Here is a 47,761-nt window from a genome sequence, read left to right as displayed (position 1 = left end):
CATAGAGAGTATTTCCTAAGTTGAGGTGAGCATTTAGATAGTTAGGGTCAATTTGAATAGCTTTACGGTACGCTGCGATCGCCTCATCCAACTTTTCTTGAGCATAGAGAGCAAATCCTAAGTTGTTGTGAGCAACTGCATGCTTAGGATCAATTTGAATAGCTTTACGAAACGCTGCAATCGCCTCATCCAACTTTCCTTGAGCATAGAGAGTATTTCCTAAGTTGACGTGAGCATAGACAAAGTTAGGGTCAATTTGAATAACTTTACGGTACGCTGCGATCGTCTCATCCAACTTTCCTTGAGCATAGAGAGTAATTCCTAAGTTGTAGTGAACAATTGCTCTTTTAGGGTCAATTTGAATAGCTTTACGGTACGCTGCGATCGCCTCATCTAACTTTCCTTGAGCCTTTAGAGTATTTCCTAAGTTGTAGTGAGCATCTAAATAGTGAGGGTCAATTTGAATAGCTTTACGGTACGCGACCATCGCCTTATCCAACTTTCCTTGAGCATAGAGAGCACATCCTAAGTTGTAGTGAACAATTGCTCTTTTAGGGTCAATTTGAATAACTTTACGGTAGGTTGCGATCGCCTCATCCAACTTTCCTTGAGCCAGTAGAGTATTTCCTAAGTCGTAGTGAGCATTTAGATTGTTAGGGTCAATTTGAATAGCTTTATGGTACGCGACCATCGCCTCATCCAACTTTCCTTGAGCCTGTAGAGTATTTCCTAAGTTGACGTGAGCATAGACAAAGTTAGGGTCAATTTGAATAACTTTACGGTACGCTGCGATCGCCTCATCAAACTTTCCTAGCTCATCGAGAGCATTTCCTAGGTTGAAGTGAAAGTGAGCATTTACATAGTGAGGGTCAATTTGAATAGCTTTACGGTACGCTGCGATCGTCTCATCCAACTTTCCTTGAGCCTGTAGAATCATTCCTAAGTTGACGTGAGCATTTAGATCGTTAGGGTCAATTTCAATAGCTTTATGGTACGCGACCATCGCCTCATCCAACTTTCCTTGAGCCTGTAGAGTATTTCCTAAGTTGACGTGAGCATAGACAAAGTTAGGGTCAATTTGAATAACTTTACGGTACGCTGCGATCGCCTCGTCCAACTTTCCTTGAGCATAGAGAGTAACCCCCAAGTTGAGGTGAGCATTTAGATAGTTAGGGTCAAATTGAATAGCTTTACGGTACGCTATGATCGCCCCATCCAACTTTCCTTGAGCATAGAGAGTAATCCCCAAGTTGTAGTGAGTAATTGCATCAATTTGTTGCATCAGTTTCTCCAGATGCTTTGCTTGATATCTAATCTCTGCTTCGTCAAGAAGAGGTTGTTCAAAACGAGTAATATCTTCATCTGTGAGCCCTAAAGACCTGTGCAAATTCTCTAAGTCTTGACGAGCTTGCTGGTTTAAAGGAAATTCTCGTTGAATTGCTTCTGTGAATACCTGCTTGTATTGAGCTAAATTATGTGCTGCGATAAAATCTTGGGCTGCTTTGATGGCTGCTTTTAGTTCTTCTCGACTGTGAACTTTCACCGTCAGCTTCTTGCCGTTGGCTTCCACCGATAGTTCAATTAGTTTACCACCGAGGCGATCGCCCAGAAATCCCATCAACTTTTGAGCATTGACTACATTTACCTGAGCCATTAACAGACCGACCAAAAACCCGCCTAATGCTTTATTGCCTTCTGGTGGGCTGGGATCAAGAACACGACCAACTGCATTTACTTCGTCAATTTGCTTGAGTTCAGTAATTAGCCGTTGAACCTGCTCGTCCCTTTCTTCCGCTTCCAAGTCGGGGTCGGTGAAGGCGATCGTAAACTTAATGCTATTTGCGGTCATACTGCACTAATTAGGGTTTGGTCAGTTTTATTATCTACTGACAATTATCACAGCTGTATCAGTAAAAACCTCATGCCTTAATTAACAGAACGAACAGTTGTACAAATCTTCACAGAAGACATACTTATCTTTTCGGTTACAACTCCGACAAACAATACTAGAGAGTTGCGAGGATGTGAGCAACGTGGAAAAGCTATGCACAGAGGAAGGCGTATAAAGAATTAAATTATATTTAGCTTGGTCTTAACTAAAGGAATAATGTCAATTTTTCCGATGTTTACGGTGATAATCAGATTCTCTCAAATTAACTTGGCACAATGCGATCGCAGATCAATTACGTCCTATTGAGTCAGTATATTTGTGGGTAAAGATAGAATGCGATCACCTAGCTTACTGGAGTCTAGACTAAATTGTAGGGTTGGTTGAGATGAAACGAGAGAGTTTAATTGCCTGAAAGTCTTAGAATGAGGACTATATAGCCCTTAGTGTTCATTGGTTTTCTCTGAGTTAAGAGTTAGGAGTTCTAAGTGGGAACAATATATTTAGGGAAATTGGGCATTGGGAAGAATCCAGTCCCCAATCCTCACTCCCTACTCCCAACTCCCCACTCCCCGCACCGCATGAGAGAAAAAATTGACGCCTTAACACAAAATCTAGCTCTTACCATCGTTGGCAAAACTGAGGCAATACGCTTAGTACTAGTAGCATTGCTAGGTGGTGGTCATGCCCTCCTAGAAGATGTCCCTGGTGTTGGTAAAACCCTGCTCGCTAAATCCCTAGCTCGTTCAGTGGATGGCAAGTTTCAACGGCTACAATGCACTCCCGATTTATTGCCAACTGACATCACTGGCACGAACATTTGGAACCCAAAAAGCGGCGAATTTACTTTTCTTCCTGGGCCAGTCTTTGCTAATGTGCTGTTAACTGACGAAATCAACCGCGCTACACCCCGCACTCAGTCAGCTTTACTGGAAGTTATGGAAGAACATCAGGTAACAGTCGATGGTGTCTCTCGTCCAGTTCCCCAGCCCTTCTTTGTGATTGCCACTCAAAACCCGATCGAGTATCAAGGTACTTTTCCCCTGCCGGAAGCGCAAATGGATCGGTTTATGTTGTCGTTGAGTTTGGGCTATCCTTCCGAGGCAGAAGAACTCCTTATGCTGCAAAATCTCCAAAATGGTGTGAAGATTGCTGATTTGCAGCCTTGTATTACCTTGGCAGAAGTACAAGAATTGCGTTACCTCTGTTCTCAAGTAAAAGTGGCAACCTCCCTGCAACAGTACATCCTCGAATTGGTGCGGACAACACGGCAAGATGAGGAAATTGCCCTTGGTGTCAGTCCGCGTGGCACATTAGCATTACAACGGGCTGCCAAAGCGCTAGCTTTTCTATTAGGGCGTGATTATGCCATCCCCGATGATGTGAAATTTCTCGTCCCTCACGTTTTTTGCCATCGCCTTATTCCTAGAGGAGGACGCAATGCAAGAACTGTTGTTGAGCGATTATTGCGATCGATTTCTATTCCTTAAGGTAAAAAAGATATAGGACTCATATTTGATTTCTAAGATACAAGGGTGCGTTACCCTATGTGATATAGCGTTTCCTGATCACATCAGGTACATCATAGCCCCCTCTCGAAGAGCGGGGAGGGGGTTGGGGGTGGGGTTCTTGTACCTCACTCAACTGAGAACCGCTATAACACACCCTACATATACTTAGATTTTTTCACGCAATCAAATCAGATTACTATCAGTGCCAGAAATTATTCAGATTTGGGAAAAGCAATTGAAGAAGCTTTTAATAAAGTGTCTTTAAAAGATATCCAAAGCTGGTTTACTCATTGTTGCTACTGCATCTCAGTAGACTAGGAAATGCTACAGCGTATTCCAGGTAAATGAAGTACACGGGTAGGGGCACAACATGTTGTGCCCCTACGATGATCTGTACCTCACCCAGCTGCAATCTGCTGTATAAGTCCTATTGTTCATTAATTCGCAAGTTGTCGGAAGCGTTCCTGAACTTCTTGAATCGAAAACAAAGTTTCAAACTTTAACCCAGCTGACTGGTACAACTCCCCTCCTCCTTGCTGTCGGTCAACCAGTGAAATTACTTGATTCACCGTATAACCTGCCTCCTTAAGACGCTCAACCGCTTTCAGAGCAGACTGCCCAGTTGTTACCACATCTTCCAAAACTACTACTTTTGCACCTTCTGGTAAACTCGGGCCTTCTATATAAGCTCTTGTCCCATAACCTTTGGCTTCCTTGCGAATAATCAGCGCTGGTATCGGTCGGTTTTCATAAACAGAAACTAGACTCACTGCTGTCACAATTGGGTCAGCACCCAATGTTAAACCACCCACAGCCTCAGTATCTACAGGTAATAAAGGAAACAGCAGCCGTCCAACTGCCAAAGCACCTTGAGGATGGAGTGTTACCTGTGTCTTGTTCACGTAATAAGAACTACGTAGCCCAGAAGAGAGGAGAAAATCACCCTCTTGATAAGCAAGTTGGCAAAATAAATCTAGTAGCTTGTGGCGCAAGGTGGTCAAATCAGCAGTGGTTGCCCAAATATCTGAGTAGGTAAGAGTTTCAGTAGGATACGTCATTACAAAACATTAAAAGTTGTGCTACACCAAAGGTTGAACTCATCAGAGTTCTGAACTTAAGCATAAATTAAGATTGCCTAAAAATTCAGGAGTTAGAAAGGTGCGTATAAAATTAAAAACCCTTGGTGGTTTATTGGTGCTGCTTGCTGCTGGTATTACTTTTCCCTCTGTTGCATCTGCCCAAACGGAAACACCCAATTATGAAACTACGAATGATGTATTTGAACGAGCTTTTTTTAGTCACGATCGCAATTTCTACGAAAATGGCAGCCTCAAGCGTCAGCTAGACTCAATTTTAGGAGGTGGTTCCAGTTTCGGTGGTTCCTTCCCAGAAAATGAAATTGCCCACGATGCTGAGTTGGTTAACACTTTATATCATGATGTCCTGACTCAGCAAGTTAGCAACGATCCTTATATTCGCACTCCTGATTTACCAAATCCTTATGACACGTCGCTGATCATGTCTCCCCGTTTGAATAGCAACAAACTCAAAGTCGGAACAGAATTTAGGTTTGAAACTTTGCCACCTCGGTAAGATTGGGAGTGGAGAGACGCGATTAATCGCGTCTGTACGGGAGTGGGGAGCAGGGAGCAGGGAGCAGGGGAGAAGAATTACTAACCAATGCCCCATGCCCAATGCCCAATGCCCTCTATTAATTTTTGATGATTCAGTGCGCCCTGCTGGAATCGAACCAGCCTGAAGGCGAATTATGAGTTCGCTGCCTCCCCAATCGGCCAAAGGCGCTTGTTTTTTGGGTTTCCGGTTCCTACGAGTCAATTATTTCAACTCTTAGGTCAACCTGATTTGCTAATTTTAGAGTCAGGAATATATTTCATGCACTGCGTTTAGCCAATTGCGTAATTATAGCACAAATTTACCCCTTGTGAATACTGGACAATAATTTACCAGATTTTTATACTACATAGTTTAATCATGAAATAGTGCAAACTAATATTGATTAAGTTCCTTTAAGGATTGAGGTCAAAAGCTTCACTATTCTTAAATAGACCAGCATTCTTTTGTGATAGCTTGTCAGCAATGAAAATAAATTCTACTGTACTTCTTACTTTGATATTGTTAATCCTGATGTTGGGAGCAGGTTCTGTGAGTGCGTTTTTGGGTTTTGAACTAGGGAGTTCAGCACTTAAAGGCGTTACGACACCAGATGGGCGTCCCACAACCAAATTTGCCAGCAATAAGACAAATAGCTCCCAACAGACAGGGCTAGTGCTATTAAAAGAGGAAGAGATCCTGAAAATTGTCAAGGCGCGAATTGAGGGTAAGACCAAGGCGGCTTTATCGGAAAAGCTAGAGGAAGATGATGAAGAAACCAATAGCAGCAAGCAGAAGCCAGAGGAAAAACGCCCACAAGTGGTTGAAGAAAAACTCCAGCCAGGTTTTCCGGTTACTGCCCAGAGTGAGGGTGTAACCATGTCTGTACAATCTGTCCGCTACTCTGGTGGTGATTTGCTACTGAAAGTGAAAATGCAGAACAAAGGTAAAGATTCTGTGCGCTTCCTGTATAGTTTTTTAGATGTTACCGATGATAAAGGACGAACCCTAAGTGCTAGTACAGAGGGTTTACCAACAGAATTGCCTGCAAATGGTCCAACATTTTCCGGTACAGTGAGCATTCCCACAGCTTTACTTGATGATGTCAAGAAGATATCACTGGCTCTCACTGATTATCCCGCTCAACAATTGAAGCTAGAAGCATCGAATATTCCTGTAGAAAGGTAGATTGGGCATTGGGCATTGGGCATTGGGCAATTCAATTTTGGATTTTGGATTTTAAATTTTGGATTAAATTTCAATCTAAAATCCAAAATCTAAAATCTAAAATTCTTGCTCTCCCCACTCCCTATTCCCCTAAATGGAGGGCGTGAGTTTTACACGAGCTTTGGCAGTGAGTGGTTTTCCTAATTTAATTTGGACAGACGTGGCGCTGCGGCTGTTGTCAGTGCTACTGCTGATTGCCATAAATGCCTTTTTTGTGACGGCGGAATTTTCGATGGTGAGCGTGCGGCGATCGCGTATTCACCAGCTAGTTAAGGCTGGGGATATTCCAGCGATCGCTGTGGAGATGCTACAACGTAGTATCGACCGACTGCTATCTACCACCCAGTTAGGCATTACCCTTTCTAGTTTGGCACTGGGATGGATTGGAGAAAGTACGATTGTCGTGCTGGTGAATGCATGGTTAAAATCCTGGCCTTTACCCAGTGCGATGACTACCTTCATCGCTCATTCCCTATCAATTCCCATCGCCTTTTTCTTGATTGCCTATTTGCAAATTGTGATCGGAGAACTATGTCCCAAATCCTTAGCCATGCTGTACTCAGAACAGCTAGCAAGGTTTTTGGGACCTTCGGTAAAAGCGATCGTGCGTTTTTTTGGCCCCTTCATCTGGATTCTCAACCAATCAACTCGTTGCTTATTGCGTATTTTTGGTCTTCAATACACAGGTCAAGGCTGGAGGCCACCCGTAACTCCCGAAGAATTGCAACTGATTATCTCTACAGAATGGGGGTCTACTGGTTTACAGCGTGCAGAGCGAGAATTGCTCAATAATGTCTTTGAGTTTGGGGGTGTCATCGCCCAAGATGTAATGATCCCCCGCACCAGTATTGTCGCGCTGCCAAAAGATGCTACCTTCGGGACATTACTCAAAGAAATGGCTTCTACTGGTTACTCTCGCTATCCCGTGATTGGTGAATCTTTGGACGATGTTCGCGGCATTGTTTATTTTAAAGATTTGGCACAACCTTTAGCTGTAGGAAAACTAAGTTTAGAGACACAGATCCAACCTTGGATGCGTCCCGCCCGGTTTGTTCCAGAACATACGTCCTTGAGTGAACTTTTGCCAATGATGCAGCAAGAGAAACCAGCTATGGTCATGGTAGTGAATGAATTTGGCTCTACTGTGGGACTAGTGACAATCAAAGATGTCATTGCCGAAATCATTGGCGACACCAGCGAACCTGAAAACAGCGACGACTTACTGATTCAGGTGTTAGATGAGCAGAAATTTCTGGTGCAGGCACAGATTAACCTCGATGACCTCAACGAAGTTTTACATCTCAATTTGCCCTTGACAAGAGAATACCAAACACTAGGCGGCTTTTTGCTGTATGAGTTACAGAAAATTCCTGCCAAAGGCGAAACCTTCTGTTATCAAAATCTCGAATTCACTGTGGTGTCAATTATTGGTCCACGCCTACATCAAATTCAACTGCAACGGTTAGAAGAGTTAGGAGTTGAGAGTTAAGAGTTAGGAGTTACAGCAGAATTCGGAATTCAGAATTCAGGAGTCAGAATTCAGAATTAGAATAGTCTCTGTGCCTAGCTTTAAGACTTAGATCGTGTACTTCACTAACTTGAAATCTGCTAGATGAATTTTAACTCCTGTACAGACGCGATTAATCGCGTCTCTCTTCATTCAAGAAGCATACGCCACTGGATCAACGAGTCCCAATTCGCCAAAAGCTGCTAGCCGCAAACGACAAGAATCACACACACCGCAGGCGACATCACCCCCGGCATAGCAAGACCAAGTTAGCTCCCAAGGAACTCCCAATTGATTCCCCAATTGGATGATTTCAGTTTTTTTCAAGTTAATTAGGGGTGCGACAATATTAATTGGTTGTCCCTCACGCCCTTGTTTGGTTCCCAGGCGAAATACTTCCTGCATTGCCTGGATATAGTCAGGGCGACAATCAGGATATCCTGAGTAATCTAGGGCGTTGACGCCGATATAGACACGTTCAGCTGCGATCGCTTCGGCGTAACTAAGAGCAAAGCTTAAAAAGATGGTATTACGAGCCGGAACATAGGTGACAGGAATATTTTGAGACATTTCAGCCAGCGATCGCTCCTGGGGTAAATCAATCGCATCATCGGTAAGTGCTGAACCGCCCCATTGTCGTAAGTCAAAACTAACCACCTGATGTTTTGCGATCGCAGCTTTTTGAGCGACGTTGAGGGCTGACTGTAACTCTTGTCGGTGTCGCTGCTGGTAATCAAAGGAAATAGCATGACATTCACAGCCATCAGCCTTAGCTCTATACAGAATTGTGGAAGAGTCTAATCCCCCAGATAACAAAATTACAGCTTTCATATCCGTTGCAAATTTTGGATTTCAAATCGTCAAACCACACCTTAACAAGATGCCAGGAAGCAATGCTAAAGAGAATTTACACTTAGCTCTTACTGAATTTTTTAAAGTTAATAAAAAGACATATATTTTTTGGCGAAAGTGCAAAATCCAAAGCAAATCCGAACTATCTATACAAAAGATATTTGGATTACGGGAACCGATCACAAACTTTGAAATTCTTCATAAACATAGGCTCTATGTTACCATCTGGATGGTTTTAGACGGATCGTAACTGGCTTTCGAGTATAAACGCCAACGGCCGTAGCGTCTCTAAATTTGGTGGTTGAGGAGAGAATAATAGTGCAAAATAGCATGTCAGTGGCAGAACCGAATCCATATACACAGCGCAACCAGCCACGACCGATCCGCATAGGCGTGATTGGAGTGGGTAACATGGGACAACACCACGCTCGCGTGCTGAGTTCAATGAAAGATGTTGAACTAGTCGGAGTGGCAGATATTAACGTTGAGCGAGGATTAGAAACTGCCAGCAAGTACAAGGTGCGTTTTTTTGAAGATTACTGTGATCTGCTACCCCTTGTGGAAGCAGTTTGTGTCGCTGTTCCCACGCGCTTGCACTATGCGGTGGGCATCAACTGTCTGTTAGCGGGAATTCATGTTTTGATTGAAAAACCGATCGCAGCCAGTATTTCTGAGGCAGAGTCTTTAGTAAATGCCGCAGCAGAGTCTGGGTGTATCCTGCAAGTAGGTCATATTGAGCGTTTTAATCCAGCTTTTAAAGAACTGAGCCAAGTACTGAAAACTGAGGAATTGCTGGCGCTAGAAGCCCATAGGATGAGTCCTTACTCAGATCGGGCAAACGATGTTTCGGTTGTGCTGGATTTAATGATCCATGACATTGACCTACTTTTAGAATTAGCTGCTTCCCCAGTCACAAAATTGACTGCTAGCGGGACTCGCGCCCTAGACTCTGGTTATTTAGATTACGTAACCGCCACCTTGGGGTTTGCCAATGGTATTGTTGCTACTCTGACTGCCAGTAAAGTCACCCACCGGAAAATTCGCCGGATTGTCGCCCATTGCAAAAATTCATTTACTGAGGCAGATTTTCTCAAGAATGAAATTTTGATCCACCGACAAACCACTGCTAATTCTCTCACCGACCACCGACAAGTACTTTACAGGCAAGATGGTGTGATTGAAAAAGTCTACACCAGCAATATTCAACCATTGAGTGCAGAATTAGAACATTTTGTCAACTGTGTACACGGTGGCAATCAACCCTCAGTAGGTGGTGAACAAGCTCTCAAAGCCCTAAGACTGGCAAGTTTGATTGAGCAAATGGCGCTGGAAGATCGAGTTTGGAATCCTTTAGACTGGCAATCGGAGCCAAGAGTACAATCATTGACCCCGACAGCCTAGAAGAAGAGGGTCAGAGGGGACAAGGGGGACAAGGTAATAATTTTCTCCCTTCTCTTTCCCTGCTCCCTCATCTCCTCCACAGCATCAATCTCAGAAAAAAAACCTCAAGTGTGTTTTGAAATTTGCCATCAAATCTTTAGATCCTTCCTAGCCCTTTTAAAAAAGTGACTAAGGGGGATCTAAAAAATTAGAAAACAAAACCTAGTGGTTCATTTTATTAATTTTGTGAGGTTCGTAGTGAGCGATTTATTGCTCAATTTCAAGGGCTTGAGCTATTTCATTAGGGTAGTGTGTCGCAGGCAAAACTCGCTAACGCTACGCGAAGGGAGAAAACCGCGCTAACTCACTACGAACTTTTATAACCCTCGAAATTAATCAAACAGACCCCTAGCTTCCAGTTCTCTGACTCTGTTTCTGAGTTGCGATACCAACTTTGAGTGTAGCCAAATTACCTTGACTTTAGCAAGTGGGGATAATTACCTTTTAAAAAAGCTAAGGCTGAATTTAGCAACAAGACTAGTGCAGTAATTTCAGGAATTGACTCAATGCTTGAATGGATAACTAATACTATCAACTATTTTGGCTATTGGGGAATCGCCCTACTAATGTTCCTAGAAAACCTTTTTCCCCCCATTCCTTCAGAATTGATCATGCCATTGGCTGGATTTACTGCAAGTCCGTATCAACCAGGCGGGGCAAAGCTGAATATCATTGGAGTGTTTTTTGCAGGACTTGTGGGTTCAGTATTGGGCGCACTTATTTGGTATTATCCTGGTAAGTTATTAAGTGAAAGGCGCTTGAAAGCTATAGCTGACAAGTATGGTAAGTGGCTGGCAATATCCAGCAAAGATATTGATAAGGCAACCTGCTGGTTTGACTCTCAAGGTAACAAAGCAGTTTTCATTGGTCGCCTTGTGCCAGGAATCCGTACCTTGATTTCTGTTCCCGCAGGAATCACCAATATGCACTTGCTAGAATTTCTGTTTTATACAACATTAGGTAGCGCTGCTTGGGTTGGTTTGCTAACATACTCAGGATATGCGTTGGGTAGTCAGTATGAACTTGTGGACAAGTACCTTACTCCTGTGTCCAAAATCGTACTTGGTGGTTTGGTTTTAGCATTTGTTTTCTGGGTACTCAAGCGCCAGTTAAGACGCACCAGAAGGTGAAACACGGCCGCTTTTGGTTTGAAAGCAGTGAAAGCAGGGTTACATCTGGCCAAAATTCGCCTACACTATGCCAAATAATACTAGATATACGTTGGCAAAGTCCACCGGAGGTATCGCCAGATAATTTTTGGCGTATTTCTAGCTACACTTGACGCAACCTAGAATTTCTGGTTGCTCGCATTTTTGTAAGATGAGCATGACAACTTTTTACAGTTAAGTTTGAACTAGGAGCTTTCATGACAGACCAACCTTCCGCCGCTACCCCAATGAATGCCGCTGCTATACCCATGAATAGAGTGTCAGCATCGACCCCCATCAATGCTGTTAATCCTGCCATCCCAGTCGCTGGTGGAAAAACTATTCTCAGTGTTGATTTAGGCAGAACTTCCACAAAAACTTGTGTGAGTCGCGAACCAAACAATGTGGTGTTCGTACCTGCCAACGTGAAGCAGATGTCAATAGAACAAGTACGCGGTGGTGTTTTTGAAGCCAGGGCTACTGATCCCTTAATGGATTTATGGCTGGAGTATCAAGGAAATGGATATGCTGTTGGTCAACTAGCAGCAGATTTTGGGGCAAATTTAGGAGTCGGCCAATCTAAGGTAGAAGCTGCACTGGTAAAAGTGTTAGCAAGTGCTGGCTACTTCAAACTCAAAAATGATATCTCAGTCGTACTGGGTCTGCCTTTTCTTTCCTTAGAGCAATTTGAAAAGGAAAAAGCACAGTTGATTAGCCAAGTAGGTGGGCCTCATGTGTTGAACTTCCGAGGCGAATCTGTGTCCCTGAACGTCAGTAAAGTTTGGGTAATGCCAGAAGGCTACGGCAGCCTACTGTGGTCTGAAGCTCAACCTAAGAAAAGTCCTGGTAGTCCCGATTTTACAAAAATATCGGTGGCGATCGTCGATATTGGACATCAAACCGTCGATCTTTTGATGGTAGATAACTTTCGTTTTGCCAGAGGTGCTTCTAAGAGCGAAGACTTTGGGATGAATAAGTTTTATGAATTGGTATCTGCCGAAATTGAGGGAGCAGATAGTCAATCTCTAGCGCTGATTTCTGCTGTTAACAAACCCAGAGGTGAACGCTATTACCGTCCTAAAGGCGCTAGCAAGCCCGCCAACCTAGATGATTTTCTTCCCAACCTCACGGAGATGTTTTCGCGCGAAATCTGTAGCCGTGTGCTAGCCTGGTTGCCAGAACGCGTCACTGATGTGATTCTCACTGGCGGGGGTGGTGAGTTCTTCTGGGACGACGTTCAACGTCTGCTCAAAGAAGCAAAGATTAATGCTCATTTAGCAGCACCTTCACGACAGGCGAATGCTTTGGGGCAGTATATTTATGGAGAGGCACAATTATCCTCCAATCGCGCTGCTAGGGCATAAAGCTGATGTTCCAATGGTCAAAAAAGGTAGTTAAATCCGTCACGTTCAACCCAGAGCTTGCTGATGAAAGCTTGTTAGCGCAAGTAGAAAGTTATTTGGAAAAACAACCAGACAAGACTTTCAGTGACCTCTGTAAAGAAGCCTTGTGGCAGTCTTTATGTGTACCGGAATCTGTACAACCTGCTCCACAAACAGCTGCAATAACACCGATTGATCAACAAATTGGTGAGCTGCAACGTCAAGTGGCTGGACTTGAGGAACGTTTTTTTGCCAAGGGTTCTAATCGTTTGGAGGCGATGGAACACCATCTACTGCAACTTTCTCAACAAGTTGCACAACTGGCGCTCATAGTCAATGATCGATCGTTCATTCCGTCTCCAACTCAATTAGAAGTAGTAAATAATACTTCTTATACTGTTACTACCCCTCCTCAAGAGGTTGACCCCGTAATCAGTCGCCTTAGTCAGTTTCTCGATGATTTTTAAGGAACAATCAGCTTTGTGAGCAGTTTTTGCTCATCTCAAAAATCCTTAATAGTATTAACTATTAAGGATTATTAATGTTTATATATAGAAATATTCGGATTATTTAGATTTGTGTATCTATAAATATGAGCGTGACAAACGAAGTTTCGACGTGGTGAAGTTTTGGGAGGTAAATAAGGCTTTGGGTATTACTCCTTGTGAATTATTGGGAAAACTAGAACCAGTAACCGAAACAGCATATTTTACCCAATAGTAACTGTGAGCAATAACCTAAAAATACCTGATTTTGATGCCAATCTGATCATGTCAGAAGCTGAAAATATCGCTAAAGCTCGTGCTGGGATGTTCTGGAATGATTCTGTAAAAACAGTTTTATCCGTCTGTTGTAATTCGCCTGAATTATTTCCATATTTAAAAGTATGCAATTCTCGCTCAGATTATATTACTAAGTGGTTAAATAAGTATTTTGGAGGTTATAATAATCGACCTTCAAAGCGAACTAGTAAGAAGATAGGTACTGTTTCAGACGAAATTATTGACACAATTATTTCAGTTCGTTTACCTACTCTCAGCACTGACGGCGTTAATCACATAAAGTCTGCTCATCGGCTTTCTATGTCGGCAGAAAATATCTTAGGTCTTCTTTTAGAAGAATATCTTGCCGAAAAATTGTCATTTTATGGTTGGTACTGTGCTTGGGATGAAACTATAAATAAGGTTGATTTTTGCACCAGTAAAGGTGAGCTATTACAAGTTAAAAACCGTAGTAATTCTGAAAATAGTTCGAGCAGTAGTGTCCGTAAAGGAACCATCATTCGGAAATGGCATAGAGTAATGCTCAAAATGGAGCTTACTCTTGGAAAGAACTGAATCAATTAATAGGATGTTCTAATCTTTCCGAAAAAGACTTTGCTGCCTTTGTTAGACAAACTCTCGCTGAAAATCCCGCAGCATTGTATGTAGAAGATAATAAATACTGGCAACAAATTGAGTTATAAAAGTCCTAAAATAATCAATAGGCTAGGAATCTAGTGATTAAATAGTGAAAGCTGTTCAAAGACTGGTATTCCTTTAGGTTTTTCCTGTCTAATTAAACTATGTAAATATTCACCAATAGCTTGAGCTAAGAGTACAGGTACAGCATTACCTATCTGTCCGTACTTAGAGGCTGTTGAACCATAGAAAATCCATGAGTCTGGAAAGGTTTGAATCCTGGCACACTCTCGAACACTTAGAGGTCGCAGTGCCTCTGGATGACACATATCTGTAGCCTTTTGGTAAGGACTTGTGGTGATAGTAGGAGACGGCTTATCCCAACATAACCTTCTGTAAAACCCTACTTTTCCGCCTCCAGATTTATAAGCTCCTCCCATTGCTTCTTCTATCAAGTTGTTAGGTAAATCTCTCCAGTTTTGACCACTTTTTAAAAGCTTTAAATATTGAAGACGGTTTTTTGAGTACGAAGTATACTCCGGTTGTGGATCTTCTAAGTTGATTAGGGCATCTTTAAGAGTGCGCCATTGAGATAATCAAGAGCCATTTTTACTATAAGTAGGTAAAGGGAATGTAGCTGATTCACCATCTCTTGAGCCAATAAAGATTACTCGCGCTCTGTTTTGCGGAACACCGTAATCTGCTGCTTCCATTACTTTATAAATAACTTGATAACCAAGGCGCTTCATTTCTTCTAGAAGAATTTCAAGAGCGCTTCCTTGCATTTCATCTAGTTCCAGAGGAGCATAACCCGTTCCCCGTTCCAGATGAGGTCTATGACGAATAGGAGCCGAGAGTAAACCTTTAACATTTTCCATGACAAAAAAGCGTGGCTGCACTTGTTCAACAATACGTATAAAGTCCATAAACAAGCTGCCACGCGGGTCCATAACTGAACCACGTTTTCCTGCTGTGCTGAAGGGTTGACAAGGCGGACCGCCAGTTACTAAATCTACTTCTCCAATGCGTAGGGGTCTACCAAGGTTAATAACATATCTCCCTTCTTCCAAAAGATTTTGAGCAGTGATATTCTGTATATCTCTTGCTACGGCACTATTTAGGTGAGGTCGGTTGAAAGCTATAGTCTTCGCAGCATCAGGATCTTTCTCAACAACACTTACTACCCGAAAACCTGCCTGTTCTATCCCAATATCTAGTCCACCTGCTCCTGTAAATAAACTGATTGATATTGCCCGATTGTCTATCACTGCTTTTATCCTTACAGCCTTGATAAAATATACGATTTGCTGGAACCCTCAAGTCTGCTTCATGCTAACGATAGATACCTGCAATTCTAATAGTGTAAGCCTTTTGAAACAGTATGTTACAGAGGCGCTATTCTCTTTTAAATCTGGCACGCATAGACGGGCTTATCGTTAAACATTGCACCTCTGCAATGCACAAATTTGCTCACTTTTGTGTTGAATATTATTAGTACATATTATTACTAGATTCTTTTTTTACTTTATACACTGTATGAATGCTAAAATCCTCAAGTAGACAGTTAGGATACTTAGATGCCAGTTGTAGCTAACTCAATCAAGTTTGGTACAGACGGCTGGCGGGGCGTTATTGGTGACGAGTTCACCTTTGAACGCCTAGCCCTGGTCGCGCCAGTTGCCGCAAAAGTATTATATGATACATATTTTTCTCAGGTGGGTAGCCGGACAATAATTGTCGGTTACGATCGCCGATTCATGGCCGAAGACTTTGCTCGTGCTGTCGCCGATACTGTCACCGCTATTGGATTTGATGTGCTGTTGAGCGAGGGCTATGCTCCAACCCCAGCTTATAGTTGGGCAGCAAAACAACTCAATGCTTTAGGGGCGCTGGTAATTACAGCCAGCCATAATCCTGGCATATATTTGGGTTTAAAAGTCAAGGGCTATTTTGGTGGGTCAGTACCGTCAGAAGTCACAAAAGAGATAGAAGCGCAGTTATCGGTTGGAGTAGTACCACTAGCAGTTACCCCAGGCAAGCAAGAGAAATTCGATCCTTGGCCTAGTTATACCCAAGCACTAGAGGGTAAAGTTGATATCGCCAAAATTCGAGAAGCGATCGCCTCTGGCAAATTGACGTTATTTGTCGATGTCATGCATGGCGCTGCTGCTGGCGGATTGGCGAGACTACTAGGCAATCAGGTCAAAGAAATCAACTCAGAACGCGATCCCCTCTTTGGTGGTGGTGCGCCGGAACCTTTGCCTAAATACCTTTCAAAGTTATTTAAAGTCATCAAAACTCACCAAGAAACTGATAAATCAGGTTTAACGGTGGGGTTGGTATTTGATGGAGACTGCGATCGCATTGCAGCTGTGGATGGAGAAGCCAACTTCCTAAGTTCCCAAGTATTAATTCCGATATTAATCGACCATTTAACCCTACGGCGCGGCTTTACTGGTGAAATAGTCAAAACTGTTAGTGGTTCTGACTTGATGCCCCTTGTAGCAGCACTACATAACCTCTCAGTTTTTGAGACAGCAGTTGGTTATAAATACATCGCTGACAGAATGTTAGCAGCAAAAGTGTTGCTGGGTGGCGAAGAGTCGGGAGGAATTGGCTATGGCAGCCATATTCCCGAACGCGATGCACTGCTGTCAGCATTGTACGTCCTAGAGGCGATTGTAGAATCTGGGTTAGATTTAGGTGAGTATTATCGCCAGTTGCAGAAACAAACAGGGTTTACCTCAGCATACGATCGCATTGATTTACCCTTAGCAAGTATGGAAGTGCGATCGCGTCTTTTGCAACAACTGCAAACCCAACCCTTAACAGAAATTGCCGGGTTAGGAGTGATTGATTGCCAAACAATTGACGGCTACAAGTACCGCCTAGCTGATCAAAGTTGGTTAATGATTCGATTTAGCGGTACTGAGCCAGTTTTACGCCTGTACTGCGAAGCCCCGACAATTGAGCAAGTACATGAAACTCTTGCTTGGGCGAAACAGTGGGCGGGGTAAAATTCATTATTAGTCATTAGTCATTTGTCCTTAGTAAATGACCAATGACTAATGACCAATGACTAATGACCAATGACCAATGACCAAATTACTTGTAGTAGCCACAGGAAATCCAGGTAAGTTGCGGGAGATGCAAGCTTACCTGACAAATTCTGGTTGGGAATTAACCCTCAAACCTGAAGAATTGGAAATTGAAGAAACGGGCGAAACTTTTGCCGCGAACGCTTGTCTGAAAGCATCACAAATTGCTAAAGCCACAGGAAACTGGGCAATTGCTGATGATTCGGGCTTGCAAGTAGATGCCCTAAATGGCGCACCAGGGGTATATTCTGCACGTTACGCCAAAACGGACTCAGAACGCATTGCTAGGGTATTGAGGGAATTAGGCAACGAAGTAAATCGCCAAGCTCAATTTGTTTGTGCAGTAGCGATCGCTCGTCCTGATGGTGCGATCGTATTAGAATCTGAAGGTGTTTGTTGTGGCGAAATTCTCTATACACCTCGTGGTAATGATGGTTTCGGCTACGATCCAATTTTTTATGTCCAAGAGTTGCAATTGACCTTTGCTGAGATGACACCGGAGTTGAAGGGTTCAATTAGCCATCGAGGCAAGGCTTTTACAGCTTTACTTCCGCAACTGGAGAGAGTTAGGAATTAGGAGATCGCTGCCACAAATGCGCTGCCTGTTGCCTGCTGGCAATCCCGACAATGGCAATTTCCCATGACGGCTTTACTCTATGATTGGGGTCTTAAACCCTTTTATTTACGATAAACTTGAACCGTTATATTCCTCCATTTGACCCTGCAAAGTTCCTTTAGTGGACTACTAGTCTCCAGTCACATGTCCTGAATTGGGGGTTTTCGCTTCTGATGGCTCAGGCTGAAGTTTTTTATACTTACCTGGATACTTATGTTGAAAATAAGCTTCCAGCACTTGTAAAACCATCGGACCACAGATAGTACCACCATGCTCGCCAGTATTTTCCCCAAATGCCACAACGACAATTTCCGGCTTATTACTAGGGGCATAAGCACCAAACCAAGTATGATTTGGGCGACCACCACCAGCTTCAGCAGTGCCACTCTTTCCAGATGCTGGGGCAATTGTGGGGACGTTCAAGCTCTTACCTGTACCCTCACTCACCACCTTCCGCAGTCCCTCACGGAGAACTTTGATAGTTTCCGGCTTCATATTTAACGATGAGCGCCAACTTTTTGCTTCTTCGTTGTCTTTGAGCAAATGCGGCTGAACTCGATAGCCACCATTAGCAGGCACAGAAAACATAATCGCCGATTGCAGGGGTGTCACTTGCAAAGCGCCTTGACCAATTGACATATTAATGGTATCGCCTACAGTCCAAGGCGTCTTCAAAACTCTCTGTTTCCATGTTTCATCTGGAACCAAACCTTTTGATTCTTCGTTGGGAAATTCAATGCCAGTTTTTTGACCAAACCCGTATTTGCGACTCCATTCGATTAAAGTTGGGCCACCGACTTTTCTACCAACTTGATAGAAGAAAGTATCACTACTCATAGCGATCGCTCTGGGAAATCCTAATGGCCCGAATCCGGCGTGGTTCCACTCACCAAAAGTCACTCCCCCAACATTCAGGGAACCAAAGGTCTGTAATACTGAGTCTGGAGAGAATTTACCCGATTCTAGTCCAGCTGTTGTAGTGACAATTTTGAAAGTACTGGCGGGTGGAAAGGCACTCAGGGTACGATTGATCAAGGGATGCTCTTTACCTTGCACACTTTCCCAATCTTTCTGAGAGAGTTTTTGTTTAGAGAAGATATTTGGATCAAAAGTGGGGTAAGATACCATTGCTAAAACAGCACCATTCTTTGGATCAATTGCCGCGATCGCGCCTCGATTATTTCCCAAAGCTTTTTCTGCTGCCTTTTGCACATCTAAATCTATAGTCAGATGCAAATCGTTACCAGCTTTTGCCTGTTTTTCTCCCAAAACCCGAATTGGTCTACCCGCACCATCTACTTCCACCTGCTGACCGCCCCATTCGCCCCGCAGTATCTTCTCATAAGCCTTTTCCACCCCCATCTGACCGATTACATCTCCCAGTCGGTAGCCTGACTCCTTCTTGTCCTTTAACTGGTCGGCTGTCAACTCCCGCGTATAACCTAGTACATGCGCCAATTCTTTGCCGTGGGGATAATAACGCACAGAATCTGTATTAATTTCCACTTCCGGGAGTTCATTTTTATACTCCTTTAATGCCGTGATTTCTGCTTCATTTAGATCACGAGCAACTCGGATGAGTGAAGAAGAATTAGCACCTGCTTGTTCTAATTTCTTTTCCATCTCATCTTGGGGAATGTTGAGAATTTGCGCTAGACGCGGGCCGACTACAGACCAGGAAGGCTTAGTATGTGCCATCGGCCACAAATATACAGAGCTAGGATAGCGAGTACTGGCTAAAAGCTTGCCATTTCGGTCAAAAATATTGCCCCGTTCCGGTTGTTTGAGAATCATCCGAATTCGGTTCGCTTCCGCTCGTTCCCGGAGTTTTGACCCTTCAACAATTTGCAAATATGCCAAACGAGCCTCAATACCAACGGTCATTAATAGGGTAAATACGATTAAAAATATTGATTGTAAACCACGTCCAACGGTACGTGTATCTTTTTTGCTGCCAAGTGATGGGAACATAAATAATTCAAAGTTCAAAATGAATAAACGCAATCATAACTAGTCTTTTGGCAATTGTTAAGATGTAATTTGAAGACATATTAGCTTCATCAAAGAATGTCTAAGTAGCAGCATAACTGTATAAATTTATGGTAGGGTAATACTCAGTAATGGGTATGAAAGAATCGGGCGAGTATATTCTTGAACAATTGTTTTTGGCGGATACAATAAACCAAAGTGTCAAATCTAGTCTGTCCAATAGACTATTGACAAAATTACGTAAGATCACGGCATTCTACTAAAGATTATGGCTCAAATTGTCATGCAGAATCAGAGGGGGATAACAACTTTTCAGCCACTTGATGTTGAACTGCGTAACGTCTTCAAGTTTTTTAACCAAGAACCAGCAGTACATGGAATCGATTTGGATGTCAGACAAGGAGAATTTTTTAGTATTTTAGGCCCCTCCGGTTGTGGTAAAACAACAATACTGCGCTTAATTGCTGGGTTTGAAATCGCTGACGCTGGCAAGGTGTTGATTCAGGGTCAGTCTATGACTAATGTGCCGCCTTACCGCCGACCCGTCAATACTGTATTTCAAAGTTACGCTTTATTTAACCACCTGAATGTCTGGGATAACATCGCCTTTGGACTGAGGTTAAAAAAAATACCTAAATCGGAAATTGAAGCTAGAGTCCAAGAAGCTTTAAAACTCGTGAAAATGGAAAGTTTACGATCGCGCTTTCCCAATCAACTTTCTGGTGGCCAACAGCAACGTGTCGCCTTAGCCAGGGCTTTAGTCAACCGTCCCACCGTCGTACTACTGGATGAACCTTTAGGGGCGTTAGATTTAAAACTGCGTAAGGAAATGCAGGTTGAGTTATCAAATCTACACAAAGGCTTGGGTGTTACCTTTGTGATGGTGACACACGACCAAGAAGAAGCATTGTGTTTGAGCGATCGCATTGCCGTGATGAACCAAGGCAAAATTGAACAAGTTGGCACTCCCAGCCAAATTTACGAACGTCCCCAGACATCTTTTGTTGCTGATTTTATTGGCGATACTAATTTATTCAGTGGTGATATTGTCGCGGTAGACTCTTCTAATGTGCAAATTTCGACAAAAACGGGACTCTCAATTGTGATTAGCCGCACTGAAGAGACACCATCAGAATTATCACAAGCGGTGGTAGTGAGTGTCCGCCCAGAAAAAATACAGCTTTCCCTTTATCCACCCAATTTGCCAGCTAACTGCTTTGAAGGACGGCTTGTGAATGTTATGTATTTGGGCACACACGTTAATTATGTTGTGGAATTAACAAATGGTATTAGCATCAATGTGTTGCAACCTAATACTTTTGGCGGTTTACCAGACCGCAACACGCCCATCTACGCTTGGTGGGCAGAAAATGATTGTTTAGCTATTAGTCAATAGTTATATATTCAGTAATGGAATAATACCTTGACCCCGTACTAGGAATATAAACCCATGTCAATTTTGAAAAGAGTTCCTTGGGTGTCCCTGGCGCTAGTGCTGCTTAGTTACAGTACTTTGGGCTGGGTAATATCTGAAACACATGCTCCTCGGTTTGTGTGGATAGCAACTGTGATTGCTATTTTGTTGTTAATAGTAACGGTGACTGCTCCTTGGCCGAAGATGACATATTACTACAGTATTTTGCTTAAATCAAATATCAGGTCTTTCGGCGTTGCCGTTTTCGCAGCTTTCTTATTTTTTATCATGACTGCCTGGTTTCAGGTATTTCTTGATACCTTACTGATCATTTCAGCGACTATATTAGTTAGGATTGACTTTCAAAGAGCGGGTCTTAGGGAAGGGCTAGCCTTTTCAACTGCGTCTATCTTTTCATTGGGAGGTTTAGCTTTGGGTGCGCTAATCTACAAGTTAATATATTCCCAAACTCCGCTAACGTGATCAAGTATACCCAAAAAAGCTAGCAATGCCTGGGTTGGGATGCGCCAACGCTTCAGAACCGATATAGCATTTCCCAATAAGAGTGAAGTACATCTCAAAACCTCACCCCCAACACCTCTCCTTATTAAGGAGAGGGGAGATAAAGATTTCTTTTTGGCTCGGACTCCCGACTTTTTTAAGAAGTCGGAAATCTTGTTCTTTAATACTTGCTTGGGTTCAAAATACAGGCTGTTCAAACAGTAGTAGAGAGAGGAAAAAATCCATGATAAAAATTGACACCCAACTTGTAACAACTGCTTTTGTTGCTGATTCTCCGACTTCCTTTGCTCCCCCCTTAGTAGTTAACCCCCAACTACAGCCAATGACAGCAACTAGCACTCCAAAAATAAACCCTTTTAGTAAAATAATAAATAAATCTGACGGTTCTAAAAAATCTCTGACTGATTCTAAAAATGTTTCGGGAATAATTTGGTAAAACTGTGATGCGGCAAAAATTCCGCCGATGATGCCCGTAACTAAAGCCAAAATCGTCATCAAAGGCACCATCAAACAACAAGCAATTACTCTCGGAAGTACTAGATAATCAATTGGATCAGTTTTGAGCATATAAAGTGCATCAATTTGCTCTGTTACGCGCATTGCACCTATTTCTGCGGCAAAAGCAGAACCGACTTGTCCCGCCATAATACTAGCGGTCAAAATTGGAGCCAATTCTCTACAAAAAGCTAAGGCAAAAGCACCTCCCACAGCATTGACAGCCCCAAATCGGACTAATTCTCTCGCCGTCTGAATAGTAAAAATCATTCCTGCAAAACCACTAACAAGCAGAACTGGAGAGATAGAAACTGGCCCAGCAGTTACCAGATGTTGTAGAATCTTGCGGTAGTACGTTTTTCCTTGGAGAAAATGTAGCCACACTTGACCGAAAAGCAGTAGTGCTGCAAAACAGCGTACAATCTCAGATTGCTCAAAATTTGTTTTTAGTCGCAATTTTATCGTCCTTAAGACTGACTTTTTTTGCACATATGTGATATCAATTCTCCAAAATAAGACTACAGATACAAATGGTGGAAACCCAGCTAGGTGTGATCTGACTTTCTCAATTATATAGACGCACAAAGTGCGACTTCCCGCAGGATATTACGAATTGGTATTAGGGTATGGTACATGAACAGACGCACTAGATGTTTATCCTCAAGGTAGAGGAGGTGTTTGGGCATGCTTCAACTTAGCTTAGTAAATTTTTGTGAAAAATAGCACTTATGGGATTGTGAGCTTTTTGCTACTGATCTCACGCTTTATGTACTTAGGAGTGGCGATCGCAGGTTATCAAACTCGGAAAAGTAATTGACTCAACTCAAAGGGTTTAAAAATTTAATCATATTTCCAAATAATGTAATCTTAAATAATTTTTTATGAACAGGATTAAATACATCATATTTATGTTGCTATTGATACTATTATTCTCAGGGGTACATCCGGCTTTTGCATCTGTATGCCGCAATTACGATGTCTACGACGGGCTACGCCACCAGATTTGCATTCTCAGTATCAACCGAAGTGCTAAAAATTATTGGGAATACAGAGCAGCCGTTAGTGTGGATGGAGTAAAAAGACCCGTCCAGGTTTACAATTGTCGTGAACGAGTCAAAGTTCAACACGATGGAACTGTGTTGCCCTTTCAGCAAAAAAACCCTGGTGAGATGATATGCAGCTTTTTTAATTCTTCTGGGCGGTAAACACGCGCCAGATAATAAAGACCGTGAAACCTAGATAGGCGAATACTGTTAGCCATTCTTGCCAGCTACCAAATGCATTATTCATCAGCGAAAGCCAGAAAATCAATATTTGTAAATCTTACACGCTGATGCTGCTAGTCCCTTGGTGTATTTTGGGAGATAAAGGAAAGCTACTCAAAAATTCTTCGCTAATTTTCCGGAATCGATCACAACGGGGTGGTAGTACATATCAGAGCATCGATATTATACTGAACCTCTATAACTAAGCTTCGGGGAATATAGCCCCATTGTTTGTCCTCAAAAGCCCGGTCATCATGACCGGGCTTTTGATTTTACTTCTATTTTCCATTTCTTTAAATAGTGGTCTGTCCTATTAATTTTGCAAGGTTTGTAGTGAGTGATTTATCGGTCAATTTCAAGCACTGAAGTGCTTACTACGAACTTTGGTAGTCCTACACAAGTAATGATGCATTGTAGTAATGAATGAAATACCAAATGGCACCAATGTGATTCTGCAACGATTTGGAAAAGGACAAGGTTTTTCGGACTAGCCTAGACACCCGTTGCCTCAAGGTATTGTTACATTTCCTATTGCTTTATTTAAGAAGCCATTACTCCCTGCTCTTCAAGTATGAGTTTTCCCCCCTGATAAACTTGCAACCTGCCGTCTTCTGTCACTCGATAGAGATACTGTTGATTGCGAAACTCATAACCAAGGAATCGGCATGGTGTGACACCATCTGCACAGGTTCTGTGGATAGTTTTACCAGTAAGGCGAATAGAAGAACCTGTTTTCAGGTTTCTTCCATAATATGTAACATGGTCGCAAGTTACACTTCCTTCAGAGCAATTCCTTGTAATTTTAATGTTGAAACTCTTGGTCTTTAAAGTCTCAGCTAAAGTCACACCCGACCAAAGTGAAAGGATAACAATTGGCAAGGTAGCAAGCAAGCCGACAAATTTTTTGTAGTTCAGCATTCTATGTTTAGTGTTGAAATCACCCTTTTCTCTGTCGTGTTCTCTTTGCCCTGCTCTCAAGCTCCAAACTACATTCTCCCTCTCAGAATTGGTAAAAATAAATCAGCCAACAGTCGGTCAAATTTCCTCTTGGGATTCTACCAAGCTACTCCTTCGGCTTCCACCTCCTCTAAATGCCTATTGAACCTAGCATTAATCTATCCGAATAATTTTAATCTGACTTTTATGTATATAGCCACCACCACAGATTTTTACACGATACCATCCATTATTGAGAGTATCAATATCAATACCCATCTTTCTTTTTGACTTAATTGTACAAATAATTTTACTATGTGAATTTGGTTCATATCTAACATTGGATGGCGGGTCATATACAACAACTTCTGCCATAGTCGCACGAGCGTTATCGATAGGGATAATAGGTAAAACAACACTACTAACTAGAAGAGGAATTATTTTGTTAGCGAATATTTTGAAATTCATGAGAACCTTTTGATATTTGATATTTATTAACAATTACAGCAGATTTCAAGTTGGGTGTTGTACACAAGCTAAATCTTAAAGCCAAGTATAAAGCCTGTTTTGCTTCTGAATTCTGCTGTAATTGTCAACTTTTATGAGAATAACTAAATGTCGCCAATACAATCTATACCTTAAGAATGTTTTAGTAGAACCAATACAAATCAAACGCTTATTCAAACATCTGATTTTTCTCCAAATAAAATATTAGTGTGACTTAGACAAAAAACACCCTTGAAGAAGGCAGGAGGCAGAGGGCAGAAGGTTTCGTTCAGATGGGGATTCTAACCCCACCTGAACGAGAGCCAGCAAGTTGAAAATTTGGTGTGGGTTTTAAACCCTTTAGAACTAATGACACAGACCACTATTGGTCTGTGTCATTAGTTATGAGGGGTGAACAAGTTGGTAGTCAGAACTAAAGTCCTGGATTTTTAAGCACTGAAGTGCTTACTACGAACTCATGTGTCCAATAAAACTGTTTTCCAGAAACCTTTGAGAGATTTTATCGGTCTGGTTCTCCAGATTCTGCAAAAATCAGCCAATGTCATCTACTGCTCAAGGTATTCCCGGATTACCCGATTTGACGCATCCGATTGAGCTTGTCCAATTTGGAACCCAGGCGCTCAAAGCTTCACTATTATTAGTATTTTTGGTCGTAGCTTTGGGAGTTGCGATCGCTCTAGTAAGTTTTTCTCTACGTCGCAACCAGCCAGAACAAGTAATATTCATAGGCGAATGGGCTGTTCGTTATTCTCAACTGTTACGGGGATTACAGCATTTAACCCTAATATTAGTTCTGTTAGTACCTGGATTTTTTCTCTGTTCAACTTTGAGCAATCGCTATCACTATTGGGAACAAGCAAGGGTGGCTCAAGTGGCCGAAAGTGTCGCAGGTGAAAAGCTCGAACAATCTGCGCCGCAAGTGCGCTACTCTATTCAAGAACCATACACATATACCAGACAAGTCGATAGCAAGATTGTCAAGGTTAATGATACGCGAGAGATTAACCGCTTCTTAACGTTGGGTGGTTCGCAAATTCAGGTCAAGCTTGACCAAAGCGTAGATGTTCCAGGCCGCAGTTCAATTTATCGCGTGGAATACACTGCTGATTATAAAGTAGTTAACCAACTCAAGGATATTAATAATTTCTTTTTTGAAGCACCGCCGCCTAACGGCTACACGCTGCTTGCTAGCTACAAAGTAGAGCGTGACCGTACTAGGCTACAACAAACCAATCCAGGAGACTATGGTTTTCCCTTCCGGCTGCAACCAGGGGAAGAAACCACCTTTCGAGTCACCTATCAGGCTCAAGGAGGGCCACGCTGGGTTTATAGCGCCACAGGACAGTTGCTTTCTAATTTTCGCCTCACCGCAATTGCTAACTTTGCTCCAGCTGATTTTGCTAGTGGTGTTGTACCGAATGAGATTAAAGTTGACGGACGCACTACTCAATTTACTTGGAAGTTTGACGATAATGTTTCAGTCAAAAATCCATTTGGAGTGTTTACCAACACCGATCCCATTCGTCACACTGGCGTTATTCCCCGGCTTTTATTACTAGCACCAGCAATATTTTTGTGGTGGATATTGTTGTTATATTTGTCACTGCCAATGAGTTTCAGAAATATTGCGATCGCTGGTAGTATTTTCTTTGCTTGTGTATTGACTTTGACCTATCTAGCTCGCGTTATAAATGCTCAGTTGGCTTGGACTTTAATTTCCATCATCTTACTTATTTTAATATGGGGATTGGGAGCAAGCCGCAGTGCTTCCCTGGCTGCGATTATCGCCACTATTGCTGGAGCAGTGTTACCTATCTTTGGATTATTAGTACCGTTCAGCGGCCTCACCCTCAGCCTAGCAGGTTTTCTTTCAGCCGTCTGGCTAGCAGTTCGTCACTGGTATGGCTGGTACAGTTTGCACCCAGAAGACCATTAACAATTCAAAATTCACGCATTCAAACATTTTAGACAATTTCAGACAGGGATTTAAACCCCCGACTGAAATTGAGCGGAGTCTGAGACACCGAAACTCCGAGCTACGTGTAATGGTACAGGTCTTAAACCCTTCGATTTTTGATAATTCAAATTTTAGATATTGCGGATCGCATTGTTTAGATGAAGGATGAGCGATTGCAGGATTCATGAATTCAATCAAAGACTTTTGCTTACAAATACAAAGCCACGGCTTTTCTTTGATGAGGGATCATTTGTGAGCATTGCTTTCCATAAATCTGCTGTTTTTACCCAAACTGGTGGATACTTATAACGACTAACATCAAGAATTAAAAATCTATCTGTTTGCTCATTATATGCTGCCAAAGGGGAAATATGCCCACCTTTCTCTTCACCTATTTCTTTGCGTAGATAGTTTACTACAACGAAATTTTGCGGTTGTTTTAAATTTTCTGCCGCTTGTTTGCGGAACTCCTCTAAACTAGTGTCGGCAGCGTGGTAAACATTAACTTTCAGATCATAGCTAGCTAGTAATTTTCCTAACTGGTCTAGCGTCATACCTTCGTGAGACACAGCTTCAGGAGTTAGCACTTTTTTTGCATTATTATTACTAAAAAAGTTTTCTTGAGTAAATACTCGATATGGCTTGTATTGGGGTGCTTCTGGTGCTGGAATTTTTAGACTATTCAGTACCATAACCATACTAGCAACACCACAATATGCCTGATTATTTTGAGTGGTGAATTGCATAATCAGTGGAAAAAAGTCTTCTTTTGATTTACTCTCAAATAATAACTTTTCACCTTCAGGCGTATTAAAACCTATTAAGTTAGAGGAAAGCGGTAATGTCTGAGATAGAACGCTTCCGCTAGAGAGACATAATCCAATAGTTAAAGCTTTAAAAAATCTCTTGCTTGTTTTTAGTAAAATAGCATTCATGAGTACTGTAAGATTATTAAATCATATTAATGATATCACCCGAAAATGCTAAACAAATATAAGATTTTTGCGAGCGCAATTTTTTCTTTTACCGTCTTACTTTACAGCCAAGTTGCATCAGCCGCCTTAACTTTACCCCTACGCAGCAAAAAGGGAATGGTGGTTTCAGCCCATCCCCTAGCAAGTGAAGCGGGAATTGCAATGTTACGCAAAGGTGGTAATGCAGTGGATGCAGCTGTAGCCACAACTTTTGCAATCTCCGTAGTTGAGCCTTTTTCGGCGGGAATCGGTGGCGGCGGATTTTTGCTGATGCACTCTGAGAAAACTGGCGAGATGAAAGCGTTAGATTTCCGCGAACGCGCACCCCTGAAAGCTACAAGAAAGATGTATCTTGACGCTCAAGGAAAGGTGCGTCCGAATGCAAGTATTAATGGTTATTTGGCAGTAGGGACACCAGGAACAGTGGCGGGACTTTATGAAGTGCATCGTCGCTATGGTAAACTTTCTTGGCAAGAGGTGATGAAACCTGCGATCGCACTCGCTAAAGATGGTTTTGTCCTCAGTCCTCAAGTTACTTGGCGTTCGCTCCCAGAGTATAAAAACCGCAAGCAAGCAATTCTTAACAATCCAGCAGCGCGAGAAATTTTCACTCGCAACGGCGAATTTTATCAACCAGGGGACAAGCTAGTGCAGCGTGATTTGGCACACACTTTAACGGCAATTGCCGAAAATCCCCAAAGTTTTTACACCGGAAGTATTGCTCAGGCGATCGCTTCTGATATGGTAAAAAATGGTGGTTTAATTACTCTAGAAGACCTGAAAACTTACAAACCAATCTGGCGCACTCCCGTTTGTGGCAACTTTCGCAAAGCTAAAATTTGCTCAATGCCACCACCATCATCGGGAGGCGTTCACCTATTGCAGATTTTAAATATTATCGGTGACACTGATTTAAAATCTTTAGGATGGCATCATCCTGACGCGATACATTTAATGGTAGAAGCAATGAAGATTGCTTACGCCGATCGCTCCCAATATTTAGGCGATCCTGATTTTGTCAAAGTCCCTGTACAAGAACTGCTAAGTCCAGCTTACGCCAAAAAACGCCGTCAAGAAATTAATATGCAAGTGGCTAGACCCTCGACCGAAGTCAAGCCAGTAGATAAAGAGATACTACAACGTTTTAGTCAAGCTAATAATCAGAGTTTAGGAAAAAATATCATTCCGTTATCTCATCAGTCTCGAAAACTGCACGCGACTCGGTATGAATCTCCCCAAACCAGTCATCTTACTGTTGTGGATGAACAACACAACGCCGTGAGTCTGACTTTCACGATTAACCTTGGTTTTGGTGCTGGTGTGGTGACACCGGGAACTGGAATTGTCCTCAACAATGAGATGGATGATTTTGCTGCTGCGCCAGGAGTACCTAATGCTTTTGGTTTGGTTGGTAATGATGCCAACAGCATTGCACCCCGTAAAACTCCTCTATCCAGCATGACTCCCACAATTGTCACAGAAAATGGTCATTTCCGCATGGCAGCAGGTGCGCCCGGTGGTAGCAAGATCATCACCCAAGTTTTGCAAGTGATCCTGAATGTGCTGGAATACAACATGGATGTTGGTGCGGCTGTTTCTGTTCCACGCATACATCATCAGTGGCTTCCCGATGAGTTAGATGTCGAATCTTGGGGTTTGGATGCTCTGACTATGCAAGAATTACGCCGTCGGGGGCATAAAATTAAGGAAACTCCTCCTTGGGGTAATGGTAATGCGATCGCACTCACACCCGATGGAACTCTAGAAGGGGCGGCTGATCCTCGCGGTGAAGGTTCCCCCAAAGGATGGTGAGGGAAGTTCTATCTACTACGGGATAATTACTCGTTCTCTGCAAGCAAAAGAGTCGCGGAAGGAAGTAATTCTCAACAATCCAGCAGCGCCGGATATTTTCACTCGCAACGGCGAATTTTATAAACCAGGGGAGAAGCTAGTGCGGCGTGATTTAGTCTGCACTTTCGCAGCAATTGTCCAAAATCTTCAAAGTTTTTATACCGGAAGTATTGCTCGGGCGATCGCTTGTGAATATGGTAAAAAATGGTGGTTTAATTACTCTAGAAGACCTGAAAACTTACAAACCAATCTGGCGCACTCCCCTTTGTGGAAACTTTTGCAAAGCTAAAATTTCCACAAACTGGAGGCGTTCTCCTATTGCAGATTTTAATGATCAATGACACTGATTTAAAATCTTTAGGATGGCATCATCCCGATGCTATACATTTAATTTTCTTGTGAGGAGTAGCTATGAATAGAAGAGATTTCATCACAACTGTTGCGGTGTCGGGAGGTTCAGCCTACGCGGCGATGAAGGCTTTGGGCTTGCTAGAAAAACCAGCAACTGCACAGAGTCCATCACAAGGAGGTTCATTTCAGTTACAGCCTAACGGGAGAGGCAAACGCGTTATTATCCTTGGTGCAGGTTTGGCGGGAATGGCTTCTGCCTATGAGTTGGGCAAAGTTGGTTATGACTGCATTATTCTTGAGGCACGCTCACGTGCTGGTGGTCGGTGCTGGACGCTTCGAGGTGGAGATCAATTTACTGATACTTTAGGTCAAACACAGAAAGTTCAATTCGCTCCGGGCTTGTATCTTAATCCGGGTCCGGCTCGCATTCCCCAAGAACATGTCACATTAGACTACTGTAGGGAATTTGGCGTTGCTGTTGAGGTGAAAGAAAACCTTAACCGACGAGAATATTACTACAAAACTAAGAATGCAGGTCCCTTGTCAGGTCAAAAAGTCCGTGCACGCGAAGCCATAACTGATATGCGTGGCTACATATCAGAACTGCTGGCTAAAGCCATTAACCAGAATGCAATTAATGCACCCTTAACAACCGATGACAAAGAAAGACTCGTTGAGTTTCTCAAGACCTATGGAGGTTTATCTCCAGACTTATTTTACAAAGGTTCAAGCCGACGTGGCTTCATTAATTATCCGAGTGCTGGCTTGCACCCAGGCTCACGATCAGATCCCTACGATCTGAGTGCGTTAATTCAGTTAGGATTCGCCAACTACGAAGCTTCTGAATGGGATTGGCAGCAACAGATGACAATGCTGCAACCGGTTGGTGGGATCGATCAGATAGCCAAAGCCTTTGAACGTAAAGTGAGTCAGAAGATTACTTTCCAATCAGAGGTCAAGGAGATTCGCAAGACACCCAACGGTGTTAGTATCCTGTACATCAATGGCTCAGGCACAAGCCAACAAATCAAAGGCGACTACTGCATCTGCACCATTCCCCTGCCAGTACTCACGAGTATCCCGTCAGACTTTTCTCCCGATATGAAGCAGGCAATTGACAACGTTGCTGTTCTCTACGCGCGACCAGGTAAAGGTGGCTTGCAGTTCCGACGCCGTTTTTGGGAAGAAGACGAGAAAATCTTCGGTGGCATTACTTTGACTGACCAGGATATTAGTCAGATTTGGTATCCGTCGGACGGTTATCTGTCCAACAAAGGAATTCTCGTCGGCTACTACCAAGTTGATGACACCAAGGTAGGACCTCTGTCTCCAAGGCAGCGCATCGCTCTAGCGGTGGAACAAGGTAGCAATATTCACCCCCAGTACAGAAACGAATTTGAGAACGGTGTCACAGTTTATTGGCCAACAATCCCACACAACTTAGGTGGCTGGGCATTTTACATAAACGACGCACGAAAGAAATACTATGCCAGACTCAACAAACCCGATGGCAATATTTATTTGTGTGGAGAGCATGTAAGCTACTTGACAGGATGGATGGCTGGTGCTTTAGAATCGGCACGTTTAGTAAGTTCAAAAATTAATACTTTGGCTTAGTTGTCACAGAAAATGGTCACTTCCGCATGGCAGTAGGTGCGCCTGCTGGTAGCAAGATCATCACCCAGGTTTTGCAAGTGATCCTGAATGTGCTGGAATACAACATGGATGTTGGTGCGGCTGTTTCGGTTCCACGCATACATCATCAGGGACTTCCCGATGAGTTGGATGTCGAATCTTGGGGCTTGGATGCTCTGACTATGCAAGAATTACGCCGTCGGGGGCATAAAATTAAGGAAACTACTCCTTGGGGTAATGGTAATGCGATCGCACTTACACCCGATGGAACTCTAGAAGGGGCGGCTGATCCTCGCGGTGAAGGTTCCCCCAAAGGTTTGTGAACACTGGGCTATTGATTTTGGACTGTTGACTCTGCGTAGCTGCTGCTGCCAAACTCGTTTGCCCGTGTGCTAGGTACTAGTGTCCAACCTGCTTTGAGAAGTTTTTGATAAGTTGCCCAACCTTTAGAACCACCTTGTATTTTATAATCTGGGACTGCAAAATGTCCAAAAGCTGTGTAGGGACGCCAAGGTTGATTGGGTTCTGTCTGTAAATACAAAATTTTCTCTCCGTCGCCACCAGACTTAGATAACCAGCACATTTGTCGATGCATTGCAAACTCCTTTGCTTTTAGTTAATCATGCACAATATCAGACTTTTGTCAACTGACTTCTCACCCTTCTGAGGTACTTTTTTGCCTAATACTGCCTAATACTTTAGACAAAGTGTAATTAAGTTTTATCCACTACAGGATAATTACTTCACAACTCATACCGTGAGAAAGCTGCTAGTAGGATACAAAGATCAACAGCTTTCCCTCACTTCTTTGCTAAGGAAGATTTTTCTCATGTTATCCGCGCTTTTTATGTTTGTGTGTAACAATAACTACTATTTTGACTGAAGTTTGCAATCAAACTATTTGTTTTTCTGCTGACATATATAAGCGTAGATTTTGTAAATTACTTGTAAAGTTCCGTTGATTAAATCGTAGGTTGGGTTGAGGAACGAAACCCAACATTTTACAGGGTTTGTTGGGTAACACGAATGTTCAACCCAACCTACAATTATCCTTAACTGAACTGTATTGGTTTATAAAGTAAAAATAAAATTAACTGTAGGGTGGAATGGCACTTACTTAAGCTAAATTTAGAACCCCGACTTCTTGAATAAGCCGGGGATATGGGCAGAAAATTGAGTTATTAGAAGGATGGAGCGTACAATTTATCACCGACAATGCCGCGAATTGTCTCTACTAGTTCGGTGTATACAAAGTTAGATAAAACTGGTTTAGCTGCTTGCAACTGAATTGCTCGATCTAAATCAATCCATGACTTACACCCAGCGTATTTGGCGTAATAGGGAATTTCTTGCTCTTGGGGTAGTTGATATGTCCGCAGGAGAAGAATATAAAGGGGTTGGCGTGGTTTCCATTTGAGGCGATCGCTAATAAAATGCTCGTTCCAAATATGGAAAGGAAGCAAGGTGTTGACAATAGACTCGTCACTCACTGGCAAAATATCAGTAATTTCAGCCCAACTACCGATGCGAACTGTCTCTGGATGCCAACCTGATGTTACTGGATAAACACGATTGGCATACTCAGCTTTCAGCATGAAAGCTTGTTGATGTTCGTAAGTAGGGTAAAGCAAAATTTGCTTGTGGGCAACTTGGAAATGTCCATTTCGTTCATGGATACCACCTTTGCGGAGCAACATAATTGTTTTGCCGTCTTCTAAAGCATTTACGGCGACTGCCCATTCTTTGAGAGCATGAAAAGTTGTAGTCAATTCCATCAGCATCTACTGTAACTCTGATTTAATTTCAAGCTAAAACCGATAAAGTATGCACCTGTCTAAGGGAATGAATTAGGAAGCAGTTATAGAAAAGCGATGTCTACGACGGGCTACGCCTACGCTAGATACTTCTGATGTCAAAATCACACCTATTTTTATGAGAACTTGGTAAGAGCGTAGCGGCTTGTCGTCAGACATTGCCGGAGCGCGTTATCCCGAACAAGCACTAGACAACGCATTAGCCGCCCAAATCCAATTTTCTGCCGTCCAATTGGCAGAAATTGATGCCATTGGACGTATTATCACTGACAATCTTGATAACAGTCAAATTATGTGGAATTGGTGACAATGCTATTTAGTTAGCCATGTTTATCCCTAGAAGATCCGTTCAACTCTCTTAAAAAGAGTCTTGGGGATCAAATCTCTAGAGCTAGATTGCAAAATCTAACAAAACGTCAACTTTAGTAAACCAAGGGTTACAACTCATAAACTAAGTGATAACTTAAATAGTAGGACACCTAAAGAAAAGAAAATCAAACTAAAAGGGAAAATGACTGAGTGTCCCCTGTCATCAGCCCAAGTAAATTTCAGCATATTAAATATAGAAGTGGTAAAAAGCCTAATGTAGAAGGCAAAGCCAAATCCCAAAGTGGAAAAACGCAATAATGCTGAGTTTATTAGTTGTTTAGTCCACCCTAGTTATTAACTTTCAATTACTTAATTAGTTTAACAATTTGAAACCTGTGAACTCGATAAAACCTGGTCAACCTCGACCAGGTTTTTGGTATTTTATAGAGATATAAGTTTTGGCTGTACTTGGTTTTCTATGTCGATATCGGAATTCGATTTGATTCTTGAATGACTCGTAGAGAGAGGGAACTCTTAACAGGGAAGAAGGAATAAAGGTGTACTGAGTTTTGTTCAAAAATCAACTAGGAATCCTATACATCGGTTCCCATTCAGATGCGGTACAAGATTATATCGCTAGGTGTAGGGGCTTTAGCATTGCCCATTGGTGTCAACTTCAGCGCAAACCGTTTTAAAACCTCGTTTCCAGCCTTCTTGCTGGAAATGCTTTTTCATTGCGGCTCTGCCGCCAGTCTTGAGGCGGCAGCCCCCACATTAGGCATTCCCAGTCGGAGACTGGGAACGAGATAATAGCTAAAGTCTACTAAAGTAATATTGCTTAAAATTTTGTCAAAAACGAAGGTGGAAAACACAATTTTGAGGTGAGCGATCGCTCACCTCAAAGCAAGCATCGCGTCATCAAAAAAAAGCATCACTTATTATGACCCTTAAGGAGCGTACAGTATTTAATTTAATACCCACTGACTGCATTAATTTGCAGCGTAACTACTATTGACAAAACTAATTTCATTTTAAACTGTCACAATTGGGGTAGGTAAGCAGAGATTTAGACAGTAAAATCTCATCCAAACCACCATAATTAACATTGTGGAAATTCAGGCATGAGTAATGGATGTGAATGGTACTATTACCCTGGTAGCCGAAACACCTACAGTTAATCCTGTGTGTTTCTGATTATCACTTACCTCAAGCCATGCTTATGACTAAAATAATTAAGATTTTTGCCGCAAATTCTCTAAAAGTTAAAAGGCAAAAGCAGCTAGGGCGTGGTTCCCCTTCTCGACAAAATGCGCCTCGGCGTTGGGAAAAGACCACGCTGGCTCAGTTTTTACGTTTGTCTTTGTACTTCCTCATCGCTTTGCTAGGCATCCTTGGTTCACCCGTGCTGGCAAAAGTTCCTGGCTCAATTAATTCCTCATCTCAACTACCAATTAACAGTCTGACATCGCTGACTCGGACTGTTGACCCCGCCTCACTACTACAACAGGGCAAAATTTTATACAATATCGGAAACTTTGCTAAGGCTGTAGAAGTGTTACAAGAGGCTGTACAAGCATATAAGCAGCAAGGGGAGAGCTTTAGACTGGCAGCGACACTGAGTAATCTTTCCCTAGCTTACCAGCAACTCGGTGCATGGAGTCAGGCACAGCAGGCAATTACAGAGAGCTTAAATTTGCTCAAAGGAGAGAATGAAAACGAAAATCTGCAAATATTTGCCCAATCACTGGATATTCAAGGTCGTCTCCAACTGACAATGGGAAAGGCCGAGGCGGCTTTAGCAACTTGGCAGCAGACGGAAAAAATTTACAAGGAACTAGATAATAAAAGTGGCGTGGTGCGATCGCTAATCAATCAAGCACAGGCGTGGCGAACCCAAGGATTTTATCCTCGGTCTGTCAAAACACTCGATCAGGTTAGTCAGACGTTAAAATCTCAACCAGATTCTATCGAAAAAACAGTAAGTTGGCGATCGCTCGGTGATGCCCTTTTGGTATTGGGCGATTTGGCAAAGTCACGTCAGGCGCTAGAAGAAAGTCTGAGGATTGCTCGAAATCTGCAATCAAGCGCTGATATTAGCGCTAGTCTGTTCAGCCTGGGGAATAATGCCCGTAAACAACAAGACAAAGCAAAGGCGATCGCCTATTATCAACAAACAGTCGCTCTATCTCCCTCACCCCTGACAAAAGTCCAAGCGCAACTGAATCACTTGAGCCTACTCATTGAAGATCAACAATGGGCAGGGGTTCAAACTCTCTTGCCGTTGATTGAGTCCCAACTTGACCAACTCCCCCTCAGCCGTGCTAGTATTTACGCTCAGGTTAACTTTGCACAAAGTCTAGAAAAAATCAATAGTAGTATATCAAAAACACCCGGTCAGAATTACTACTCAGGATTTAGCAAAAAAGACTCAGCAGTATTACTCGCCAACGCCATCGAGCAATCCCGCAGTTTAAAGGATAAGCGAGCAGAAGCGTATGCTTTGAAGAGTTTAGGCGGCTTGTACGAAGAAACCGGACAGTGGTCAGAGGCGCAAGAACTGACCCAGCAAGGATTAGCTTTGGCACAGAGCAGCAATGCACGAGAAATTAGCTATACCTTGGAGTGGCAGTTAGGTAGATTGCTCTCGCTACAAAAAGATATTAATGGGGCGATCGCGGCGTATGATGCTGCTGTAGAAACTCTCCAGTCTCTTCGCAAAGATTTAGTAGTCAATAAAGATGTAGTCAACCAGGATGTGCAATTTAACTTCCGGGACAGCGTAGAACCCATCTACCGACAGTCAGTAGAGTTACTGCTGAAATCCCAACAAGGAAAATCAGATGAAAAAATATTGGAGAAAGTCCGCCAGAGGATTGAAGCACTCCAATTAGCAGAATTAGACGACTTCTTCCGGGAAGCTTGCCTACAAGGTCAAAGAGTAGCCCTCGATCAAGTCGTAGACCAAGATAATCCCACCTCTGCCATCCTTTATCCGATTATTCTTGCTGACGAACTCCAGGTAATTGTCAAAATTCCCAAACAACCTCTGCAAAACTACACTACCCAGATTTCCCACACAGAAGTAGAGAAACTCTTAGTAGAACTGCGAAAAAATCTTGTCAATCCCACCGCTACCAAAGCTGTCCAAACCCAGGCGCAGCAAGTTTACAACTGGCTGCTCAAACCCATTGAGTCACAATTGCAAAAAAGTGGGGTAGATACCCTAGTATTCGTTCTGGATGGCGCGTTACGCAATTTACCAATGGCTGCTCTCTACGATGGTAAGCAATATTTGGTAGAGAAATATGCGATCGCTCTGAGCGTCGGTTTGCAACTCCTCGACCCCAAACCGCTAGTACAACAGCAGTTAAGAGCGCTAACCGCAGGATTAACTCAGCCACCGCCAGGGTTTTCCAATTTTGCACCATTGCTAGCAATCAAATCTGAATTCGAGGGCATTAGCAAAGCAGGAATCTCGACAACCAGCCTAATAGATGGAGATTTTAAGAAAAAGAATTTAGAGAGTAAAATTAGTGCTGCTTCATTCAACATAGTGCATTTAGCAACCCACGGTCAGTTTAGTTCCCGCCTTGAAGACACTTTTATTTTGGATTTCGATGGTGAGATAAATGTCAAGGATTTTGATACTCTCTTTCGCACTCAGGGTAAAACCGTAGTAGAGTTATTAGTTTTGAGTGCTTGCCAGACAGCAGCAGGAGATAGCCGTGCAACACTCGGTCTAGCAGGAGCAGCTGTCCGAGCTGGGGCACGCAGTACCATCGCCTCCCTGTGGCAGATTGATGATGAATCGACAGCAATGTTTGTTAGTGCCTTCTATCGAGAACTCAAGAGTGGCAAAATCTCCAAAGCCGAAGCTGTCCACCGTGCCCAACTACAACTGCTAAAACATCCTAACTACAAAGCACCAAGTTTTTGGTCTGCCTATGTGTTGATTGGCAATTGGTTGTAATTTGGAGACTAACGAAGATTCTTCTCAGTTCTACCAAGTAAGGGGAGCAAAAATCAAAGCTTCTCTCCCGTGCGCTCAATCAAGATTTAATTTGAAATATCAACATTTCTAGACGTATACCTATTAGACATCTCCAGAAATTAAATATGCGTTACCTAGAACCTTTGTAGAGACATAGCACTGCTACGTCTCTACATTCTTTTTCACTCCTATGTCTATTTGTGAAATAATCCTAATGTCCCTGCCTTTTTATGGGCTATGTGGGCAGGAATTAGCAATCGAACTTGGCAGTTAATTATAGCTATATTATTATTGAAGGCTTTTTTTGTTTTTTGTTGCTAGTTATTTTTAAATCGCTGTGGGTTTTTGACTTTTTCAGGGGCGGTTGCAACTTTTGTCCAAAGCCATTGACCAGTTTCAGCGTCAACAGCGTATCTCATAAACTAAAGTCGCCCATAAAGCTAAAAAGCTTAACGCAACGCCAGTTGCTACAATGGATAGTGTTAGGAACCTCCCCAACGCACTGGCTCTATTACGTGTATTTCAAAAATCAAATATGAGTCCTATACAGTTTCTTAATTCTTGAGCATTAAGAGAGACTGACCCTTTATGGAGTCTTCCAAATACTTCAAATTGTATTTCTGGGTGGGTATCCCTTTCAATGATAATGATATTGATTTGGCGTTCAAAAAACAGACTACTTATACTGGGTGGAAGTGATGAAAAACTGGTTTGGTTTAAATCTGGTAAACTTTCAAGACCTGAGAGTTTGAGACTTCCATTCATAAAGTTACCAAGAGTAGCGACTCTTTGAACTCCGTCAATTATTTCAAAGATTGTTTTGCCTGTCTCATTCCTGAATTTTTCTACTAAGAATAAAGGTGGAATTGGAATATCCATAAAAATAGATTCAATAAATCGGCACTGCTTTGCGTCGTCCCATACAAAAGTTCGCTGGTAATCTGGTATTAGGATTTTCTCATTCTTAAAGTCTTCCATTAAATCCCTGACTGTGCGAATTATTGTATTTTTAACAACTCTTACTTTTTTTAACTGTGTTAGAAAGTCATTTCCTACTGGCATATATTTTGTATTAGGTTTATTTCAAATTCCAACTTACGTAAATTAAATCTTACGTAGCAACCGTAAAATAGCTTAATTTTGCTCATTTATTAATATCAGTAAGTAAGTTGTTTCCACCAAAGTAGAATCTAGGATTGTATATTTGCATTACTGTCCAGTCTAGAAGCAGCTTTTACAGATTATCTCGTTCCCAGTCTCCGCCTCCCTTGCTGGCGGCAGAGCCGCAATGAGGTACAAATCAAGAACCCTACCCCCAACCCCCTCCCCGCTCTTCGAGAGGGGGCTATGATTTACTTTATTTGATTAGGAAAAGCTATAAGTTTTATCTCCCCTCTCCTTAGTAAGGAGAGGGGTTGGGGGTGAGGTTTTCATACTGGATTCAGCAATGCCGGATTTTTTATGCAGTACTCAATGATTTGTCTGCTGATGTTGCTGTGGTTGTTCTGAGACGACACCGATGCAATGTCACAAGGTGGCTTGACATCTTGCTTTTTAAGTTTCGTAGTCTGGCGGTGCGTTATGGCAATTAAGTTAAAAAATTGAGATTTATCGGAATATTTTCGATTTTAGATACCCTAGCGTTGCTTTTTCAACTCATTGCGTCTTATCTCTAAGCTTTCCGTCTTAAAATCACGATTTTTTTCTTAAAGTCACGATTTTTTCCTTAAAGTCACGATTTTTTTCTTAAAGTCACGATTTTTTCCTTAAAGTCATGATTTTTTTCTTAAAGTCATGATTTTTTTCTTAAAGTCACGATTTTTTTCTTAAAGTCACGATTTTTTCTAGGACTTACGCACTGTACAAATTTATTATCTTGTGCATCAACAAGAATACGTCGTTTCAGGCTTTTAGAAATCATCCTTTGATAAATAGCGTAGGCGTAGCCCAACCCAGGCATCGCCTAAAAAGTGTCGAAAAATCTAGGTTTAATGGCTGAAATCCATACTGCATATTTAGTTTTTCCTGTCAATGCGTAAGTCCTAACCAAACAAACATTCTCGCGTGATTATTTGGTAAGTTCCCCATTCACGTCCAAGACCTAAACCAATTTCCGGCATCCAGATTTTATCGCCTGGTTGTAAAATATATTCACCATTAACTAAGGTAAATTGGCTATATCGCTGATAGCGATCGTTGGTTACTCATAGCCCAATACAGTTCAGTTAAGGATAATTGTAGGTTGGGTTGAACATTCGTGTTACCCAACAAACCCTGCGTAGGTTGGGTTTCGTTCCTCAAACGCCACTTGCTTCAAGTCGGCAAACCCGCCCAACACAGTGGCTCCCCAACCTACGCTGGTTTTGGTTTTTGGCTCTAACCCAACCGTATTGACTCATAGCCCGTTCACCTAATGTTCGGGTTTTCAGTCGTTCCCACGAAGATTTCTGGTTTGTGGCAGATGCTGAGTTGACAAGAGGGAGGGAAAAACCAAAAACGATTATTTTCAAGAATGGTAACAGAGCAACTACTTAGTCTGCAATCTAAAATCTAAAAATCACTACGGCAATTAGCTGGTTTCTGCCACGAACTATGAAGCGTGGTTGTGGGCGCATCAGCCGTTAGTACAATCTGCTACATAAAAGCTAGACAAGTCTAGACATTTACTTCTTACTTCAGCAGTAAACTGCTATAGCTTTAGGTATAACCCGAAAATGAGCAGGTGTATAAGTAGTGATTTCACCATCTGTATTGATAGGGCGCGGTTTGCGAGTATACACCTCTATTTCTTCACCTTGAAGAGAACGTACACTCTGCCAATGTATATGTCGCCCTTGTCGCATCGCCGGAAGTAATAGTATAATCTGCCACCAATGTTTAATCTCTAAGCTATAAAGGTCTAGCCTTTGATCATCTATTGTGGCATCCTCAGCCACTGCCATACCACCGCCGTAATAGCGGCCGTTACCCACAGCAATTTGCACTGTTTTCACGCGAACTGATTCACCATTAATCACAATCTCCGCAGTAAAAGGTCTAGCTTCCCAAATCACTTGCAAGGCAGTGGCAGCATAAGCAAATATTCCCCAACGGCGTTTGACTTTTTTGGTAAGTCGTTCGGTAATTTTTACACTCAGTCCCAAACTGGCAACGTTAAAAAAGTGCTTGCCGTTCACCCAACCTAAGTCGATGCGGTGTAAATTTCCATAGGCAATAATTTTGCAAGCTTCGCTAAGGGAATTGGGGATTTCCAAAGTCCTCGCTAAATCGTTGGCAGTTCCCAGAGGTAAGATTCCCAAGGGCAACTGAGTATCAACTAAAGCATCTACTGCGGCATTGAGAGTCCCATCTCCTCCACCAATGATTACCAACTCAACTTGATGCTGATAACGAAATATAGCTTCAGCAAGATGTTTGGGGTCTTCTGTAGACTCTTCAATTAAATCAAAGCCGAATGTCTTCAGATATTGAATCGCTTCCGACAGACCTTTTTGCCCTTGGCGGGCATGACGATTTACTAACAGCAGTGCGCGGGAACTCATGGTTAGTACCTTTTGTAGTTGATATGTCCAATTATCCGCATCTATGTATTCTGCTTTAAGTTGACTATAAAAAAATCTTTAAGTTGTTATGACAGTTATCAAAAATTCATTTCGTCAATGCTTATTTTGTTGTTGTCACTAATTTTTAATTTATATTTTATCTAGTTTATCTCTATTAGTCCTCGGTGTGTGTTCAATCCACATATATACATCAGCTTGGGAACCTGAAGAGAAAGATTTTCCACTTGCCGGATCGTCAGCTTGCCAATAGATATTATTGTAGCAGTCAACCTTTTGCAAAAATTGTAATTCGTGAGGATCTGCTAGAAGTTTAAAGTAAGTCGTAAAAATCACTGAAAAATTATTAGCTATCGTATTTACTTTGCCGTTTAACCGGATTCATCCACACTTCTAAGCGACTAAACGCTTGTGAAAAAAGTAACGTCAAACATAAATAAATCACAGCTACACCCACGTAAATTTCAAAGGCGCGATAGTTATCGGCGATAATTAACTGTCCTTTACGTACCAATTCTTCAAAACCAATCACAGAAACTAAGCTTGTATCTTTCAACAAACTGATAAACTCATTACCTAAAGGTGGAATCATCCGCCGGAAAGCTTGGGGAAAAATTACATAACTCATTATTTGCACAGAACTCAAACCTAATGATTGTGCTGCTTCTGCTTGTCCTGGTTCAATCGATTGAATCCCAGCACGGACAACTTCGGCAATGTATGCAGCGCTATTCAAACTTAAGGCAATTACCCCAGCAGTTAGGCGATCAAAACTAAATGTCAAACCAAGTTCTTGCAAAATTGCTGGTAATCCAAAGTAAATCATAAAAATTTGTAGCAACAAAGGCGTTCCCCGGAAAAAATCCACATACGCCCTTGCCACCCAACGCACAGGTGCAACATGAGAAAGGCGTATAATTCCAATGAGGGAACCCCCAATTAAACCAAACACTACAGAAAGTATGGTCAATTGCAACGTTACCAAAGCTCCCTGTAATAAAGTCGGAAAAGCCTGCAAAATCACACCAATTGAAGTTAATATTTTAGGTGTACCAGCGTTAGTCTGATTCTCAAATGGTGATTTAACTGGTAATGATGGCGGTTGAGTTTTAAACCATTTTCGATAAATTTGGGAATAAGTACCATTTTTCAGCACCCTATCCAAACCGTTGTTTATTAATGCCAAATTCGGCGAATTTTTAGCTGTAGCAATCCCGTAAAACTCCTCCGTCAGCAATTGCTGTACTATTTTAATTCCCTTGAGATTACCCGTATTAATAGCATATAAAGTCACTGGAGCATCATTGATTACCGCATCCACATTACCATTGAACAATTCTTGCAGGGCTAGAGGTGCTGAATCAAAACTGCGAATTTGTACTCCAGGAATACTCTTAGCTTTTGCTGCCCCAGTTGTACCAATTTGTACTGCAATTTTTTTATTTTTGAGACTGTCAAAACCAGTAATATTTTGATTATCTGCACGGATGGCGATCGCTAACCCAGCCTTAAAATAAGGACGGGAAAAAGAAATCGTCTTCGCCCTCTCCTGTGTAATCGTGATCGAACTAATCGCCGCATCTACCGTTTTGGCTTGCAAAGCTGGGATAATTCCATCAAAAGGCAGACTTTGAAAATCAACTTTAAAGTTAGCAGAGGAAGCGATCGCATTCATCAAATCAATCGAAAAACCCTGTAACTCACCACCTTTTCCTTGAAATTCAAAAGGTGGAAACGCCGGTTCCGTAGCAATCCGCAGAGTTTTCCCCACACTAGGATTCACCCCACAGCCAACCAGTAACAAACAGCTAAAACTTATAACTAGAGATAAGCGCAGCCAACGGATAAAACTAAATTTAGCCATATTATTTTCTCTCCCTCTCTGCGCCCTCTGCGCCTCTGCGGTTCGTTCAAGTTATATCTTGCAACTGTCCAATGTCCCGCCAAGAAATAAATTTCTTGGCTAATAGCTAAAGTCTACTGAAGTAGACTAAAACCCAATACGCTTGGGTTAAGAAGAATAGTAGGTTGGTTTGAGCGTAAGCGTTACACAACAAAGCCTTGATAATGTTGGGTTTCGTTCCTCAACCCAACCTAGGCCAGTTTTAGTTTTTAGCCTTAACCCAAGTGTATTGGACTAAAACCCTTACTTAGTCTTCTTTAGAAGACTTTAGCTATTAGCCTCAGAATTCATTCTGAGGCGTTTTTTAGGACTGCTGCGCGTCTAGACTACAATCAACTGTAGAGCAGCTTGACACAGCCAATGAACAATACCACCCCCGCGATTATTTTTGACAATATCGAAAAAAACTTTGGTTCACTAAAAGTCCTCAAAGGAATCACAGGCGAAATCAACCGGGGAGAAGTCGTTGCAGTTATCGGTTCCTCCGGCTGTGGAAAAAGTACCCTACTACGGTGCTTCAACCGCCTAGAAACCATTGACAACGGGCGTTTAATAATCAACGGTATCAACTTATCCCGACCCACTGTTAACTATAGCCAACTCCGGCAACTACGAACACAAGTAGGTATGGTTTTCCAACAGTTCAACCTGTTTCCTCATCTCAGCGTCCTAGAAAATATGACACTTGCGCCGCGTAAAGTCTTGGGTAAAACACCGAAAGAAAGCGCCCAGCTAGCGAGATTATTTTTAGATAAAGTTGGCTTATTTGACAAAGCCTCTGCTTATCCCGAACAACTTTCTGGCGGACAAAAGCAACGAGTAGCGATCGCCCGTAGCTTATGTATGAATCCCCAAATCATGCTATTTGACGAACCCACCAGCGCCCTAGATCCCGAACTCGTCGGCGAAGTTCTGCAAGTGATGCAGCAATTGGCAGCAGAAGGGATGACAATGGTGGTTGTCACCCATGAAATGCAATTTGCGCGGGAAGTAGCCCATCAGGTGATATTTTTAGATCAAGGTATTGTCACAGAACAAGGTTCAGCCTATGAAGTTCTGACCAATCCCCAAAGCGATCGCCTACGTATTTTCCTCAGTCGCCTTAAAAAAATTCCTAATTCGTAATGACGCTCTCTGCGAGAGGCTACGCCAACGCGGACTCGCTACCGCTACGCTAGCTTCATACTCCATTAAGCAACGCCCGATTTGCTTAATTAGCTGTCTGATTCTAAAAGTTTGCCAAGGGATTCAACTGACTGCCGCCAGCCGCTTTCCATACCGCTTGCAACCATACCGTCATGGTCTTTTTGACTCATCGCGGTGCTGTGTGTGCGAATCTCAGTCGTATGCTCGTCAATCGCTGTAAACTCGGCTTTTTCTAGCATAACGCGTCCACGTTCTGGCATACCCAAGAATTCAAACGTCTGCACGATCCGTCTATTTTTGGCGACTTCGTGAAAACAGCCAGTAAACTCATATTCGTTACCGTCTTCTGATTGCTCGGCAACATGCCAGCTCCCGCCATCTTCACAGTTAAAGTGATACACTTTCATCGGATTACCGCGACACCACCAGTTCGTAAAGAGTTCTTCTTTGGTATACGCTTCAAATACCTTTTCTAAGGGAGCGTTGATTGTGACGATGCCCAAAATATTTTGTGAGTTTTCTGGGACTGTTACTTTCAAATGTGCCATACATTTATTCTCCTAAACTGTTACTTGTCTTCTATCAATTTTTCCAAAGAATCAAAGCGAGTACTCCAGACTTTTTCATACTCACTGAGATGTGCTGCGGCTACTTTGACAGTCCTTGGTGCAATACGAACAACTTTCTCCTTTCCTCTTCGCCGCTTAGTAACGAGTCCTGCTTTTTCAAGCACACTTACATGCTTTGCGATCGCCGCCAAAGACATGGCGTATGGTTCTGCCAATTCGCTTACAGTGTGTTCTCCTATCGATACACGCTTGAGAATCTCTCTCCGCGTCGCATCGGCGAGAGCACCAAAAATCATATCAAGAACAATACCTGAATCAACCATATGGTTGAATGATAGGCTACGGTACGAAACGTGTCAAGTACTCTGAGCATCTAATATTGGATATGGCTGGCTCGTTAGCGCTGCACAATAACTGGGCTGTCTGTTTAGGCTGTACGTAACCGTTCAACATCTCGCATCGGTGGCGCGCCGAACATACGGGAATATTCTCGGCTGAACTGTGAGGGACTTTCATATCCCACTTGGTAAGCCGCAGCGATCGCATCAAAATCTTCAGTCAGCATCAGGCGACGGGCTTCCAACAGTCTGAGCTGCTTTTGATATTGCAGCGGACTCATCGAGGTCACTTGCTTGAAATGCTGATGAAACGACGAAGTAGACATCTTGACCCGTCCTGCTAAATCCTCGATCCGCATTGGTTGGGTAAACTCAGCCTTGATCAGTTGAATCGCTGACGCAATGCGCTGCATACTGCTGCCAGATGTGGCAATTTGGCGCACGGCTTCACTTTGCTCACCGATCAGCAGACGGTAATAGAGTTCACGCAGCATTATCGGTGTCAGTATCGGGATGTCTTGCGGTGTCTCTAAAAGCTTGACCAGACGAAGGACACACTCGCTCAACGCCGCATCGGCGTTGCTAACCCCTAGACCTCGGACAGAGTTCTCTTGCTTGGCTGAACTAAAACTCATCTGGGCAACCAGATCACACAGTTGCACCACGTCTAAGATTAGCTTCAGCACTAAACACGGCTTGTCCGATGTGGACTCAACCACACGTCCACTCATCGGTAGAGCAACCGAATGGATTAGATATTGCCCTGCGCGATATGGATATGTTTCCTCACCCAGCAACACTTCTTTCTTGCCTTGAACCATGAAGTTGAGGCGGGGTTCATCCACACTGTAGATTGCGGCAGACATCGCATCGGAACGTGCAAAGCTCAACCGATCGATCGCAGTTGGATGAACACCATTGCCTTCGGTGCGCCTCATGACCAGTGTCGCTAGTTCTTGGCACTGATTCGCAATCCCGTCAGAAGTAGAAATTTCAATGGTCATGGTCGTGACTCGCTCAATGCCCTGCTCTTGACGATTATAGAACCACTGAAAGCGAATCGCTTTGGAGAATTAGGCAATCATCGGCGAGGTTTGTGTATTTCAAGAAAAGCTGTTCAAACTTATGCTGAACTCATGGAGACAGACAAGAGGAAGCGTTTGATCAGGAAAACCTACTGATGCAAAACACCCTTCAACAGGTGAAAGCAATGGCTGTGGACGAGTTCGGCAGCCCTGACAAGCTGACTTTGCACACCTTAAACGCTGGGCTGCGGTGCGGCTTGGCAATTTGCCGCAGCTTTTGATGAATGATCAGCCAATGCCATAACCATTGAATTCAATAGGGCAGAGGAAAATGAAAGCAATAGTAATCAAAGAATACGGCAATGATGACGTTCTAAATTATGCCGATGTCGAACGCCCGGAGCCGAAGGCGGACGAAGTTTTGGTGAAAGTTCACTTCGCGGGGGTTAATCCGGTTGACTGGAAAATCCGCAACGGTTTGGGCGAAAGGCTCGGTCTGAAACTACCCATCATGCTCGGCGGCGAGATTGCCGGAGCAATCGAAAGAGTCGGCAATGATGTCAGAGGTTTCAAAGCAGGTGATGCGGTTTACGGCATCATACACTCTGGAGGTTTTGCCGAATACGCGATCGCCAAAATAGGGGACATTGCGTCTAAACCTCAAAGTCTCGATTTCGAGAACGCGGCGGCGGTTCCACTCGGCGCGTTGACCGCATGGCAAGCGATTTTTGATTTAGCCCAGCTCAGCAGCGGGCAAAGAATTTTGATCACCGGCGCGTCGGGCGGAGTCGGTTCGCTGGCTGTTCAACTTGCCAAAGCAAAAGGCGCATACGTCATCGGTACGGCTTCGGGACGCAATGAAGAGTTCGTCAGAGATTTAGGCGCGGATGAGTTCGTTGATTACACGAAGCAAAACTTTGAAGAAGTTGTTAAAGACGTTGATGTCGTCTTCGATGCGGTCGGCGGCGACACGTTTGAAAGAGCGTTCCAAACTTTGAAAAAAGGCGGCTTTCTGGTAACGTCAGTGGAGTTTCCGTCCGAAGAAAAAGCGCAGGAATTTGATGTCAAGGCCGTGCGGGTCTACTGCAAGCCAAACGCGGAACAATTAGCTGCCATCAGCGCATTGGTTGACGAAGGCAGATTAAAAGCACACGTCGCAACCGTTCTGCCGCTCGTAGAAGTGAAAAAGGCATTCCAACTTTCCGAAAGCGGGCGCACACGCGGCAAAATTGTTTTGCAAATTGAGACATAGTTTTGAGACAACAGGCGCCGCAACGGCAACTCACCCAACCCCAGCCCAACGGGTCTGTTGAGCAGCGATGAAAAGTACTGACACGAGCGCAAAAACTTCGCCCGCTGCTCCAACAGAATTGTTATCTTGCTGGTACTCATACAATTTAGTGATGCACTTCTCATTGGCTCCATTTCGATGTCCTTGAACAAAATTCTGTCCCGCATTCCTCGTCCATGTAATCATGGGCTATCTTTAGGGAGAGGCAGGATCTACTAATAACTATTCAGGTTCGTTCT

43 protein-coding genes, 1 tRNA gene and 5 pseudogenes are annotated in these 47,761 nt (G+C 42.8%); 27 read left to right on the top strand and 22 right to left on the bottom strand.

Annotation, left to right across the window (positions count from 1 at the left end; translation table 11 throughout):
- Window positions 1-1,849, bottom strand: a 1,849-nt coding sequence (locus tag V7K31_RS23805; RefSeq protein WP_335097291.1) for a tetratricopeptide repeat protein, incomplete at its 3' end; no start/stop codon positions are given.
- A gap of 620 nt (window positions 1,850-2,469) precedes the next feature.
- Between V7K31_RS23805 and V7K31_RS23800 the strand changes: the two genes are divergently transcribed.
- Window positions 2,470-3,378 carry an AAA family ATPase gene (locus V7K31_RS23800; RefSeq protein WP_335097289.1) on the top strand — a complete coding sequence of 303 codons (909 nt, stop codon included), beginning with the start codon at window positions 2,470-2,472 and terminating at the stop codon, window positions 3,376-3,378.
- A gap of 458 nt (window positions 3,379-3,836) precedes the next feature.
- Here the strand turns inward: V7K31_RS23800 and pyrE are convergent, their stop codons facing one another.
- Entirely contained in the window at window positions 3,837-4,457 is a 621-nt protein-coding gene (pyrE, locus tag V7K31_RS23795) for an orotate phosphoribosyltransferase (RefSeq protein ID WP_335097288.1), read from the bottom strand.
- Between the two features lie 100 nt (window positions 4,458-4,557).
- Between pyrE and V7K31_RS23790 the strand changes: the two genes are divergently transcribed.
- Window positions 4,558-4,992 carry a hypothetical protein gene (locus V7K31_RS23790; protein WP_335097287.1) on the top strand — a complete coding sequence of 145 codons (435 nt, stop codon included), beginning with the start codon at window positions 4,558-4,560 and terminating at the stop codon, window positions 4,990-4,992.
- Complete coding sequence (locus tag V7K31_RS23785) at window positions 4,970-5,158, top strand: hypothetical protein (RefSeq protein WP_335097286.1); 189 nt, start codon at window positions 4,970-4,972, stop codon at window positions 5,156-5,158. Before V7K31_RS23790 ends, V7K31_RS23785 begins: the two co-directional genes overlap by 23 nt.
- Here the strand turns inward: V7K31_RS23785 and V7K31_RS23780 are convergent.
- Window positions 5,130-5,202 (bottom strand) — tRNA-Ile (locus V7K31_RS23780). The two genes, V7K31_RS23785 and V7K31_RS23780, sit on opposite strands and share 29 nt — an antisense overlap.
- Window positions 5,203-5,496: 294 nt before the next feature.
- On the opposite strand from V7K31_RS23780, the gene V7K31_RS23775 reads away from it, so the two are divergent.
- Together V7K31_RS23775 and V7K31_RS23770 are read left to right on the top strand one after the other, a co-directional pair.
- Window positions 5,497-6,198, top strand: coding sequence for a hypothetical protein (locus tag V7K31_RS23775; RefSeq protein WP_335097285.1), 702 nt, complete (start codon window positions 5,497-5,499; stop codon window positions 6,196-6,198).
- A 133-nt stretch (window positions 6,199-6,331) separates the two neighbouring features.
- A complete protein-coding gene (locus V7K31_RS23770; protein ID WP_335097283.1) occupies window positions 6,332-7,726 on the top strand; it encodes a hemolysin family protein in 1,395 nt (464 codons plus the stop codon).
- Between the two features lie 171 nt (window positions 7,727-7,897).
- Here the strand turns inward: V7K31_RS23770 and queC are convergent, their stop codons facing one another.
- Window positions 7,898-8,575 carry a 7-cyano-7-deazaguanine synthase QueC gene (gene queC, locus V7K31_RS23765; RefSeq protein ID WP_335097281.1) on the bottom strand — a complete coding sequence of 226 codons (678 nt, stop codon included), beginning with the start codon at window positions 8,573-8,575 and terminating at the stop codon, window positions 7,898-7,900.
- 339 nt (window positions 8,576-8,914) lie between these two features.
- Between queC and V7K31_RS23760 the strand changes: the two genes are divergently transcribed.
- The 5 genes from V7K31_RS23760 to V7K31_RS23740 all read left to right on the top strand — a co-directional run bounded on the left by V7K31_RS23760 (window position 8,915) and on the right by V7K31_RS23740 (window position 13,903).
- Window positions 8,915-9,997 carry a Gfo/Idh/MocA family oxidoreductase gene (locus V7K31_RS23760; protein WP_334828576.1) on the top strand — a complete coding sequence of 361 codons (1,083 nt, stop codon included), beginning with the start codon at window positions 8,915-8,917 and terminating at the stop codon, window positions 9,995-9,997.
- A gap of 545 nt (window positions 9,998-10,542) precedes the next feature.
- Window positions 10,543-11,166: a DedA family protein gene (locus tag V7K31_RS23755; RefSeq protein WP_335097279.1), complete on the top strand. Its 624-nt coding sequence runs from the start codon at window positions 10,543-10,545 to the stop codon at window positions 11,164-11,166.
- Between the two features lie 236 nt (window positions 11,167-11,402).
- Window positions 11,403-12,548 (top strand): ParM/StbA family protein, encoded by a 1,146-nt coding sequence (locus tag V7K31_RS23750; RefSeq protein ID WP_335097278.1) that lies wholly within the window; start codon window positions 11,403-11,405, stop codon window positions 12,546-12,548.
- A gap of 5 nt (window positions 12,549-12,553) precedes the next feature.
- Entirely contained in the window at window positions 12,554-13,033 is a 480-nt protein-coding gene (locus V7K31_RS23745; RefSeq protein ID WP_335097277.1) for a plasmid segregation centromere-binding protein ParR, read from the top strand.
- A gap of 258 nt (window positions 13,034-13,291) precedes the next feature.
- Window positions 13,292-13,903 (top strand): SinI family restriction endonuclease, encoded by a 612-nt coding sequence (locus V7K31_RS23740; RefSeq protein WP_335097275.1) that lies wholly within the window; start codon window positions 13,292-13,294, stop codon window positions 13,901-13,903.
- Between the two features lie 158 nt (window positions 13,904-14,061).
- Here V7K31_RS23740 and V7K31_RS23735 read toward each other — a convergent pair.
- A pseudogene (locus V7K31_RS23735) lies at window positions 14,062-15,234 on the bottom strand (DNA cytosine methyltransferase).
- Between the two features lie 309 nt (window positions 15,235-15,543).
- On the opposite strand from V7K31_RS23735, the gene V7K31_RS23730 reads away from it, so the two are divergent.
- Window positions 15,544-16,983, top strand: a complete 1,440-nt coding sequence (locus tag V7K31_RS23730; protein WP_335097273.1) for a phosphoglucomutase/phosphomannomutase family protein — start codon at window positions 15,544-15,546, stop codon at window positions 16,981-16,983.
- Window positions 16,984-17,062: 79 nt separating this feature from the next.
- Window positions 17,063-17,641 carry an RdgB/HAM1 family non-canonical purine NTP pyrophosphatase gene (gene rdgB / locus V7K31_RS23725; protein ID WP_335097272.1) on the top strand — a complete coding sequence of 193 codons (579 nt, stop codon included), beginning with the start codon at window positions 17,063-17,065 and terminating at the stop codon, window positions 17,639-17,641.
- On the opposite strand, the gene V7K31_RS31945 is transcribed toward rdgB, so the two are convergent.
- Window positions 17,638-17,706, bottom strand: a complete 69-nt coding sequence (locus V7K31_RS31945; protein WP_442941361.1) for a hypothetical protein — start codon at window positions 17,704-17,706, stop codon at window positions 17,638-17,640. The two genes, rdgB and V7K31_RS31945, sit on opposite strands and share 4 nt — an antisense overlap.
- A 103-nt stretch (window positions 17,707-17,809) precedes the next feature.
- The gene (gene mrdA / locus V7K31_RS23720) at window positions 17,810-19,651 is read right to left on the bottom strand and encodes a penicillin-binding protein 2 (RefSeq protein WP_335097270.1); all 1,842 of its coding nucleotides are present in this window, start codon (window positions 19,649-19,651) and stop codon (window positions 17,810-17,812) included.
- A gap of 286 nt (window positions 19,652-19,937) precedes the next feature.
- On the opposite strand from mrdA, the gene V7K31_RS23715 reads away from it, so the two are divergent.
- A complete protein-coding gene (locus V7K31_RS23715; RefSeq protein ID WP_335097268.1) occupies window positions 19,938-21,065 on the top strand; it encodes an ABC transporter ATP-binding protein in 1,128 nt (375 codons plus the stop codon).
- A 54-nt stretch (window positions 21,066-21,119) separates the two neighbouring features.
- Entirely contained in the window at window positions 21,120-21,566 is a 447-nt protein-coding gene (locus V7K31_RS23710) for a hypothetical protein (protein ID WP_335097266.1), read from the top strand.
- Between the two features lie 216 nt (window positions 21,567-21,782).
- Here V7K31_RS23710 and V7K31_RS23705 read toward each other — a convergent pair whose 3' ends face one another.
- A complete protein-coding gene (locus V7K31_RS23705) occupies window positions 21,783-22,556 on the bottom strand; it encodes an MlaE family lipid ABC transporter permease subunit (RefSeq protein ID WP_334946842.1) in 774 nt (257 codons plus the stop codon).
- A gap of 452 nt (window positions 22,557-23,008) precedes the next feature.
- Here V7K31_RS23705 and V7K31_RS23700 point away from each other — a divergent pair, with 452 nt between their 5' ends.
- Window positions 23,009-23,305, top strand: coding sequence for a hypothetical protein (locus tag V7K31_RS23700; protein WP_335097265.1), 297 nt, complete (start codon window positions 23,009-23,011; stop codon window positions 23,303-23,305).
- A 452-nt stretch (window positions 23,306-23,757) separates the two neighbouring features.
- Here the strand turns inward: V7K31_RS23700 and V7K31_RS23695 are convergent.
- The 3 genes and pseudogenes from V7K31_RS23695 to V7K31_RS23685 all read right to left on the bottom strand — a co-directional run.
- Window positions 23,758-23,892 (bottom strand): annotated as a pseudogene (locus tag V7K31_RS23695) (IS1 family transposase); the annotation flags it as partial.
- Window positions 23,893-23,905: 13 nt separating this feature from the next.
- On the bottom strand, window positions 23,906-24,283 hold the full coding sequence (locus tag V7K31_RS23690; RefSeq protein ID WP_335097263.1) for a hypothetical protein: 378 nt from the start codon (window positions 24,281-24,283) through the stop codon (window positions 23,906-23,908).
- A gap of 192 nt (window positions 24,284-24,475) precedes the next feature.
- A complete protein-coding gene (locus V7K31_RS23685; protein ID WP_335097262.1) occupies window positions 24,476-24,769 on the bottom strand; it encodes an SH3 domain-containing protein in 294 nt (97 codons plus the stop codon).
- Window positions 24,770-25,346: 577 nt separating this feature from the next.
- On the opposite strand from V7K31_RS23685, the gene V7K31_RS23680 reads away from it, so the two are divergent.
- Complete coding sequence (locus V7K31_RS23680; RefSeq protein WP_335097260.1) at window positions 25,347-26,744, top strand: hypothetical protein; 1,398 nt, start codon at window positions 25,347-25,349, stop codon at window positions 26,742-26,744.
- Between the two features lie 215 nt (window positions 26,745-26,959).
- Here V7K31_RS23680 and V7K31_RS23675 read toward each other — a convergent pair whose 3' ends face one another.
- The gene (locus V7K31_RS23675) at window positions 26,960-27,700 is read right to left on the bottom strand and encodes a phytochelatin synthase family protein (protein ID WP_335097258.1); all 741 of its coding nucleotides are present in this window, start codon (window positions 27,698-27,700) and stop codon (window positions 26,960-26,962) included.
- Between the two features lie 45 nt (window positions 27,701-27,745).
- Between V7K31_RS23675 and ggt the strand changes: the two genes are divergently transcribed.
- The 4 genes and pseudogenes from ggt to V7K31_RS31940 all read left to right on the top strand — a co-directional run.
- Window positions 27,746-29,551 carry a gamma-glutamyltransferase gene (gene ggt / locus V7K31_RS23670; RefSeq protein ID WP_335097256.1) on the top strand — a complete coding sequence of 602 codons (1,806 nt, stop codon included), beginning with the start codon at window positions 27,746-27,748 and terminating at the stop codon, window positions 29,549-29,551.
- Window positions 29,552-29,582: 31 nt separating this feature from the next.
- Window positions 29,583-29,983: pseudogene (locus V7K31_RS23665) on the top strand (gamma-glutamyltransferase); the annotation flags it as partial.
- An 18-nt stretch (window positions 29,984-30,001) separates the two neighbouring features.
- On the top strand, window positions 30,002-31,558 hold the full coding sequence (locus tag V7K31_RS23660; RefSeq protein WP_442941360.1) for a flavin monoamine oxidase family protein: 1,557 nt from the start codon (window positions 30,002-30,004) through the stop codon (window positions 31,556-31,558).
- Window positions 31,558-31,899 (top strand): annotated as a pseudogene (locus V7K31_RS31940) (gamma-glutamyltransferase); the annotation flags it as partial. The gene V7K31_RS23660 and the pseudogene V7K31_RS31940, both read left to right, overlap by 1 nt.
- Before the next feature lie 8 nt (window positions 31,900-31,907).
- On the opposite strand, the gene V7K31_RS23655 reads toward V7K31_RS31940, so the two are convergent.
- Window positions 31,908-32,171, bottom strand: coding sequence for a hypothetical protein (locus tag V7K31_RS23655; RefSeq protein ID WP_300414465.1), 264 nt, complete (start codon window positions 32,169-32,171; stop codon window positions 31,908-31,910).
- A 586-nt stretch (window positions 32,172-32,757) separates the two neighbouring features.
- Window positions 32,758-33,357, bottom strand: coding sequence for a DUF1802 family protein (locus V7K31_RS23650; RefSeq protein ID WP_335097254.1), 600 nt, complete (start codon window positions 33,355-33,357; stop codon window positions 32,758-32,760).
- A 178-nt stretch (window positions 33,358-33,535) separates the two neighbouring features.
- Here V7K31_RS23650 and V7K31_RS23645 point away from each other — a divergent pair, with 178 nt between their 5' ends.
- The 3 genes from V7K31_RS23645 to V7K31_RS23635 all read left to right on the top strand — a co-directional run bounded on the left by V7K31_RS23645 (window position 33,536) and on the right by V7K31_RS23635 (window position 37,669).
- Entirely contained in the window at window positions 33,536-33,697 is a 162-nt protein-coding gene (locus V7K31_RS23645) for a hypothetical protein (protein ID WP_335097252.1), read from the top strand.
- A gap of 617 nt (window positions 33,698-34,314) precedes the next feature.
- A complete protein-coding gene (locus tag V7K31_RS23640) occupies window positions 34,315-34,509 on the top strand; it encodes a hypothetical protein (RefSeq protein WP_335097251.1) in 195 nt (64 codons plus the stop codon).
- Window positions 34,510-34,912: 403 nt separating this feature from the next.
- Window positions 34,913-37,669 (top strand): CHAT domain-containing protein, encoded by a 2,757-nt coding sequence (locus tag V7K31_RS23635; protein WP_335097249.1) that lies wholly within the window; start codon window positions 34,913-34,915, stop codon window positions 37,667-37,669.
- A gap of 543 nt (window positions 37,670-38,212) precedes the next feature.
- On the opposite strand, the gene V7K31_RS23630 is transcribed toward V7K31_RS23635, so the two are convergent.
- Window positions 38,213-38,752: a DUF262 domain-containing protein gene (locus V7K31_RS23630; RefSeq protein ID WP_335097248.1), complete on the bottom strand. Its 540-nt coding sequence runs from the start codon at window positions 38,750-38,752 to the stop codon at window positions 38,213-38,215.
- A 359-nt stretch (window positions 38,753-39,111) separates the two neighbouring features.
- Between V7K31_RS23630 and V7K31_RS23625 the strand changes: the two genes are divergently transcribed.
- Window positions 39,112-39,282 (top strand): hypothetical protein, encoded by a 171-nt coding sequence (locus V7K31_RS23625; RefSeq protein ID WP_335097247.1) that lies wholly within the window; start codon window positions 39,112-39,114, stop codon window positions 39,280-39,282.
- A gap of 456 nt (window positions 39,283-39,738) precedes the next feature.
- Here the strand turns inward: V7K31_RS23625 and V7K31_RS23620 are convergent.
- The 4 genes and pseudogenes from V7K31_RS23620 to V7K31_RS23605 form a co-directional block, all read right to left on the bottom strand.
- A pseudogene (locus V7K31_RS23620) lies at window positions 39,739-39,855 on the bottom strand (Uma2 family endonuclease); the annotation flags it as partial.
- A gap of 510 nt (window positions 39,856-40,365) precedes the next feature.
- Window positions 40,366-41,232, bottom strand: a complete 867-nt coding sequence (locus tag V7K31_RS23615; protein WP_335097246.1) for a lipid kinase — start codon at window positions 41,230-41,232, stop codon at window positions 40,366-40,368.
- A 150-nt stretch (window positions 41,233-41,382) separates the two neighbouring features.
- Window positions 41,383-41,586: a hypothetical protein gene (locus tag V7K31_RS23610; RefSeq protein WP_335097245.1), complete on the bottom strand. Its 204-nt coding sequence runs from the start codon at window positions 41,584-41,586 to the stop codon at window positions 41,383-41,385.
- 10 nt (window positions 41,587-41,596) lie between these two features.
- Window positions 41,597-43,114 (bottom strand): ABC transporter permease subunit, encoded by a 1,518-nt coding sequence (locus V7K31_RS23605; protein WP_335097244.1) that lies wholly within the window; start codon window positions 43,112-43,114, stop codon window positions 41,597-41,599.
- 399 nt (window positions 43,115-43,513) lie between these two features.
- Between V7K31_RS23605 and V7K31_RS23600 the strand changes: the two genes are divergently transcribed.
- A complete protein-coding gene (locus V7K31_RS23600; RefSeq protein ID WP_335097243.1) occupies window positions 43,514-44,278 on the top strand; it encodes an amino acid ABC transporter ATP-binding protein in 765 nt (254 codons plus the stop codon).
- Between the two features lie 89 nt (window positions 44,279-44,367).
- On the opposite strand, the gene V7K31_RS23595 is transcribed toward V7K31_RS23600, so the two are convergent.
- The 3 genes from V7K31_RS23595 to V7K31_RS23585 form a co-directional block, all read right to left on the bottom strand.
- On the bottom strand, window positions 44,368-44,847 hold the full coding sequence (locus V7K31_RS23595) for an SRPBCC domain-containing protein (protein WP_335097242.1): 480 nt from the start codon (window positions 44,845-44,847) through the stop codon (window positions 44,368-44,370).
- 20 nt (window positions 44,848-44,867) lie between these two features.
- The gene (locus V7K31_RS23590) at window positions 44,868-45,164 is read right to left on the bottom strand and encodes an ArsR/SmtB family transcription factor (protein ID WP_335097241.1); all 297 of its coding nucleotides are present in this window, start codon (window positions 45,162-45,164) and stop codon (window positions 44,868-44,870) included.
- Between the two features lie 131 nt (window positions 45,165-45,295).
- Window positions 45,296-46,210, bottom strand: coding sequence for an AraC family transcriptional regulator (locus V7K31_RS23585; RefSeq protein WP_335097240.1), 915 nt, complete (start codon window positions 46,208-46,210; stop codon window positions 45,296-45,298).
- 176 nt (window positions 46,211-46,386) lie between these two features.
- On the opposite strand from V7K31_RS23585, the gene V7K31_RS23580 reads away from it, so the two are divergent.
- Together V7K31_RS23580 and V7K31_RS23575 are read left to right on the top strand one after the other, a co-directional pair.
- Complete coding sequence (locus tag V7K31_RS23580) at window positions 46,387-46,512, top strand: hypothetical protein (protein ID WP_335097239.1); 126 nt, start codon at window positions 46,387-46,389, stop codon at window positions 46,510-46,512.
- Between the two features lie 50 nt (window positions 46,513-46,562).
- Window positions 46,563-47,483, top strand: coding sequence for an NADP-dependent oxidoreductase (locus V7K31_RS23575; RefSeq protein ID WP_335097238.1), 921 nt, complete (start codon window positions 46,563-46,565; stop codon window positions 47,481-47,483).
- Window positions 47,484-47,761: the final 278 nt, after the last annotated feature.

The organism is Nostoc sp., assembly GCF_036917675.1.
GTDB lineage: Bacteria > Cyanobacteriota > Cyanobacteriia > Cyanobacteriales > Nostocaceae > Nostoc.
This window is presented reverse-complemented; position numbering and strand designations above follow the sequence as displayed.

What these genes read in the sequence shown, in the direction of transcription:
- V7K31_RS23800 (WP_335097289.1), top strand. Translation starts at nt 2,470, where the DNA reads ATGAGAGAAAAAATTGACGCCTTAACACAAAATCTAGCTCTTACCATC.
- pyrE (WP_335097288.1), bottom strand. Translation starts at nt 4,457, where the DNA reads ATGACGTATCCTACTGAAACTCTTACCTACTCAGATATTTGGGCAACC.
- V7K31_RS23775 (WP_335097285.1), top strand. Translation starts at nt 5,497, where the DNA reads ATGAAAATAAATTCTACTGTACTTCTTACTTTGATATTGTTAATCCTG.
- V7K31_RS23770 (WP_335097283.1), top strand. Translation starts at nt 6,332, where the DNA reads ATGGAGGGCGTGAGTTTTACACGAGCTTTGGCAGTGAGTGGTTTTCCT.
- queC (WP_335097281.1), bottom strand. Translation starts at nt 8,575, where the DNA reads ATGAAAGCTGTAATTTTGTTATCTGGGGGATTAGACTCTTCCACAATT.
- V7K31_RS23755 (WP_335097279.1), top strand. Translation starts at nt 10,543, where the DNA reads ATGCTTGAATGGATAACTAATACTATCAACTATTTTGGCTATTGGGGA.
- V7K31_RS23750 (WP_335097278.1), top strand. Translation starts at nt 11,403, where the DNA reads ATGACAGACCAACCTTCCGCCGCTACCCCAATGAATGCCGCTGCTATA.
- V7K31_RS23745 (WP_335097277.1), top strand. Translation starts at nt 12,554, where the DNA reads ATGTTCCAATGGTCAAAAAAGGTAGTTAAATCCGTCACGTTCAACCCA.
- V7K31_RS23730 (WP_335097273.1), top strand. Translation starts at nt 15,544, where the DNA reads ATGCCAGTTGTAGCTAACTCAATCAAGTTTGGTACAGACGGCTGGCGG.
- rdgB (WP_335097272.1), top strand. Translation starts at nt 17,063, where the DNA reads ATGACCAAATTACTTGTAGTAGCCACAGGAAATCCAGGTAAGTTGCGG.
- mrdA (WP_335097270.1), bottom strand. Translation starts at nt 19,651, where the DNA reads ATGTTCCCATCACTTGGCAGCAAAAAAGATACACGTACCGTTGGACGT.
- V7K31_RS23715 (WP_335097268.1), top strand. Translation starts at nt 19,938, where the DNA reads ATGGCTCAAATTGTCATGCAGAATCAGAGGGGGATAACAACTTTTCAG.
- V7K31_RS23710 (WP_335097266.1), top strand. Translation starts at nt 21,120, where the DNA reads ATGTCAATTTTGAAAAGAGTTCCTTGGGTGTCCCTGGCGCTAGTGCTG.
- V7K31_RS23700 (WP_335097265.1), top strand. Translation starts at nt 23,009, where the DNA reads ATGTTGCTATTGATACTATTATTCTCAGGGGTACATCCGGCTTTTGCA.
- V7K31_RS23690 (WP_335097263.1), bottom strand. Translation starts at nt 24,283, where the DNA reads ATGCTGAACTACAAAAAATTTGTCGGCTTGCTTGCTACCTTGCCAATT.
- V7K31_RS23685 (WP_335097262.1), bottom strand. Translation starts at nt 24,769, where the DNA reads ATGAATTTCAAAATATTCGCTAACAAAATAATTCCTCTTCTAGTTAGT.
- V7K31_RS23680 (WP_335097260.1), top strand. Translation starts at nt 25,347, where the DNA reads ATGTCATCTACTGCTCAAGGTATTCCCGGATTACCCGATTTGACGCAT.
- V7K31_RS23675 (WP_335097258.1), bottom strand. Translation starts at nt 27,700, where the DNA reads ATGAATGCTATTTTACTAAAAACAAGCAAGAGATTTTTTAAAGCTTTA.
- ggt (WP_335097256.1), top strand. Translation starts at nt 27,746, where the DNA reads ATGCTAAACAAATATAAGATTTTTGCGAGCGCAATTTTTTCTTTTACC.
- V7K31_RS23660 (WP_442941360.1), top strand. Translation starts at nt 30,002, where the DNA reads ATGAATAGAAGAGATTTCATCACAACTGTTGCGGTGTCGGGAGGTTCA.
- V7K31_RS23655 (WP_300414465.1), bottom strand. Translation starts at nt 32,171, where the DNA reads ATGCATCGACAAATGTGCTGGTTATCTAAGTCTGGTGGCGACGGAGAG.
- V7K31_RS23650 (WP_335097254.1), bottom strand. Translation starts at nt 33,357, where the DNA reads ATGCTGATGGAATTGACTACAACTTTTCATGCTCTCAAAGAATGGGCA.
- V7K31_RS23640 (WP_335097251.1), top strand. Translation starts at nt 34,315, where the DNA reads ATGCGGTACAAGATTATATCGCTAGGTGTAGGGGCTTTAGCATTGCCC.
- V7K31_RS23635 (WP_335097249.1), top strand. Translation starts at nt 34,913, where the DNA reads ATGCTTATGACTAAAATAATTAAGATTTTTGCCGCAAATTCTCTAAAA.
- V7K31_RS23630 (WP_335097248.1), bottom strand. Translation starts at nt 38,752, where the DNA reads ATGCCAGTAGGAAATGACTTTCTAACACAGTTAAAAAAAGTAAGAGTT.
- V7K31_RS23615 (WP_335097246.1), bottom strand. Translation starts at nt 41,232, where the DNA reads ATGAGTTCCCGCGCACTGCTGTTAGTAAATCGTCATGCCCGCCAAGGG.
- V7K31_RS23605 (WP_335097244.1), bottom strand. Translation starts at nt 43,114, where the DNA reads ATGGCTAAATTTAGTTTTATCCGTTGGCTGCGCTTATCTCTAGTTATA.
- V7K31_RS23600 (WP_335097243.1), top strand. Translation starts at nt 43,514, where the DNA reads ATGAACAATACCACCCCCGCGATTATTTTTGACAATATCGAAAAAAAC.
- V7K31_RS23595 (WP_335097242.1), bottom strand. Translation starts at nt 44,847, where the DNA reads ATGGCACATTTGAAAGTAACAGTCCCAGAAAACTCACAAAATATTTTG.
- V7K31_RS23590 (WP_335097241.1), bottom strand. Translation starts at nt 45,164, where the DNA reads ATGATTTTTGGTGCTCTCGCCGATGCGACGCGGAGAGAGATTCTCAAG.
- V7K31_RS23585 (WP_335097240.1), bottom strand. Translation starts at nt 46,210, where the DNA reads ATGACCATTGAAATTTCTACTTCTGACGGGATTGCGAATCAGTGCCAA.
- V7K31_RS23580 (WP_335097239.1), top strand. Translation starts at nt 46,387, where the DNA reads ATGCAAAACACCCTTCAACAGGTGAAAGCAATGGCTGTGGACGAGTTC.
- V7K31_RS23575 (WP_335097238.1), top strand. Translation starts at nt 46,563, where the DNA reads ATGAAAGCAATAGTAATCAAAGAATACGGCAATGATGACGTTCTAAAT.